We start from the raw sequence: 57,097 nt of genomic DNA, 5'->3' as shown, positions 1-57,097 counted from the left end.
TCTCAAATTCTTTGCAGGCCACACACCAGTCGGCGTAGAGATCCAACATGACGGCTTTGCCGCGCGCCTGAGTCAGCGCCTGGTTGAGATCCTCAACCGTGCTGATGCGCGTAAAGTTCAGGTGCACCTGTTGCTGAGCGGTGGACGTCCCGAACGCCCAGTCCTGCAAGGGGCGGGCGCTAACCAGCGCGGCCGCCAGCATCAGTATTTGCAGAACGCGTACCCACGGCTTGCTGACGCTGAGCGACGTAATAAACGCCCAGCTGAAGAAGGCGACGCCGAGCATAGACCACAGCCGCAATCCCCAGGCCTCGCCAATGACGCGTTCGAGCAGGAAAACCGGCAGGGCGAGGATCACAAAGCCGAACGCGGTTTTAACTTGTTCCATCCACGGCCCGCTTTTCGGCAGCAGCCGGTTGCCAAACACGGTGACCAGAATCAGCGGCAGCCCCATGCCGAGCGCGTATAAATAGAGTGTGCCGCCGCCGAGCCACAGGTTCCCGCTCTGGGCGATATAGAGCAAAATCGCGCTCAGCGGGGCGGTGGTGCATGGTGAGCAGATAAGCCCGGCAATCGCGCCCATCGCAAACACACCACCCAAAGAACCGCCCTGACGGCGATTGCTCATCAGCGTTAAGCGGGTTTGCAGCGATGACGGCAACTGTAGCGTGAACAGGCCAAACATCGACAGCGCCAGCAGGATAAACACCACGGACAACCCGACCAGCACGTAAGGGTGTTGCAGCGCCGCCTGAAACTGAAGTCCCGCCGCGGCGACGATCAGTCCGAGCAGGGTGTAGGTCAACGCCATCCCCTGCACATAAACAAACGCCAGAAGCAACGCGCGGGTGGTGGAAAGGCGTGCTTTGCCGCCGAGCACAATCCCGGAAATCAACGGGTACATCGGCAGTACGCAAGGAGTGAAGGCGATACCAATACCGATAATCAATGCCCACAGGGCGGAGAAGGGAAGTTCCGTCTTCACTACCGGTTGCGATTGCGTGCTGGCGGGAGGCGTAGCGGACATCGGCGCCACTTCGCTCAGCGGCACTTTTTTAGTCTCTGGCGGATAGCAAAAACCGGCATCGGCACAGCCCTGATACGTCACCGTCAGCGTACCGCCCTTCGCAGCCTGTATAATCGTCAGCGGCAGCGTCAGGCGCTCGCGGTAAATTTCGCTTTTGCCGTAGAACTCATCTTCATGCCACTCACCGGCGGGCAGTTGTGGCGGCGCAATACTGGCCTCGGCAGGCTCGATGTTGATCTGTTTGCGATAGAGGTAATAGCCGTCTTTTATCTGCCAGGAGAGCGTCAGGTCGTACTGGTTTTGCTGGAAATCAAAGGCGAACGCCTGATCGGCAGGCACAAACTGAGAACGGCCGGGGGCATCGAACAACCCGGCAAAAGCGGTAGTGCTGCACAGCAGCAGGATCAGCGTAAAGATGCGTTGAGCCATGAGAGGTATTCGTTATCTCCGTGGGTGACGGGTAAAACCAGTAATTCAGGGGTTTGATACGGGTGATGAGATTTCAGGCAATCCACCAGGGCCTGCTGATGCGCCGTGTTAGTCTTCAGCAGCATCTGAACTTCGTATTCCTGTTCAAGTTTTCCTTCCCAGTAATACAGCGATGTGGCACCCGGCAGCAGCGTGACACAGGCGGCCAGCTTTTCAGCCAGCACTTTTGCCGCCAGATCCTGCGCGGTGGCTTCATCGGGGGCAGTGCAGAGAACAACAACGACGGCAGTACGATTGCTTTCATCGGGCATAGACACCTCATCAGAGCGAACGGCCTGAAAAAGAACAGGTGATTACTATACCAGCGCGAGATGCAAACGACTAAGCGGTGACGTGTAAAGCTGAGAAAACGGGACGCCGGAGCGTCCCGTAGGGGTGAGATTACAGCATGACGCTTCCCAGCAGGAAGCCAAAGCACACGGCGAAAGCGACGCCCATGGTGCCAGGGATAAAGAACGGATGGTTAAAGACGAAGCGTCCGATACGGGTGGTTCCGGTGTCGTCCATCTGAACCGCCGCGACCAGTGTTGGGTAGGTCGGCAGAATGAACAGACCCGATACCGCTGCGAAAGACGCCACCGCCGTCAGCGGAGTGACGTTCAGCGCCAGCGCCATCGGCATCAGTGCTTTAGCCGTTGCTGCCTGAGAGTAGAGCAGTGCGGAAGCAAAGAAGAAAATCACCGCCAGCAGCCACGGATGGCCCTGAATCACGGAACCCGCAGTGTCTTTGATCCAGTCAATGTTGTTGGAAACGAAAGTATCGCCCAGCCAGGCAACGCCCAGGATACAAATACAGGCGCTCATACCCGCTTTGAAGGTACTGGAGTTCAGGATACCGTCAGTTTCCACGCCACACAGAATGGTGGTCAGGGTTGCCACGCTCAGCATGATGATAAGGATAGCGTTGGTGGTGTTCATCAGCGGCGTTGCCACCAGTCCGAGGCTCGGGCTGTTGATAATCGCGTAAATGACCACACCGACCACACCCAGCAGGAACAGCAGTACGGAAAGTTTTGCGCGCGGTTTGATGACCAGCTCTTTTTCGCCACGCAGCTCAATCAGCCCTTCTTCCAGGCGCTTCAGATACACCGGGTCGTCAGACAGTTTAGAGTTAAACAGAATGGTGACCAGGAAGGACATCAGCAGTACCGCCAGCAGTGTGGACGGAATGACCACGGACAGTAAATGGATATAGCTAATGCCATGACCTTCCATGACGGAGGACATATACACCACCGCCGCGGAGATCGGCGATGCGGTGATAGCGATTTGCGCCGAGACCACTGCGGTGGAGAGCGGACGGCAAGGTTTAACACCTTGCTCCTTCGCCACTTCAGCGATAACCGGCAGCGTTGCCAGAGAAATATTACCGGTGCCGGCAAAAATCGTCAGGAAATAGGTGACAATCGGCGCCAGAATAGTGATGTATTTTGGGTTTCTGCGTAAAAGTTTTTCAGTCTGATTAACGAGGTAATCAAGACCCCCTGCCACTTGCATTGCCGAAATAGCCGCGATAACGGCCATGATGATGGAAATAACGTCAAACGGGATGTTCCCCGGTTTCACGCCAATGGCCGCCAGGACTAAAACCCCTAGTCCTCCTGCGTAACCTATGCCAATTCCCCCCAGCCGGGCGCCGACAAAGATTGCCGCTAACACGATGATGAGTTCGATGACTAACATAACTGCTTCCTTGATTGTTGAACGTTGGATAATTAAATGTTGTGTTTTAGTATCCAATAAAAGCGAGAAAGGCATGTCATTTCTGACATGCCTCTCTCATTTTACTCTGAACTAAAATTACTGTTCATTTTCGTCTGTATAACGTTTTGCTTTGTATGCCGGATGCATCAGGTTCTGCGGAGAGAAGATGTCATCCAGTTCGGCTTCGGTCAAAAGACCGCGTTCCAGTACCACTTCACGGACGCTCTTACCGGTTTCGGCGCAGATTTTACCGACAATGTCGCCATTGTGGTGGCCGATGAACGGGTTGAGGTAAGTGACGATACCGATAGAGTTGTAAACGAAACCTTCGCACACCTCTTTGTTCGCGGTAATACCGTTAATGCATTTTTCCAGCAGGTTGTAGCAGGCGTTGGTGAGGATATGAATGGATTCAAACATCGCTTCGCCAATCACTGGCTCCATCACGTTCAGCTGCAGCTGACCCGCTTCAGAGGCCATGGTGACGGTCGTGTCGTTACCGATGACTTTAAAGCACACCTGGTTAACCACTTCCGGCACAACCGGGTTCACTTTCGCTGGCATGATAGAGGAGCCTGCCTGCAGTTCCGGCAGGTTGATTTCATTCAGACCAGCACGCGGGCCGGAAGAGAGCAGGCGCAGGTCGTTACAAATCTTGGACAGTTTCACCGCCAGACGTTTCAGCGCACTGTGAACCATAACGTAAGCGCCGCAGTCAGATGTCGCTTCGATCAGGTCTTCAGCCGGAACCACCGCCAGGTTGCTGACTTCAGCCAGCTTCTGCACCGCCAGGTGCTGATAACCTTCCGGGGTGTTCAGACGGGTACCGATCGCCGTTGCGCCGAGGTTAACTTCCAGCAGCAGTTCGGAGGTACGCAGAATGTTTTTGGTCTCTTCGTTCAACAGAACGTTAAAAGCGTGGAATTCCTGACCGAGGGTCATCGGTACCGCATCCTGTAACTGGGTACGACCCATCTTCAGAATGTCCTGGAACTCAACGGCTTTATTCTGGAAACCTTCGCCCAGCTGATTCACCGCGTCGACCAGTTTCAGAATGGACGCGTAAACGGCGATACGGAAGCCGGTCGGGTACGCATCGTTCGTCGACTGGCATTTGTTGACGTGATCGTTCGGATTCAGGTACTGGTATTCACCTTTCTGGTGCCCCATCAGTTCCAGACCGATGTTTGCCAGCACCTCATTGGTATTCATATTGACGGAGGTTCCTGCGCCGCCCTGATAGACGTCAACCGGGAACTGATCCATGCATTTTCCGTTATTCAGAACTTCGTCACATGCGGCAATAATGGCGTTCGCGATGCCTTTAGGAATGGTGTGCAGTTCCTTGTTAGCCAGCGCAGCGGCTTTCTTAACCATCACCATGCCACGTACAAACTCAGGAATGTCGCTGATTTTGCTGTTGCTGATGTAGAAGTTTTCAATCGCTCTCAGAGTGTGGACCCCATAGTATGCGTCCGCTGGAACTTCCCTGGTGCCCAACAAGTCTTCTTCGATACGAATGTTGTTTAACATGTGAACCTTCTTTTTCAAGCTGCCAATGAATTCACCAAACACACAACATTAATGGGAGTTATGTGTGTTTTCTGACCGACGATTATTTCCTTAATCGGTCCGGTGCCCATGATCATATGCTGATGATAGCGAATTGCAGTAATCTGGATCACTTATTGTGGCTTGTTTCGCATAAGAATCATTAATCTGTGAAATGAGTCACCGCTTTGTGATTTTCGGCAAAAATAACGTTGCGATCTGCTTGAAACCCGTCACTTCACCACCACTACAAGTCAATGCGAATCGCAAACTCATACCAGCAGTGGCGACATCGCCCCTGTTTTTAAAGGAGAAGCCAGTGCGCTGGATACCGTTTATTGCCTTCTTTCTCTACGTTTATGTTGAGATATCTATTTTTATCCAGGTGGCCCATACCCTGGGTGTCCTGTTGACACTGGTGCTGGTGATTTTCACATCAGTCATCGGGATGTCGCTGGTGCGTAACCAGGGATTCAAGAATTTTATGTTGATGCAACAGAAAATGGCGGCAGGTGAGAGCCCGGCAGCAGAGATGATCAAAAGCGTGTCGATCATCATCGCTGGCTTGCTGCTGCTGTTGCCTGGCTTTTTCACCGATTTCCTGGGATTGCTGCTGCTGTTGCCGCCGGTGCAGAACCATCTGACCGTGAAACTGATGCCATACCTGCGTTTCTCCGCCATGTCCGCGGGCGGTTTTAGCGGTGGAAGCAGTAGCGGAAATACCTTTGACGGAGAGTATCAGCGTAAGGATGACGAACGCGATCGTCTCGACCATAAAGACGACCGCTGACAGTGACGGCCCGGCACTCAACCGGGCTTTTTTTATGCTTCAGCCATTTTGCGCTTCGGCAATACAAACCACAGCACGATCAGCATGACAATGGCGTAGAGGCTCTTCCAGCCTACCATTACCAGCAACAGCAGACACAGCGCGCCGCCGATGGCTGCCAGCAGTTTGTATTTCCCTGTCAGCAACCGACACCCCGCCACCATACACAGCAAATAGATGATGATAAAAATGCCATTGGCGTAGACGATGAGCGCATCGAGATTAATATTGAGCCAGTAGACGCAGAGCGAACTCAGCGCGCAGCAGGTCAGTACGGCGTTCAGCGCGTTGACGGGCAAATGACGACGGGACAGCCTGGCGAGGCGGCTTTGCGGGGAATACATCGCCTGCGACCAGACCAGACGGGCGAAGCTCTGGATATAAATGTTCAGGCTGGCGAAACAGGCGAGATAGCCGATCACGCAGGCAATCCACAGCGCTTTTACACCGAACAGGTCAACGACAATCCCCGGGAGTGAGGCCGCCGCCGCGCGGTCCGCACTGTAAGCGTCAAAATGCAGCACCACGACCGTGCAGGCCCAGTAAACGGTGCCCGCCAGCAGCAGGCCGATCATCAACGCCCGGGGGAAATCCCGCTCCGGGTTTTTAAATTCCGACGCCAGATGCGCGAAGGCCTCCAGCCCGACAAAACACCAGAACATGACTGACAGGGCGGAAAAAAGCTGAGGGACATTGATCTCGTTGACCGCCGGGAAGGGGATACTGGCGACAGAAAGGTCGCCCGAATACCAGATGGCTGCGATAAGCGCGACGATGAGAACGGCGACGACGGTCTGTAAATTGGCGCTGGAGCTGGCGCCGCGTGAACCCACCCACCAGACAATCGCCAGCGTGCCAAATTCGGCAAACAGCAGTTGCTGATCATGCCAGCCAAACAGCGCCTGACCAAAACCGGTGGCGATATGCAGGGCGGCAGGTAAACCGACAGGAATGACCGAGAGAAACAGCCAGCCGGTGACCCTTTCCAGGCGAGGGCCGAACGCCAGCCCGACGAAGTGCGCCACGCCCGCTGCACTGGGGAAATGACGGCCCAGAATGGCGAATACAATGGCGACGGGAAAAACCAGAACGATGAGTACCGGCCAGGCCCACAGGCTGTTATCCCCGGAAACCAGTGCCGCCAGCGCCGGAACAGCAAAAACGCCGGTTCCCAGCAGCGACGTCGCCAGTAAACCAATCCCTTGCGCAAGGCCAAGCTCCTGCTTTAATCCACCCATGCTTATCGACCACCCCGGTCTTACCAAAACCACAGAAGATAAAGCGTATCACACCCGTTGGCCTTAGGCTTTAAGCGGATATTTCTTTCTTCGACGTCAGGAAATGGGATCCCTGAAAAATTAAGAAAAATTTTTTTCTTATTACCCCTTGAAGGCCCAAAAACTTATCCCCATCTCTCTGGTCACTAGCCGGATAACCGTTTACGGCCCGGCGTCACCCATAACTGATAATGACTTTCTCAAAGGAGAGCTATCAATGAGTATTCGTCCGTTACATGATCGTGTGATCGTCAAACGTAAAGAAGTTGAATCTAAATCCGCTGGCGGCATCGTTCTGACCGGTTCTGCGGCAGGTAAATCAACGCGTGGCGAAATCATCGCTGTCGGTAAGGGCCGCATCCTGGAAAACGGTACGGTGCAGCCACTGGACGTGAAAGTCGGCGACATCGTGATTTTCAATGATGGCTACGGTGTGAAATCTGAGAAGATCGACAATGAAGAAGTGTTGATCATGTCTGAAAGCGACATTCTGGCAATTGTTGAAGCGTAATTACGCACGAGAATTTGAGGAAATAAGAATATGGCAGCTAAAGACGTAAAATTCGGTAACGACGCTCGTGTGAAAATGCTCCGCGGCGTAAACGTACTGGCAGATGCAGTGAAAGTTACCCTCGGCCCGAAAGGCCGTAACGTGGTTCTGGATAAATCTTTCGGTGCACCGACCATCACCAAAGATGGCGTTTCCGTAGCACGTGAAATCGAACTGGAAGACAAGTTCGAAAACATGGGCGCGCAAATGGTGAAAGAAGTTGCCTCTAAAGCGAATGACGCTGCAGGTGACGGTACCACCACCGCTACCGTTCTGGCGCAGGCCATCATCGCAGAAGGCCTGAAAGCCGTTGCTGCAGGCATGAACCCGATGGATCTGAAACGTGGTATCGACAAAGCGGTCGTTGCTGCTGTTGAAGAACTGAAAGCGCTGTCCGTACCGTGCTCTGATTCTAAAGCCATCGCTCAGGTAGGGACTATCTCCGCGAACTCCGACGAAACCGTAGGTAAACTGATCGCAGAAGCGATGGACAAAGTCGGTAAAGAAGGTGTTATCACCGTTGAAGACGGTACCGGTCTGGAAGACGAACTGGACGTGGTTGAAGGTATGCAGTTTGACCGCGGTTACCTCTCTCCTTACTTCATCAACAAGCCGGAAACTGGCGCTGTAGAACTGGAAAGCCCGTTCATCCTGCTGGCTGATAAAAAAATCTCCAACATCCGCGAAATGCTGCCGGTACTGGAAGCAGTTGCGAAAGCAGGCAAGCCGCTGGTTATCATCGCTGAAGATGTTGAAGGCGAAGCGCTGGCAACGCTGGTGGTTAACACCATGCGTGGTATCGTGAAAGTGGCTGCAGTGAAAGCACCGGGCTTCGGCGACCGTCGTAAAGCGATGCTGCAGGATATCGCTACCCTGACTGGCGGTACCGTGATCTCTGAAGAGATCGGTATGGAGCTGGAAAAAGCGACTCTGGAAGACCTCGGTCAGGCAAAACGCGTTGTGATCAACAAAGACACCACCACCATCATTGATGGCGTGGGCGACGAAGCTGCTATTCAGGGCCGCGTTGGTCAGATCCGCAAACAGATCGAAGAAGCGACTTCAGATTACGACCGTGAAAAACTGCAGGAGCGCGTAGCGAAACTGGCAGGCGGCGTTGCTGTCATCAAAGTTGGTGCGGCGACTGAAGTGGAAATGAAAGAGAAGAAAGCACGCGTTGACGACGCCCTGCACGCAACCCGTGCCGCGGTAGAAGAAGGCGTGGTAGCCGGTGGTGGCGTGGCGCTGGTTCGCGTTGCGGCGAAACTGGCTGGTCTGACTGCTCAGAACGAAGATCAGAACGTCGGTATCAAAGTTGCGCTGCGCGCAATGGAAGCACCGCTGCGTCAGATCGTGTCCAACGCCGGTGAAGAGCCGTCTGTTGTGGCGAATGCGGTGAAAGCGGGTGAAGGTAACTACGGTTACAACGCGGCGACTGAAGAATACGGCAACATGCTCGACTTCGGTATCCTGGATCCAACCAAAGTAACCCGTTCTGCGCTGCAGTACGCGGCCTCTGTTGCCGGTCTGATGATCACCACCGAGTGCATGGTGACCGACCTGCCGAAAGGTGATGCGCCTGACTTAGGTGCTGCTGGTGGTATGGGCGGCATGGGTGGGATGGGCGGCATGATGTAATCTGCCCCTCGCACCCGGTATCCTTCAGGGTGCAGATGCGTTGGGTGCTTACTCTGTCACACCGATTGAAAAACCCCCGGTCAGAAATGGCTGGGGGTTTTTCTTTTGGTCATCTTTTTAGTATAACGTTCAACACGGACAAGTTGTGTCCAGCTCATTGATAACGAGGAATAACATGCGCGTAAAAGTCTGTGCAGGGATCGTCGGTGCCGCGTTGCTGCTGGCAGGTTGCAGTTCCAGTAGCGAACTGACCGCAGGCGGGCAGAATGTTCGCTTTGTTGAAGATAAACCGGCAGCGGATTGTCAGCTGTTAGGCACGGCGACCGGTAAGCAGAGCAACTGGCTTTCTGGTCAGCATGGCGAAGAGGGCGGCTCCATGCGTGGTGCGGCTAACGCGCTGCGTAACCAGGCAGCGGCAATGGGTGGCAACGTGATTTATGGCGTCAGCAGCCCGACACAAGGCATGCTTTCAAGCTTTGTGCCGACCGACAGCGAAATGATTGGTCAGGTTTATAAGTGCCCGAACTGATTTTCAGGTCATGACGCGATTGCGCCCTCGCGCGTTTGAGGGCGCATTGGCAGTTGTTCGCCGTTAGTTTTGCGGAATGCTGGCCCGCAGGTGGTGTAACGCGCGTAAACACTGCTCCAGGCTCAATGCCTGTTGTTGTGTGTGAGGGATAGCGCGAATAAAGACCTGACCGGTGCGGCCTTTCAGTTTACCCAGCCGTGGGCTGAAATCCATCAACCGGCGTGATATCGCTTTAGCCTCTTCGGAATCAGAATGGCTGCGGGTTTTAATGACCGCACCGCAGGTGATATCCTTACCTTCGTTATCAGAAAACCGGTATATCAACGCCAGATAATGACTGAACAGCGTGTGTTTCCAGTGGGGCTGATCATAGCTGTCATATTCCAGTTCGCCCGTGTCGCGGCAATCTACGTCATATAACGGCAGGAAGTCGAGCAGCGAGGAAAGGCGTATCGCCAGTTCATGCATTCCTGCATTATTAATCGCCTGAACGATGGCAATGACCAGTAATTCAATTTGCGTTTCTTCGACACGCAATTGCGTTTGCATGTTGTCATTCATCGTTAACGTGAATAATAAATGGCTTTCGTTATTCTCCGTCAGCGTGACGGATTCCACCTGCCGTGAAATATTCGCCTGCGCAAGCTCTGTTTCTGTTAGTTCAGGAATATGGGCGTGCATCTTCTTCACGGTACTGCGCTTTGCTCTGCTCAGCTGTTCCTGCGGCAGCCCGGTGAGACTGGAGTGCTGAAAGAGATGGTGTTCGAGGGCGATCAGTACGTCTCTCAGAACCAGCGGTGGAAAGAAAAAAAGCGCTTCTTTATTTCTTTGATATTTAACTTTGAGCGCAAGAGCCAGAAAGTTATTATCGTGACGAATAACACCAGTGTTAATTCCTTTTATCATGAGCAGCATGGTTACTCCCTGATCATTATTTAAATAAATAATGAAGGCGTTGTATATAGATTGGATTAATGAAATGTAATTGTATTACAGAGACGGTAAAATAGCATATTGAGACAGGATGCAAAATAAATTCATGGAAGAATTTTCCATGAATTTATTTGCAAAAGGATGGCAGGGTTTATTGCTGGCGAAGCTGAAGATCGAGCGGCGTTTTGCTCGGCTCACCGCCAATTTCTCGGGCCAGTCTTGGTACCATGTAGCCTGAAACCAGCGTCAGCAGTTCGCGGACGATGCGGCGGGCGTCGTCATCGCTCACCAGGAAATGGGCAGCACCCTGCACTTTATCGAGTACATGCAGGTAATAGGGCATCACCCCGGCGTCGAACAACGCATTGCTGAGATCAGCCAGCGTTCTGGCATTGTCATTCACGCCACGCAGCAACACGCTCTGGTTCAGCAGCGTCACCCTGGCTTCACGCAGTCGCGCCATCGCTGCACGGAACGTATCGTCAATTTCATTGGCGTGGTTGATGTGATTGACCAGCAATACCTGCAGCGAGGAGCGCGCAAAACGGGCGGTGAGCGTGTCGGTAATGCGCGCAGGAATCACCACCGGCAGGCGCGAGTGAATACGCAAACGCTTCACATGCGGGATCGCCTCTAACTGCGTCAACAGCCAGTCCATTTCATGATCTTTCGCCATCAGCGGATCACCGCCGGAGAAAATGATCTCATCCAACTCCGGGTGCGCTTCAATATACGCCATTGCGGTCTGCCAGTTGCGCTTATTGCCCTGATTGTCGGCATAGGGGAAGTGACGGCGGAAACAATAACGGCAATTTACCGCACAACCGCCTTTTACCAGCAACAGTGCCCGGTTCTGGTATTTGTGTAGCAATCCAGGGACCACGCTGTGCTGTTCTTCCAGCGGATCGGTGGAGAAACCAGGGGCGGCGATAAACTCTGCTTGCGAAGTAAGTACCTGACGCAAAAGCGGATCGTTAGGGTTTCCCTTCTCCATACGGGCGATGAATGCACGCGGCACGCGCAGCGGGAATAGCTGTTTTGCCTCCCGTCCCGCCAACAACTGTTCATCAGCGTCTACATTTAAAAGACGCAGAAGTTCATCCGGATTGGTTACAACATCGGCAAGTTGCGATAACCAATCTTCTCTGGAAAGGGTGTTTAGGGTTACAATGTCTGCCATTTTTTGGCTAAGCTACCAAGTTTTCAAATTCAGAGGGCCTTATGGCGACTTACTATAGCAACGATTTTCGTGCCGGTCTTAAAATCATGATGGACGGCGAACCTTATGCGGTCGAATCCAGTGAATTCGTGAAACCCGGTAAAGGCCAGGCATTTGCGCGCGTTAAACTGCGCCGCCTGCTGACCGGTACCCGCGTAGAGAAAACCTTCAAGTCTACTGATTCTGCCGAAGGCGCAGACGTTGTCGATATGAACCTGACCTTCCTGTACAACGACGGCGAATTTTATCATTTCATGAACAACGAGACGTTCGAGCAGCTGGCTGCAGACGCGAAAGCCGTTGGTGATAACGCGAAATGGCTGCTGGACCAGGCTGAGTGCATCGTGACCCTTTGGAACGGCCAGCCTATCTCCGTGACCCCGCCGAACTTCGTCGAGCTGGAAATCGTTGACACCGATCCAGGCCTGAAAGGCGATACCGCAGGTACCGGCGGCAAACCCGCGACCCTGAGCACCGGTGCTGTGGTGAAAGTGCCGCTGTTCGTTCAGATTGGCGAAGTCATCAAAGTGGATACCCGCTCTGGCGAATACGTATCCCGCGTGAAGTAATTCTTTTGCTCCATTCTCAGGCGTAGCCCGTGTTGCGCCTGAATCTCTCATTCTCCTAAAATCTACGCCTTTTTCTTTCTTTTCCGGGATTTTGTCTATGCTTATAAGGCACAAATAACATGGGCTATAAAAGGAAGATATTATGGTTAAGAAAACAATTGCAGCAATCTTCTCTGTTTTAGTGCTTTCTTCACTCTTGACTGCATGTAACACAACGCGCGGCGTCGGACAGGATATTTCTGAAGGCGGGAGCGCGATCTCTGGTGCGGCGACGAAGGCGCAGCAGTAATAACGGCAGCAAGCGGTGCGGCGGTTCTGCCGTGCCGTTATCCTCTTCTTTCGGCAGCGGAGAGAAACGGTGAAAATCGGTTTTCGACCTTCAGTTTGAGCCGAATATTACGTTTATAGGTATAAACCGTTTTCCCGTTGATGTTCAGCATCCGGGCGATGGTGCCGTGACTCGTGCCTTCCATCCACAACGACAGCACTTTTTCTTCCTGACGCGTCAGCAACGGGGCAACGGTGCGCGCATGGTTAATACCTGGGCTTGAGCGTAATGCACCATCCACGATGTTCATCATGTCGGTCAGGGCGATTTTCTTGTCGAGGATAGCCCAGGACGCGTCGTGCAGATCCGTCGAAGTGAAATCATCGTACTGCAACAGCACCAGCCGCGAGCGGGGAGAGGAGCTGCGGATAAGCGAAGAGATCAGGGGGATCTGATGACGCTCTGCCGCAAAACCGCTGAGATCGGCAATAATTAAATGGGGCTGCCAGCCTTCAATATGTTCTTTTGCCAGCAATAAACTGCTCAGGCTGGTGATGGATAGCGGGGCCGCAAAAGCATTGACCTGCATCAGCCAGGATTCCAGCCCCTGACGGCTGAAGTGGCATCGATCAAGTAATAGAATCTTGTACATTCTGGCTTCGTAATGGGATGAATGGGGCTGACTGACGAAGTTTCCATCATAAAGAAGTCGGTGCGGAATAAAGGCAGAATCTAAGCCGCTAAACAGGCCCATTTCCGGGTATAACGCTGAAATTCTGTGACTTAAGTCAAACGTCTTGAATCTCTGCGTTCGCGAGGTAAAATACCCACTTCAACCACCTTACGGGACGACCCGTAAGCGTATCTCACAACGGGGACGGCCCCACACTGGAGCCACTATGTCCTGGTTAATTCTTGTTGTTGCAGGTCTTCTTGAAGTCGTCTGGGCCGTTGGCCTGAAATATACCCATGGTTTTAGTCGGTTGGTACCGAGCGTCATTACGGCTGTGGCGATGATTGCCAGCGTCGCGCTGCTCTCCTGGGCAATGAAGACGCTGCCAGTCGGTACAGCCTATGCAGTCTGGACGGGCATTGGCGCGGTTGGCGCTGCTATCACCGGCATCATCCTGCTCGGCGAATCCGCAAGCGTGGCGCGTATCGCCAGTCTGGTGCTGATCGTCGCTGGCATTATCGGGCTGAAGCTCAGCACGCACTAAGGCGTCTGTCTTACCCAAATAAGCTTACTTACATCGAAACCCTGCCGGGTTGCGACGTCCAGCATCTGCTGTTTCATCTCCGCTGAAATGGTGGGTGTGCGGGCGAGGATCCACAGATAGTCGCGATCCGGTCCACAGACCAGTGCATGCTGGTAGGTGTTATCCAGCGCAATAATGTTGTAGCCGCCATAGAAAGGGCCAAAGAAGGATACCTTCAGCGCAGCTCTTTCCGGCGACCCGGTGAAGTACGCTACGCCATCCGTCTTTTGCCACATGCCGCGGTCCGGGTTATATCCCCTGTTAATCACGTTCAGCCCACCGTCATCGCGCAGGCTGTAAGTGGCGGTGACCTTTTGCAGGCCGCTTTCAAAACGGTGATCGAGTCGGGCGATTTCATACCAGGTACCCAGATAGCGCTGGGCGTTGAAAGGGGCGACGACAGTGACGCCTGGCGGCGGAGTCGGGTTACTACAGGCAACAACCAAAAACGCAACGGCAACGGACATGATGGCAGGGAGCGCACGCATGATATTTTCCTTGCGAGGTTTTTAGTTAAGTGTAGAACGCAGCGAGGGAAAAAAGAGGTACTGACAGAAGAAAATTGCCCTCTTACAGCAACGTAAGAGGGCAGGGAGATTACAGGAAGATCACGCCGACCAGCGTTACTACCGTCAGGATAGCCGCCAGACCGTAGAAGACCCACTTGCCACTCGGCACATGGATTTTCAGATCGTGCATCGCGTGATGGATACGGTGTAAGCCGCACCACAGCGGCAGCACGATCATCACGAACAGGAACACACGGCCGATAAAGCTCTGGGCAAATGCCAGTACGCGCTCATAGCCCAGCGCATCGCCCGGGAAGAGTCCCAGCGGAAGGAGGATCCCCACCAGCAGCACCATCACCGGCGCAACAATGGCGCTCCACATGCCGCCTGCACCGAACAGGCCCCAGAATACGGGCTCGTCAGAGCGTTTTGGATTTGGATTGATCACGTTAGCCTCCTTACCAGTACAGGGCGACAAGTAGCACAACAACGGTGACCACCGCCGTTACCACCCAAAGCCCTTTAATGATTGGCTCTGGCCCCATCTTTTCATCTTTTACGATAATATTTGCCGCTTTTGGCGCCAGTTCGAACCAGGTTTTGGTGTGCAGCAATGCGCCAGCCAGCGCGATGAGGTTGAGGATCACCACCACCGGATTTTGCAGAAAGCCCACGAAACCTGCCCAGGATTCAGGACCGTTTTTCAGTGCGAACAGGCCATAAATCAGGACAATACTGAACCAGACTGCCGGTACTGCCGTCCCTTCACGCAGCATATAGAAGCGATAAAACGGCAGATTTTTCCACCAGGTGGACGGCATTGGCCGTACATAGGCTTTGCGTTTAGTCGTCATAATGCACTCCTTAGCGTGGTTTCAGGGTGGCGATAAGAAAGTCTTTCGAGCTTTCCACTTTACCCTGCTGAATGGCGGCAGCCGGATCGACGTGCTTCGGACACACTTCAGAGCAGAAGCCGACGAAAGTACAGCTCCATACACCGTTCTGGCTGTTCAGTTGCGCCATACGCTCCTTCTTACCGTGGTCGCGATTGTCTTCGTTGTAGCGATGCGCCAGGGTGATCGCTGCCGGGCCGATGAATTCAGGATTCAGGCCAAACTGCGGGCAGGCGGCATAGCACAGACCACAGTTGATGCAGCCGGAGAACTGGTGATACTTCGCCATCTGCGCCGGAGTCTGCGTGTTAGGACCTTGATCCGGCGTACGCGGGTTGCCGATGATGTACGGCTTAATCGCTTCCAGACTTTCGATAAAGTGCGTCATATCGACCACCAGATCGCGTTCAATCGGGAAGTTCCCCAGCGCTTCGACCTTCAGCCCTTTCGGGTAGTCACGCAGAAAGGTTTTACAGGCCAGCTTCGGCACTTTGTTGACCATCATGCCGCAGGAACCACAAATCGCCATACGACAGGACCAGCGGTAGCTCAGATCCGGTGCCAGGTTATCTTTGATGTAGCCCAGCGCGTCCAGCAGCGAGGTCTGCTCATCGTAAGGCACTTCATAGAAAGCGCTGTGCGGTGCGGAGTCCACTTCCGGGTTATAACGCACCACCTCAACTTTCAGGTTTTTCATCTCAGCCATTCGCCGTCTCCTTCTTCTCGGCTTCTTCCGCTTCTGCACCGTATACGCGTTTCGCTGGTGGCAGAGTGGTGATTTTCACGTCGCTGTAATCCAGGCGGGTCGTCCCGTCGGCATCGCGGAAAGCGAGGGTATGCTTGAGGAAGTTGACGTCATCACGCTCGGTGCAGCCTTCGTCGAGACGCTGATGCGCGCCGCGCGACTCTTTACGCGCCAGCGCAGAGTGCGCCATACACTCGGCAACATTCAGGCCGTGGCCCAGCTCGATGGTGTACAGCAGATCGGTGTTGAAGACGCTGGACGTATCGGTGATACGAACGCGCTTGAAGCGCTCCTGCAGTTCCGCCAGCTTGTCGATGGTTTTCTGCATCAGTTCCGGCGTACGGTAGATACCGCAGCCTTCTTCCATGGAGATGCCCATTTCGTCGCGGATCTTCGACCAGTTTTCGTTGCCTTCCTGGTTGACCAGCGCTTTCAGACGGTTTTCCACATCAGCGACCTGCGCATCAAGCGCCGCGCTGTTCGCCGGACCTGCGGTCGATGCACGCTCCATTGCCTGTTCACCGGCCAGACGGCCAAAGACCACCAGCTCAGCCAGCGAGTTGGAGCCCAGACGGTTGGCGCCATGCAGACCTACGGACGAACATTCACCGACGGCGAACAGCCCTTTAATACGGCTTTCGCAATTCTGGTTGGTTTCGATACCGCCCATGGTGTAGTGCGCAGTCGGGCGCACCGGAATCGGCTCTTTAACCGGATCCACACCCACATAAGCTTTCGCCAGTTCACAGATGAACGGCAGACGCTCAAGCAGTTTCTTCTCACCCAGGTGGCGAAGGTCGAGGTGCACAACATCACCGCGTGGCGTCGGAATGGTATTGCCTTTACGCCACTCGTGCCAGAACGCCTGAGACACTTTGTCGCGCGGGCCGAGTTCCATGTATTTGTTCTTTGGCTCGCCCAGCGGGGTTTCCGGACCCATGCCGTAATCCTGCAGATAACGGTAGCCATTTCTGTTCACCAGGATACCGCCTTCACCACGACAGCCTTCCGTCATCAGGATCCCTGAACCCGGCAGGCCGGTCGGGTGATACTGAACGAATTCCATGTCGCGAAGCGGTACACCGTGGCTGAGCGCCATGCCCATGCCATCGCCGGTAACGATGCCGCCGTTGGTGTTGAAACGGTAAACACGACCCGCACCACCGGTGGCGAGTACGACAGCGTTAGCGCGAATCTGCACCAGTTCGCCTTCCATCATGTTCATCGCGACCAGGCCGCGGGCCTGACCGTCATCAACCAGAATGTCGAGGACGAAGTGCTCATCGAAACGTTGGATCTGCGGGAACTGGAGAGAGGTCTGGAACAGGGTGTGTAGCATGTGGAAGCCGGTTTTATCGGCGGCGAACCACGTACGTTCAATTTTCATCCCGCCAAAGCGACGCACGTTGACAGAACCGTCAGGACGACGACTCCACGGACAACCCCATTGTTCAAGCTGGGTCATCTCGGTCGGACAATGATGGACAAAGTAATCTACGACATCCTGCTCACAAAGCCAGTCGCCACCAGCAACCGTATCGTGAAAATGATACTCAAAGCTATCGTGATCCTGCGCAACCGCTGCAGAACCGCCTTCAGCGGCTACCGTATGACTGCGCATGGGATAGACTTTTGAAATCAGAGCGATTTTAGCGTTAGGATTCGCCTGAGCTGCTGCAATAGCAGTCCGTAATCCCGCTCCGCCAGCGCCTATTACGGCAAGATCGGCTTGAAAGGTTTGCACGACATTCCTCCAGTTTATTGTTTTTTCGCAATGCGCTTAACCAAAGGTAGTTCATCGGTAACAGGCCGCCATTGCGAAAGCGTATCCACGACTCCTTTATGGAACGGCAGTATAACCGCATGGCGTGAGGGGAAATTTGATGTGTTCGATTTTTTTGTGGATCCATGCGGGTATTTATCACACCTTTTGATGAGTTTCGTGCAGAAATTAGTTGGACTCATGGATTAGCCACGCTTCGTCGGACAAAATTTGTCTCCCCGGGCGGTTGCGAGTAGACTTCGTGCCCTTAACACCAATCGGAGAAAAACTCATGAGCGAGACGGCAACCTGGCAGCCGAGCGCATCCATCCCTAACCTGTTAAAACGCGCAGCGATTATGGCGGAAATTCGACGCTTCTTTGCTGATCGTGGTGTGCTGGAGGTGGAAACGCCCTGTATGAGCCAGGCGACGGTCACAGACATCAACCTGTTCCCGTTTGAGACCCGTTTCGTCGGCCCCGGGCATTCGCAGGGGATGAACCTGTATCTGATGACCAGCCCGGAATATCACATGAAGCGTCTGCTTGCCGCTGGTTGCGGGCCGATATTCCAGCTCTGCCGGAGTTTCCGCAATGAAGAGATGGGGCGCCACCACAATCCGGAATTCACCATGCTGGAGTGGTATCGACCGCATTTTGACATGTATCGCCTGATCAATGAAATTGACGATCTGCTGCAGCAGGTGCTCGAATGCTCCCCGGCGGAAAGTCTTTCTTATCAGCAGGCGTTCCAGCGCTATCTGGAGATCGATCCGCTCTCGGCGGATAAAACGCAGCTGCGCGAAGCGGCGGCAAAACTCGATCTGAGCAATATCGCCGATACCGAAGAAGACAGGGATACATTACTGCAACTGTTGTTTATGACAGGTGTTGAACCGCATATTGGTCAGGATCGCCCGACGGTGATCTATCACTTCCCGGCAAGCCAGGCGTCTCTGGCGCAGATCAGTACCGAAGACCATCGTGTGGCCGAGCGTTTCGAGGTTTATTTCAAGGGAATGGAACTGGCGAACGGCTTCCATGAACTGACTGATGCGCGCGAACAGCGTCAGCGTTTTGAACAGGATAACCGCAAGCGTGCCGCGCGCGGTTTGCCGCAGCAACCTATCGACCAGAACCTGCTGGACGCACTGAGTGCCGGTATGCCGGACAGCTCCGGCGTGGCGTTGGGCGTGGATCGTCTGGTCATGCTGGCGCTGGGCGCGGATACCATCGGCGATGTGATCGCCTTTACGGTGGATCGCGCGTAATACTCATCGGAGGATCGGGTTAATTTCCGATTCTCCGATCATTGGTGTCCTTATTTATTGATACCCGAGGAATATCACAATATATAAGTATGGCTCATTTATGCTAGGTTAATTTTACTTCTAAAAAATAGCCGTCATGAATGAATCACTAGTTTTTTGTAAGATCGACGAATATGGTTTTCCACATTGGGATGGTTTTGATTTCCTGAGATGGTATACGCTTCCAACAAACTGGACATTAAGTACGGGTAGTGCGCACCTGTGGTTATATAAAACAGCCTGGCTGGTGTATCATAGAATAATATTGCAGCAATCCGCCAGGGAAGCCTATATTCCAGTATTATTGTTGGCTGGGGTTGCGGTTGCTGAAGTCGGAGGAACTCCAGAACGATTCAAATCCGTTGGAGTGCTTCAATTCAGGCAGCTTCTTGAAGCCATTATGCAAAGAGAAGATAACCAAAGATCTAACGCAACCTCTGTAGGTTCTATTGCAATACAAATTGGTGTTGCGGCAAGGACACTGCATATTCGGCCAGATACATTATCATCATTCGAACAATTTCAGCTTTCTCAATGCCTGCTGGATAATCGCTTCAATATTAACGTAGTAGCTTTTCATTTACGCGACCTCATCCTCTATGACTATCCGGGTATCGATACAAGCCAACTTACAGATGAACAAATCATCGTCACAGGTTCAAGATACAACCGAGGAATTGAAAGAAACAAACAAGATATCATAGACTCAATCTCGGCCCAAAAGGGCACGCCGCAACGTGCGTATAGCGAGTATGGTCGTCGAATTATTGAGAAGAAAGCTACGATCATGAAAATTATGCGAGGTGAATGAATGACATGGAAGTCTTTTGTTCTCAATATTGTCTGGGGACTGGTCAGTTTTGCTTTTATCGCGATGTTTTCCACTCAGGATAAAGAGTGGTTCATTGGTGAAGAGGGCATAAATAACATTTGCGACCTGATGACATACATTGAAAATGATGACATCCGCGATGTGGGTATAATCATCACGCTGCCTTTTTTTATTCCCTACATCTATGCCATTGTGCGGAGAAAACAACGTAATCTATGGCAGTATTTTATTGTCGCTGCTCTCCTGTCGTACTGGCTTTGGCGTTTTATTTTCCGCTACCAGCTCTGTGTTTAAAACAAAAAAGCTGGACTGCATTACGCCTGTCCAGCTTCCAGTTCTGTTTGGATAGCCTCTTACAAACTCCCCGGCGTTCTCGAACGTCTTCCTGCTGACGCAATGGTTTTCCCTGGCGTGTTACCGCCCATCGTTTCGACGCGCATCTGGAATGGTGGGAATGGCATTTCGATGCCGTGCTCGCGGAAGCCCGCCAGAATTAACTGGTGGATCTCATGGCGCAGCGGCATACGGTGACCCATCTCGGCGGCGTAAATACGCAGCTCGAAAATCTGGATGCCTTGCTGTAAATCCACCAGGAACACTTCCGGTGCCGGGTTGTCGATCACCAGCGAGCAGCGCTCAGCAGCGGTATAGAGTATTTGCGTTACCTCTTCGCTGTTGGCATCCGATGGCGCAGGGACCGTCAGCACCACACGCGTCACCGAATCGGACAGCGACCAGTTAATAAACTGCTCGGTGATAAAGGCTTTGTTCGGCACGATGATCTCTTTGCGATCCCAGTCGCTGATCGTCGTCGCACGGGTGTTGATCTTCGTAATGCTGCCGGTTAAATCGCGGATCGTGACGGTATCGCCGATACGGATCGGTTTTTCAAACAGGATGATCAGGCCGGAGATAAAGTTGGCGAAAATCTCCTGCAAACCAAAACCGAGACCGACACCCAGCGCGGCTACCAGCCACTGCAGTTTTGACCACTCGATACCAATCATTGAGAAGCCAACCAGCCCCCCGACCAGCAGCAACAAATATTTGGTGATGGTGGTAATGGCGTAGCCCGTGCCCGGCGTCAGATCCAGATGCTGGAGGATCGCCAGTTCCAGCAGGGCAGGGAGGTTACGCACCAGTTGCGTCGTAATAATCAACACCAGAATCGCGATCAGCACAGCGCCGAGGGTAATTGGCTCAAGGCTTTCCACTCCCTGTACTGTCGAGGTCACATCCCATAGCGAAATGTTTTCCAGGAAGCCAAAAGCGGAATGGATTTCAGACCACAGGACAATGACCGACACCAGCGCAATCAGCATCAGAATCGACCGCACCAGTCGTAATGATTGCACGCTGATGGCGTCGAGATCGACCTCGCTCACCTCCACTTCGGCGGAACCCTCAAGGCTTGAGGCGTGGTGATCATCCTCGCCACGGGCACGCTGCGCCAGCATCTCTGCCCGCCGATGTTTGGCGCGATCGAAGGCCAGCCGGCGCCGCTGGATCAGCATCCAGCGGCGGATGACGTGGTAGATCACCAGCAACAGGAACCAGATGGCGACAGAGGTTTCCAGACGCGCCAGTAACGCCTGAGATGTTGCCAGATACCCCACGCCCGCTGCCAGTATCGCAACCAGCGGAGCGCCCGACAGCAGGTTCCAGAGCAGGCGGTTGACCATGTTGTCCCCTTCGCCCTCTTTGTCGAGGTAGAGGGGAATGCCTGCTCGCTTGAGGCTCAACGTGACCACCGCCAGCGCACCACAAATCAGGATAAAACAGAGCCTGCCGAGCGAGGCGGAGAATTCACGATCGTTGAGGTTATCGAACATGATCAGCGCCATGATGAGTGGCACAATCAGCCCAATGCTCATCAGGTAGTAGCGCATTGCCCGCGCCACGCGTTCGCGCGGCCAGCTAAAGTGGGTGATGAACAAACCATTGGGGCGGGCAAAGGTGGCGCAAATCATCACCACCCACAGCAGCGGCACGGTGGCGGTCACGCCATCGCCAATCGCTACCGCCAGCGGATAAGGCCAGGCTTCCTGTAACCCATAACCCAGCGTCATCCACAGGACAGGAAGCGGCGAAGCCACCAGAATCGACCAGAACACGGTGCGCAAGGTCAGCCAGAAATGGTCCTGTGTCACTTTGCCGACCCGAGCGCTGGAACGCTCCAGAAAACGGGTGAAATGCTTGCGCGAGCTGATGCTGAATCCGACCAGGATCAGCGCCCCAAACAGCGGGAAGAGCGTCTCTTTGCTGGTGAGCATCATCACCGTAGCTTTGCCTAACTGGCTGAATGTATTGAGCGAGATCAGTCGACGCAGATCCTGCACGATTTCAATTGGCCAGCTGAAGGTGATGGGGCTAACGTCCGACGTCCAGAACAGGTAGCGGTGCGTGGCTTCATTCACTTCTTTCAGCGCATCTTCAAGCTGACCGTTGGAAACTTTCAGCTTGGTCAGTTCGAGGATCAGCGTATCGCCGCCCTGCAACAGAGAGTTCAGCAGTTCGCGCTGAGTGCGCAGTTGCGCATCCAGAATGCGGCTTTGCTCGCTGGTCAGCGCCTGGCCATCGGCCTGACGAATTTGCTGAAGTTGCGGTTGCTTGTTGAGCTGCTCTTCATACCGCAGACGCTGCACGCGTAACTGCGCCATTTCGGTGTCCAGTTGCTGCGGTTTGGGCATCTCCGGCAGACGCGCCACCTGAGCACGCAGCGCCTCTCCCAGAAGATTCGAGGAACCGAGCCATTGCGACTGCTCGCGCAGCGTATTCAGCGCCTGGCGAACCTGTAGCGTCTGATTGGTGGCCTGTCGCTGCTGCGAGGCGACCAGATCCATCCGCTGTGCCTGTTGGTTCAGCGCCTGCGACAGCTCGCGGTTGGTTTTGAACTGTTCAACGATCCCCGCGGGCAGATTGGCGCTGTTTTCCGCCAGCAGTTCGCTGCTTTCGAGGGCGCGCTCCGCTTCACGTTGACGCTGACTGTTAAGCTGATTACGCAGCGCCTGCAGGTAAGCATCCAGCTGTTCGCTTTGCTTTTGCGCCAGTTCGGAGCGCAGTCGCGACAACTCCTGCCGGTTATTGGCGGATAACTGCGCCAGCTCCAGTTCATCGACCAGCGCTTTCAGACGGGCGGATTCCGCCTGTTGATTGAGATTTTGCGCCTGCGCCAGCGAGGTGTTACCCGCAGGGGCGTTAACGCGTCGCTCCACTTCATTCAACTGGCGGCGGGCATCGGTTTGTTGCTGTGGCAACTGACTGAGGGAATCAGCGATTTCACGGGCGCGATCCTGCTCCTGCTGCGCCAGACGGCTTTTTTCCAGCAACTGGCTGCTGACCTGCAGGATCTCCTGATTCAGCGCATCACTCGTCAACCCGACAGGCACCTGGCGGGGTTCTGTGCTCTGATTATTCAGTTGGGTGCGCAGTGTCTGCGAGAGTCGGGGGAAGTTATCGATAACTTGCTGATATTGCTTCGCGCGCTCGAGAGAGCCTTTTCGCTCCTCAAGCGCGTTCAGCGCAGCCTGGAGCGCCTCGACGGTCTCCGGCTGAGCGGGCTTCGCCGCTTTTGCCTGCTCCAGTTCCTGAGCGATTTGTCTGGCGTCGGGGGCCGTCGCTGCGTACGCCCCCAGGCTGAGGCTCCAGGCCAACAGGAAAGTGATAATCAGGCGCACGGGATACCTTTTGTCAGGAATTAACCTTCGTCATTCTTCTCATCAACCAGCGGGCTGGCGTCATGTTCAGCTTTAATTTCGTCGGCAGACAGCGGTGCAGGTTCTGCATCCGGCGTGACCATCGTTTCGGTGGAGTACGCCAGCGGTTGACCCAGTTTGGTGACCGACAGGCTTTGTAGTTGCTCAACCAGCGCGACTTTACCTGGCGCAAACAGGTTGATGACCGTAGAGCCGAGCTTGAAGCGGCCCATCTCCTGGCCTTTCAGCAACGCCACGGAACCTTCGCTTTCACCTTCCGGCCACGTCCAGCGCTTGATGATGCCTTCGCGCGGCGGTGTGATGGTGCCTGCCCAGACCGTTTCAATACTGCCAACAATCGTCGCGCCAACGAGGATCTGTGCCATCGGGCCAAATTCCGTATCAAACAGGCAGATCACGCGCTCGTTGCGGGCAAACAGGTTCGGGACGTTCTGCGCCGTCAGGTGGTTCACAGAAAACAGATCGCCCGGCACATAAATCATTTCACGCAGAATACCGTTACATGGCATGTGCACGCGGTGATAGTCGCGCGGTGAAAGGTAGGTTGTGGCAAAGGTCCCGTTGCGGAACAGTTCCGCCATCTGGTAGTTGCCCGCGAGCAGTGCTTCCAGCGTGTAGTCGTGTCCTTTAGCCTGCAGAATTTTGTTGTCTTCGATGTTACCAAGCTGGCTGATCACGCCGTCGGCAGGCATAACCAGTACGTTCGGATCCGTATTCAGCGGGCGGACTTCGTCGCGCAACGGGCGGACGAAAAAGTCGTTAAAGGTGCGATAGCTGGCGGTGTCCGGCTTTTGCGCCTCTTTCATGTCGACCTTGTAATACTTTACGAACAAATCGATGACCAGTTTGGTCAACCAGCCTGCTCGTTTGCTCGCACCCCAGCCTGCCAGGCGAGTGAGCCACAGTTTCGGCAGAATGTATTGCAGAGAAAGTTTAAGATCGTTTAACAAGGTAGCCTCCAGGCCATGATTTTTATCATTCCCAATCCGCGACGTTTTCAGCGGATCTTACAGAAAAGTGGCCGATTTTAACGATGACGGACGTAAATGTCAGTCATCGCAAGCATAATTCTCAGTTATCAGTTTCCGAAAAGTTTTTACGCGTTTTTACCTGCGACATGCTTTCAAGGATACGGTGGTAATTGTCGAAGCGGCTCTCCGCGATTTCCCCTTTTTCTACCGCGGCGCGGATAGCACAGCCGGGATCGGTATCGTGTTTACAGTCACGGTATTTGCAACTGCCCAGATAGTCATGGAATTCGACAAAGCCGTTGGTGATTTGTTCCGGCTCGAGATGCCACAACCCGAATTCGCGAACGCCGGGTGAGTCGATGACATCACCGCCATGCGGGAAGTGATACAGACGGGCGGCGGTGGTGGTGTGCTGCCCGAGGCCCGAGTTATCGGAGACATCGTTGGTCAGGATCTGGTCGTCATGCAGCCCCAGCAACGCGTTAAGCAGGCTGGATTTGCCCACGCCGGACTGCCCGGCAAAGATGCTGATGCGATCCGTTAATGCCTCTTCCAGCGGTTTTAAACCGTTCTGGGTGCGGCTGGAGACCATCAGCACGCGATAGCCGATGTGGCGATAGATATCCATTTGTTCATTGACGAAATCCATCCCGTCATCATCCAGCAGATCGATTTTGTTCAGCACGATAAGCGGTTCGACGTCGAGGGTTTCGCAGGCAACGAGATAACGATCGATAATATTCAGCGACAGCTCCGGCAAAATCGCGGAGACGATAATGACCTGATCGATATTGGCGGCGATCGGTTTTACGCCGTCGTAGAAGTCAGGACGGGTCAGTACAGAGGTACGCTCATGCACCGCCTCGACGATGCCTTTGACGTTGACGCCTTCTGCTGCGGTTTTGCCCGGTCGCCAGACCACGCGATCCCCGGTTACCAGTGAGCGGATCGTACGGCGAATATTGCAGCGGTGAATGTCACCATCGGCGGATTCCACGTCAGCATGCATACCAAAGCGACTAATGACGACCCCTTCAGCCGGTTCGCCAAACAAGTTGTCATCGAAATCGATCTTCTCCGAAGTCGTTTTGAGACGGCGCTGATGATTTGCTTTCACACGGCGCTGTTGACCTTTGGAGAGTTTATTTTTACTCAATCGTTATGGCTCCTGGTCGCCCTGTACGGGCAAAACCTCTATGATACACGCTATCTTAGATGAATATCGACCCGTCATCGTTCAGGACGTTGATAGGTCCGGATTGTGAAATTATGGTGGAAAATAGCATGAGTGCAGATGAAAACAACCTCATTTGGATCGATCTTGAAATGACCGGGCTGGATCCTGAGCGCGATCGTATCATTGAAATCGCCACGCTGGTGACCGATGCGAATCTGAACATTCTGGCGGAAGGGCCGACCATTGCTGTTCACCAGTCTGACGATCAACTGGCGCTGATGGACGAGTGGAATGTGCGCACCCACACTGGCAGCGGGCTGGTGGATCGGGTCAAAGCCAGCACTCAGGATGATCGCGCGGCTGAGCTTGCAACCATCGAATTTCTCAAACAGTGGGTGCCTGCGGGTAAATCGCCTATTTGCGGCAACAGCATCGGTCAGGATCGTCGTTTCCTGTTTAAATACATGCCGGAACTGGAAGCGTATTTCCACTATCGTTATCTTGATGTCAGCACGCTGAAAGAGCTGGCGCGTCGCTGGAAACCGGAAATTCTCGACGGTTTTAAGAAGCAGGGCACGCATAAAGCGATGGACGACATCCGCGAGTCAGTGGCCGAACTGGCATACTATCGCGAGCATTTTATTCAGTTGTAAGGCAGGTGAGCAGCGGCCCGGCAGGCTTGCACCGCCGGGCATTTGGCGCTAAATTGTGCATCTTGCTGATAAAAGCATCACTCAAACGGAAAACACAAAAAATTGCGGTTGAGGGGGTTGCAGCTCCACGGTTTTCTCGTATAATGCGCCTCCCGTAACGGCACAGATTTGTTGCGTTACGGCAGTCAAATTTAATCGAGTATTTCGCGTTGCAATGAATAGCGGCATGAAAGACGAAGATTATGCGGGAATAGCTCAGTTGGTAGAGCACGACCTTGCCAAGGTCGGGGTCGCGAGTTCGAGTCTCGTTTCCCGCTCCAAAATTTGAAAGTATCGAAAGATACGGAACCATCCTGATCACAGGATTTCGCGTTGCAACCAGGCGGCAACTGAACGAATCCTTAGGAGCTTACTAGAGTAAGTGACTAAGGTGAGCGAAGGCAGCCAACGCAGTGGCAGCGTGAAAGACGAAGATTAAGCGGGAATAGCTCAGTTGGTAGAGCACGACCTTGCCAAGGTCGGGGTCGCGAGTTCGAGTCTCGTTTCCCGCTCCAGATTTCTTTTCTTCACGATTATCCACAGCGCGGTTAGCGGCTGGCGGCGTTTTATTTCATGCCTGAAATACTCTTGTGAACAGAGTTATCCACAGAAAAAAGATCTCAACCTGTAACGACTAATCATTAGCAGGGTGAAGCATATATTGATATTTTATTGATATATAAAGGGAAAATTTGATTGCAAAGTGTTACTGCGATCACTTGACGATTTTCTGAGCCTTGAATCTCAATGCCTTTTTAATTTTATTCACATGCTGTGAATGAATCAGGCGTCACGCGGCAAACCTTTTTCTACCACACGAACCAACCGCAGCTTTTTCGGCGGCTGCACCTCGATAACGCAGCTATTTCGTTTCTCGATCTGTCTGGCGATCGCCCACGCAATGTGCTCATCAAGAAGTGGGTGCTCACCTCGCCGACTCTCCAGCGCCTGCATGTTTGCTTCATCCCAGGGGGCATTTCCCAGCGCGACCGCGATATTACGCAGCCAGCGCAGATGACCGATCCGGCGAATTGCCGAGCCTTCGGTGACTTTCAGGAACTTTTCTTCGCTCCAGCCGAACAGCTCTACCAGCTCCGGCGCATGCAGAGCTTTGCGAGGGCTGAAATCGTCTTCCCCGGTTAATTGCGAATAACGATTCCATGGGCAGATAAGCTGGCAGTCGTCGCAACCGTAGATGCGATTGCCAATCAGCGGGCGAAATTCCTCAGGAATGGCACCTTCGAGCTCAATGGTCAGATAGGAAATGCAGCGACGGGCGTCAACGGTGTAAGGCTCCACAATGGCGCCGGTCGGGCAGATGGTCATGCAGGCAACACAGCGCCCACACTCTTCTTCAACGGGTTTATCCACCGGTAAGGGGATATCCACCAGCAATTCACCGAGAAAGAAAAAGGAACCTGCGTCCCGGTTGAGGATAAGTGAGTGCTTACCTGTCCAGCCAAGCCCGGCTTTTTCTGCCAGCGGACGCTCCAGAACAGGCGCGGAATCGACAAAAGGTCTAAAATTCAGCGAAGCATATTGTTCCTGAATCTTTTCGCCAAGTTTTTTGAGACGGTTGCGCAAAAGCTTATGATAATCACGCCCAAGGGCATAACGGCTGACGTAACCGAGCGCGGGATTTTTCAGGGTACGGGCAAAGGCGGCATTCGCGGGCAGATAGTTCATCCGCACGCTGATCACGCGTAACGTGCCGGGGACGAGTTCATGAGGGCGGGCGCGCATCATGCCGTGACGCGCCATCCATTCCATCTCGCCGTGGTATTGTTTATCCAGCCAGGCCTGCAATTTTGGCTCGCTGGCGCTGAGATCGGTATCAGTAATACCGACCTGCTGAAAACCGAGTTCAGTGCCCCATTGTTTGATTTGTTGCGCTAACTGATTGAGATCGAGGGGCTGTGACATGACGGACCATACATTGACGAGGAACCTCGCAAGTATACCACATTCCATTTGGCCTGCGGATGACCTGCGTCGCGCCGAAAAAGAGGCGGCAGACAGTCTGGGACTGACCCTGCACGAACTGATGCTCCGGGCGGGCGAGGCGGCTTTTACCCTCGCTCGCAACACTTATCCTGACGCGCAACACTGGCTAGTGCTGTGCGGTCATGGCAATAACGGCGGCGACGGCTATGTAGTGGCGCGACTGGCCGCCGCGCAGGGTATTCGTGTGACGCTGCTGGCGCTGGAAAGCGACAAACCGCTACCGGAAGAAGCCTACGAAGCGCGCGACGCCTGGCTGAACGCGGGTGGCGTGATCCATGCCCCGGATATCCTCTGGTCTGAGGATATCGATTTGATTATCGATGGTCTGCTCGGCACCGGGCTTCGCAATGCGCCGCGTGACGATGTGGCTGATCTCATTGAGCGAGCGAATAAATCTCCTGCACCGGTGGTGGCGCTCGACATCCCTTCCGGACTGATTGCACAGACCGGCGCGACGCCGGGCGCGGTGATTCATGCCGCGCATACCCTGACGTTTATTGCCCTGAAACCGGGGCTCCTCACCGGCAAAGCCCGCGATGTGGTGGGAAAATTGCACCACCATTCGCTGGGGCTGGATAGCTGGCTTGCTGGTCAGCCGACCACCATTTCGCGTTTTGATGCCTCACAACTCGCTGACTGGCTGCCGCCGCGCCGCCCAACCTCGCACAAGGGCGACCATGGACGACTGGTGGTCATCGGCGGTGATCACGGTACCGCTGGTGCGATTCGTATGACCGGAGAAGCTGCATTGCGCACAGGCGCTGGCCTGGTGCGTGTGTTGACGCGTGTGGAAAACATCGCGCCTGTTATCACTGCCCGTCCGGAATTAATGGTTCATGAACTGACGCCGCAATCGCTGGATGATAGCCTGGAATGGGCTGATGTCGTGGTCATTGGGCCGGGGCTTGGGCAGCAATCCTGGGGGCAACAGGCCTTGCGGAAGGTTGAAAACATACGTAAACCGATGCTCTGGGACGCCGATGCGCTGAACCTTCTGGCAATCAACCCCGATAAACGTCACAATCGGTTATTAACCCCGCATCCCGGCGAAGCCGCCCGTTTGCTTGGCTGCCGTGTGGCAGACATTGAAAGCGACCGCTTATCAGCGGCACAGCGCCTGGTACAGCGTTACGGGGGTGTGGTGGTGCTGAAAGGGGCGGGCACTGTCGTGGCAGACGATGCCGGTCATCTTGGTATTATTGATGCCGGAAATGCCGGGATGGCCAGTGGCGGGATGGGCGATGTGCTGTCTGGCATTATCGGCGCATTGCTGGGACAGTCGCTGACGCTTTATGATGCAGCCTGCGCGGGCTGCGTGGCGCACGGCGCCGCTGCTGATATGCTGGCTGAGCGTTCTGGTACCCGCGGAATGCTGGCAACTGATCTTTTTTCCACGCTGAAGCGTGTTGTTAACCCGGATGTAATTGACGTAAACCATGATTAATCGAGTGATTTCTTTACCCGACGAGCAGGCAACTTTAGAACTGGGTCACCGCATCGCGCAGGCCTGTGCAGGCGCAACAGTGATTTATCTGTACGGTGATTTAGGCGCGGGTAAAACGACGTTCAGTCGCGGCTTTTTGCAGGCGCTGGGGCATAAAGGTAACGTAAAAAGCCCAACGTATACGCTGGTTGAGCCCTACGCGCTTGAGCCGTTGAACGTGTACCACTTTGATCTTTATCGACTTGCGGATCCAGAGGAGCTCGAATTTATGGGGATCCGCGACTATTTTACCGATGATGCCATCTGCCTGGTGGAGTGGCCGCAACAGGGCGCGGGTGTGCTGCCTGACCCGGATGTCGAAATTCACATAGATTACCAGGCACAAGGGCGGGAGGCGCGGGTGACCGCTGTCTCTGCGCTGGGCGAGTCATTACTGGCACGTTTAGCCAGTTAATTTTAAAGGGATGGCGGGATGATGTTTCGCGTTAAAAGTGCGTTGATGGCTGCACTGATGCTGCTGACCCTGCAGACAACCGCGGCCAGTTTATCCGACATTCAGGTGTCGAATGGCGACAAACAAGCCCGGATCACCTTCAGCTTTATGGGCGATCCGGAATATTCCTTTAGCCAGGATGGCAAGCGCAGTGTCGCGCTCGATATCAAACAGACCGGTGTGATCCAGGGGTTGCCACTGCAGTTCAGCGGGAATAACCTGGTCAAAAGTATCCGTTCGGGAACGCCGAAGGACAACCAGTCCCTGCGACTGGTGGTTGATCTGACCGAAAACGGTAAGACACGCGTGGCGAAACAGCAGAACGGTGCTAACTACACCGTTGTCTTTACTATCAATGCCGACGCGCCACCGCCACCTACGCCACCGCGTATGGTCGCGAAGCGCGTAGAGGCGCCTGCGGTGGTCTCGCGCCCGTCTGAACCTGCGCGAAATCCGTTTAAAGCCAACAACGATCGCATCACGGCTGCGACCAGCAGCAATACGGTAACGCGCCCGGCGGCGTCTGCCCGCGCGGTTGCGCCCGGCGATAAAGTGATTATCGCCATTGATGCCGGTCACGGCGGTCAGGATCCCGGTGCGATTGGCCCTGGCGGTACACGTGAGAAAAACGTCACTATTGCCATTGCCCGTAAACTGCGCACGCTGCTGAACGCTGACCCGATGTTCAAAGGGGTGATGACCCGCGACGGCGACTATTTTATTTCGGTGATGGGCCGCTCTGACGTGGCGCGTAAGCAGAACGCCAATTTCCTGGTATCGATTCACGCTGATGCTGCGCCGAATCGCGATGCGACTGGCGCGTCGGTGTGGGTGCTCTCGAATCGTCGCGCCAACAGTGAAATGGCGAGCTGGCTGGAGCAGCATGAGAAGCAGTCGGAACTGCTGGGCGGTGCTGGCGATGTGCTGGCGAATAGCCAGTCCGATCCCTACCTGAGCCAGGCGGTGCTGGATTTACAGTTCGGTCATTCTCAGCGTGTCGGGTATGATGTGGCGGTGAATGTGCTGGGGCAGATGCAGCGCGTGGGTAACCTGCATAAGCGTCACCCGGAACATGCCAGCCTCGGCGTACTGCGTTCCCCTGATATCCCGTCGATCCTGGTTGAAACGGGGTTCATCAGTAATACCAGCGAGGAACGCCTGCTGGCGAGCGATGAATTCCAGCAGCAAATCGCCGATGCGATTTACAGCGGCTTGCGGAAATATTTCGCGGCCCATCCGATACAGTCAGCACCGCAGGGCGAGAGTGCGCAAACCGCCAGCGCCGCATCGCCGGGCGCGCTGGTGAATTAAGGAGCGATCATGCCGATTCAGATTCTGCCGCCGCAGCTCGCGAACCAGATTGCCGCTGGTGAGGTGGTAGAGCGTCCTGCATCGGTGGTGAAAGAGCTGGTGGAAAACAGCCTCGACGCAGGTGCCACGCGGATAGATATCGATATCGAGCGTGGCGGCGCGAAGCTTATCCGCATCCGCGATAACGGCGGTGGCATTAAAAAAGAGGAACTGGCGCTGGCGCTGGCCCGTCATGCTACCAGTAAAATCGCCACGCTTGACGATCTGGAAGCGATCATCAGCCTCGGCTTTCGCGGCGAAGCGCTGGCCAGTATCAGCTCGGTCTCTCGTCTTACGCTGACCTCCCGCACCGCTGAACAGCAGGAAGCCTGGCAGGCCTACGCGGAAGGGCGCGATATGGAGGTGACGGTGAAACCCGCCGCGCACCCGGTCGGTACGACGCTGGAAGTCCTCGATCTCTTCTATAACACCCCGGCGCGCCGCAAGTTTATGCGCACCGAAAAAACCGAATTTGGTCATATCGATGAGGTGATTCGCCGCATTGCGCTGGCGCGATTTGATGTCACCATCAACCTTAATCACAACGGCAAAATGGTGCGCCAGTACCGCGCCGTTCAGCCGGACGGTCAGCAGGAGCGCCGTCTGGGGGCCATCTGCGGAACCCCTTTCCTTGAGCATGCGCTGGCAATTGAATGGCAGCATGGCGATCTGTCGCTGCGCGGCTGGGTGGTCGATCCGCAACACATCACTTCTGCGCTGGCGGAAATCCAGTACTGCTATGTCAACGGCCGTATGATGCGCGACCGCCTGATCAATCACGCGATTCGCCAGGCGTGTGAAGACAAACTGGGCGCGGATCAACAACCTGCGTTTGTGCTTTATTTGCAGATCGATCCGCATCAGGTGGATGTCAACGTTCACCCGGCGAAGCACGAAGTGCGTTTCCATCAGTCGCGGCTGGTGCATGACTTTATCTATCAGGGCGTGTTGAGCGTATTGCAACAGCAACTGGACGCGCCGTTACCGCTGGCGGAAGAAGACGCGCCGGCTCCCCGGCTGCTTCCTGAAAACCGGGTGGCAGCCGGACGCAACCAGTTTGCCGGACCTGTCACTGCGCGTGAGCCAGCGACACCTGCGTATACCGCGACGTCTGGCGGCACAGGTCGTGGGCAGGGTGGGGCCTCATGGCCGAACGCCCAACCGGGGTACCAGAAACAGCAGGGGGCGCTCTATCGTCAGTTGCTGGAAACCCCTGCCGCAGCGCACAAAGCGCCATCACCGCAGCCGGAGCAGGCGAACCTTGACGGGCACAGCCAGAGCTTTGGTCGGGTGCTCACCGTCGTGGCGGGAGATTGCGCGTTGCTCGAGCAGGAGGGGCGTTTGAGTTTGCTGGCGCTGCCTGTGGCAGAACGCTGGCTGAGACAGGCGCAGTTAATGCCAGGCAAAGAACCGGTTTGCGCGCAGCCGCTGCTGATCCCGCTGCGGTTAAAAGTCTCCGCACAAGAACAGCAGGCGCTGAAAAATCACCAGACGGTGCTGAGCGAGTTGGGCATCGACATGCAATCCGATGCCCAACATGTCACTGTCAGAGCGGTGCCTTTACCCTTAAGACAACAAAATTTACAAAACTTGATTCCTGAACTGATAGGCTACCTTGCGCAGCAAAAAACGGTGGTCGCGGGCGATGTTGCCCAGTGGATTTCCCGCAATCTTGCGAGTGAGCATGACCACTGGAATATGGCCCAGGCGATAGCTGTTCTGGCCGATGTGGAGCGTTTATGCCCGCAACTGGTCAAGGCGCCACCGGGTGGCCTGTTACAATCCGTTGACTTGCATTCGGCGATGAACGCCCTGAAAGATGAGTGAAGCAGTAGAAACCAGCCTGCCAAAGGCGATTTTTTTGATGGGGCCAACGGCCTCCGGTAAAACCGCATTAGCGATCGCATTGCGTAAAGTTTTGCCAGTAGAGTTGATAAGCGTTGATTCTGCCCTTATTTATCAGGGGATGGATATCGGAACGGCAAAGCCTGACGCACAAGAGCTTCGCGCGGCGCCGCACCGGTTACTGGACATCCTCGACCCGGCGCAAGCGTATTCGGCGGCAGATTTTCGCCGCGATGCGTTAGTGGAGATGGCAGAGATCACCGCAGCGGGACGGATCCCGTTGCTGGTGGGTGGAACGATGTTATATTTCAAGGCCTTGCTGGAAGGATTGTCGCCGTTACCCTCGGCGGATCCGGAGATCAGAGCCAGAATTGAGCAGGATGCCGCAGAGCGCGGATGGAATGCCCTGCACGAGCAGCTTCAGGAGATAGATCCGGTTGCTGCCGCGCGTATTCATCCGAATGATCCGCAAAGACTTTCCCGAGCACTGGAAGTTTTTTTCATTTCGGGTAAAACTTTAACGGAACTGACGCAAACGTCAGGAGACGCTTTGCCGTATCAGGTGCATCAGTTCGCCATCGCCCCGGCGAGCCGTGAACTGCTCCATCAGCGCATCGAGCAGCGTTTTCATCAGATGTTAGCTTCAGGTTTTGAAGCAGAAGTGCGGGCGCTTTTTGCCCGTGGAGATTTGCATAAGGATATGCCTTCCGTTCGTTGTGTGGGGTACCGCCAGATGTGGTCTTATCTTGAAGGCGAGATTTCATATGATGAAATGGTTTATCGAGGTGTTTGCGCCACGAGGCAGCTCGCCAAGCGCCAGGTAACCTGGTTGCGCGGTTGGGACGGTGTTCACTGGCTTGATAGCGAACAACCGCAACAGGCGCTCAATGAAGTATTACAGGTTGTTGGTGCGAGTGCAGGCTGAATGTGTACAATTGAACCGTATCGTGCGCAATTTTCAGAACCACAGGGTTCTAAGTACAAAACAAGCATATAAGGAAAAGAGAGAATGGCTAAGGGGCAATCTTTACAAGATCCGTTCCTGAACGCATTGCGTCGGGAGCGTGTTCCGGTTTCTATTTATTTGGTGAATGGTATTAAGCTGCAAGGTCAAATTGAGTCTTTCGATCAGTTCGTGATCCTGTTGAAAAACACGGTCAGCCAGATGGTCTATAAGCACGCGATTTCTACCGTTGTTCCGTCCCGCCCTGTATCTCATCACAGCAACAATGCAGGTGGCGGTACCGGTAGCAATTACCACCATGGCAGCAACGCGCAGGGTTCTGCTGCGCCACAAGACAGCGACGAAACCGAATAAGGTTTATGGCTGTTTTTCTATGTCGGGGAGCCAGGTTTTCTGCGTTCCCCGCTGATCTTTTTTGAGGGTTGACGCTTGTTTGACCGTTATGACGCCGGTGAGCAGGCGGTACTGGTACACATCTATTTTTCGCAAGACAAAGATATGGAAGACCTCCAGGAGTTTGAATCTCTGGTCTCTTCCGCCGGTGTCGAAGCAATGCAGGTGATTACCGGTAGCCGTAAAGCACCGCACCCGAAGTATTTTGTTGGTGAAGGTAAAGCTGTCGAAATTGCGGACGCCGTAAAAGCGACGGGCGCTTCCGTCGTCTTGTTTGACCATGCATTGACCCCGGCCCAGGAACGTAACCTGGAGCGCCTTTGCGAATGCCGTGTGATTGATCGCACCGGCCTGATTTTAGATATTTTTGCTCAGCGTGCGCGAACCCATGAAGGTAAGTTGCAGGTTGAGCTGGCGCAACTGCGCCATCTGGCAACGCGCCTGGTGCGCGGCTGGACCCACCTTGAAAGGCAAAAAGGCGGGATTGGTTTGCGCGGTCCGGGTGAGACCCAGCTTGAAACCGACCGTCGTTTGCTGCGCAATCGCATTATGCAGATCCTCTCGCGGCTGGAAAAAGTGGAAAAACAGCGCGAGCAGGGACGCCGTTCGCGAACCAAAGCGGATATTCCGACCGTCTCGCTGGTGGGGTACACCAACGCCGGAAAATCAACGCTGTTTAACCAGATCACGGAAGCTCAGGTGTATGCGGCAGACCAGCTGTTCGCCACCCTGGATCCGACGCTGCGTCGTATTGATGTCGCGGATGTCGGAGAAACGGTGCTGGCGGATACCGTCGGCTTTATTCGCCATTTGCCGCACGATCTGGTCGCGGCGTTTAAAGCGACGCTGCAGGAGACCCGGCAGGCGACGCTGCTGTTGCACGTTATTGATGCGGCCGATGTCCGGGTGCAGGAAAACATTGATGCTGTGAATACGGTTCTCGAAGAGATCGACGCGCATGAGATCCCGACACTGCTGGTCATGAACAAAATCGATATGCTGGATGATTTCGAACCGCGTATCGACAGAGATGATGAAAATAAACCGATTCGGGTCTGGCTCTCTGCACAGACCGGAGTGGGCGTACCACTGCTTTTCCAGGCTTTAACTGAGCGTCTTTCCGGGCAAATTGCGCAGCACACACTGCGTTTGCCGCCGAAAGAAGGGCGTCTGCGAAGCCGGTTTTATCAGCTTCAGGCGATAGAAAAAGAGTGGTTGGAGGATGACGGTAGCGTCGGCATACAGGTGCGAATGCCTGTCGTCGACTGGCGTCGCCTCTGTAAACAAGAACCGGCACTGTCTGACTACATCGTCTGACAGTGCAGCTTGCCTGAAGATATTAACCCCGTTTGGGGTACCCAAAACAAATATGGAGCATAAACATGGCGTGGAATCAGCCCGGTAATAACGGACAGGACCGCGACCCGTGGGGAAGCAGCAATAATCAAGGCGGCAACTCTGGGGGAAATGGAAACAAAGGTGGTCGCGATCAAGGACCGCCGGATCTGGATGATATCTTCCGCAAACTGAGCAAAAAGCTTGGTGGTTTTGGCGGTGGTAATAAAGGGGGCCAGGGCGGCGGCAGTAATCCGCAGGGGCCTCGCGTTCAGATGGGCGGTCGCATTGTCGGTATTGTTGCCGCTGCCGTGGTCATCATCTGGGCCGCGACAGGTTTCTACACCATTAAAGAAGCAGAACGTGGTGTCGTCACGCGCTTTGGTAAATTCAGCCATCTGGTTGAGCCGGGCCTTAACTGGAAGCCGACGTTTATCGATAATGTCACGCCAGTTAACGTTGAAGCGGTGCGTGAGCTGGCTGCGTCCGGCGTGATGCTGACCTCCGATGAAAACGTAGTGCGCGTTGAAATGAACGTTCAGTATCGCGTAACCGATCCGCAGCGCTACCTGTTCAGCGTGACCAGTGCTGATGACAGCCTGCGTCAGGCGACGGACAGCGCCCTACGTGGCGTTATCGGCAAATACACCATGGACCGCATCCTGACCGAAGGTCGTACCGTTATTCGTAGCGATACCCAGCGTGAACTGGAAGAGACCATTCGTCCGTACAACATGGGCATCACTCTGCTTGACGTTAACTTCCAGGCTGCGCGTCCGCCGGAAGAGGTGAAAGCGGCGTTTGACGATGCGATTGCGGCGCGTGAGAACGAGCAGCAGTACATCCGTGAAGCGGAAGCGTATACCAACGAAGTTCAGCCGCGTGCTAACGGCCAGGCACAGCGTATCCTCGAAGAGGCGCGCGCATACAAGACCCAGACCATCCTGGAAGCGCAGGGTGAAGTGGCGCGTTTCGCGAAGATCCTGCCGGAGTATAAAGCCGCACCGGAAATCACCCGTGAACGTCTGTATATCGAAAGCATGGAAAAAGTGCTGAGCCATACCCGCAAAGTGCTGGTTAACGATAAAGGCGGAAACCTGATGGTGCTGCCGCTGGACCAGATGCTGAAAGGCAGCAGCGCTGCCGGGGCAAAGAGTGACAACAGCGGTGCAAACAACCTGCTGCGTCTGCCGCCGGCGTCCTCATCCAGCAGCGCCAGCAACACATCGTCCTCCAGCCAGGGCGATATTATGGACCAACGCCGCGCCAACGCGCAGCGTAACGACTACCAGCGTCAGGGGGAATAACGATGCGTAAGTCAGTTATTGCGATTATCATCATCGTGCTGGTAGGGCTGTATACGTCTGTTTTTGTTGTTAAAGAAGGCGAGCGCGGGATTACGCTGCGTTTCGGCAAAGTCGTACGTGACGATGACAACAAACCGCTGGTGTACGAGCCAGGCCTGCATTTTAAAGTGCCTTTTATTGAATCGGTTAAAACGCTCGATGCCCGCATTCAGACCATGGACAACCAGGCTGATCGCTTTGTCACCAAAGAGAAAAAAGACCTGATCGTTGACTCCTACATCAAGTGGCGCATCAGCGATTTCAGCCGTTACTATCTGGCGACTGGCGGCGGCGACGTCTCCCAGGCCGAGGTGCTGCTGAAGCGTAAATTCTCTGACCGTCTGCGTTCTGAAATTGGTCGTCTGGATGTGAAAGACATCGTTACCGACTCTCGTGGTCGCCTGACGCTGGAAGTGCGTGATGCGCTGAACTCCGGCTCTGCGGGTACGGAAGATGAAGTGTCGACGCCTGCCGCCGATGACGCGATTGCCAAAGCGGCAGAGCGTGTTCAGGAAGAGACCAACGGTAAAGTGCCGGTGATCAACCCGAACAGTATGGCGGCGTTGGGTATCGAAGTGGTGGACGTACGTATCAAGCAGATCAACCTGCCGGCGGAAGTGTCCGAAGCGATTTACAACCGTATGCGCGCCGAGCGTGAAGCGGTTGCCCGTCGCCACCGTTCACAGGGTCAGGAAGAAGCGGAAAAACTGCGTGCGACCGCGGACTATGAAGTGACCAAAACCCTGGCGGAAGCTGAGCGTCAGGGCCGCATTATGCGTGGTGAAGGCGATGCCGAAGCCGCGAAACTGTTCGCCGACGCCTTCAGTCAGGATCCGGATTTCTATGCCTTTATCCGTAGCCTGCGTGCTTACGAAAACAGCTTCGAAAGCAACCAGGATGTGATGGTCATGAGTCCGGACAGTGATTTCTTCCGTTATATGAAGACGCCCGGTAATGCCACGCGATAAACTGCACCGCGTTTGAGGCATCAAACCACCGCTCTCTTCGGAAGCGGTGGTTTTCTTTTATAAGGTAGCGAAATGAATTCAACAATTTTGCTGGCGCTCGCGCTGGTTCTGGTGCTGGAAGGGCTTGGTCCCATGCTCTACCCGCGCGCCTGGCGGCGGATGGTTGCTGCGATGAGTCAGTTGCCGGATAACCTGTTACGTCGTTTTGGTGGCGGTCTTGTGGTTGCCGGGATTGTCATCTACTACATGTTGAGGAAAACGATTGGCTGATCAATTTCCAGTCAGATTTGCCTAATTTTAGGGTCAAAAAGTGCTGTAACTCTGAAAAAGCGATGGTAGAATCCATTTTTAAGCAAACGGTGATTTTGAAAAATGGGTAACAACGTCGTCGTACTGGGCACCCAATGGGGTGACGAAGGTAAAGGAAAGATCGTCGATCTTCTGACTGAACGGGCCAAATATGCTGTACGCTACCAGGGCGGACATAACGCAGGCCATACTCTCGTAATCAACGGTGAAAAAACCGTCCTCCATCTTATTCCATCAGGTATTCTTCGCGAAAACGTCACCAGCATCATTGGTAATGGCGTTGTGCTGTCGCCTGCTGCGCTGATGAAAGAGATGAAAGAACTGGAAGACCGTGGTATCCCGGTTCGTGAACGTCTGCTGCTCTCTGAAGCATGCCCGTTGATCCTCGATTATCACGTTGCGCTGGATAACGCACGTGAGAAAGCGCGTGGCGCGAAAGCCATCGGCACCACGGGTCGTGGTATCGGGCCGGCTTACGAAGATAAAGTCGCTCGTCGCGGTCTGCGCGTGGGTGACCTGTTCGACAAAGCTGCCTTCGCTGACAAACTGAAAGAAGTGATGGAATATCACAACTTCCAGCTGGTGAACTTCTATAAAGCAGATGCGGTTGATTACCAGAAAGTACTGGATGATGTCATGACGGTTGCCGACATCCTCACCGGGATGGTGGTTGACGTCTCCGATCTGCTGGATCAGGCGCGTAAGCGTGGCGATTTCGTCATGTTTGAAGGCGCGCAGGGTACGCTGCTGGATATCGACCACGGTACCTATCCGTACGTGACCTCCTCCAACACCACCGCGGGTGGCGTGGCGACAGGTTCTGGCCTTGGCCCGCGTTACGTTGATTACGTGCTGGGTATCCTGAAAGCCTACTCCACTCGCGTGGGTGCAGGTCCGTTCCCGACGGAACTGTTTGATGACATCGGTGAGTTCCTGTGCAAACAGGGTAACGAATATGGTGCGACCACGGGTCGTCGCCGTCGTACTGGCTGGCTGGATTCCGTTGCTGTACGTCGTGCTGTGCAGATCAACTCCCTGTCTGGCTTCTGCCTGACCAAACTGGACGTCCTGGACGGCCTGAAGGAAGTGAAAATCTGTGTGGCTTACCGTCTGCCGGATGGCCGTGAAGTCACTACTACACCGCTGGCGGCTGATGACTGGGAAGGCATTGTGCCCGTCTACGAAACCATGCCAGGTTGGTCTGAATCGACCTTCGGTGTGAAAACGCGTAGCGGCCTGCCGCAGGCAGCGCTGAACTACATCAAGCGTATTGAAGAACTGACGGGTGTCCCGGTTGATATTATCTCCACCGGTCCGGACCGTACTGAAACCATGATCCTGCGCGACCCGTTCGACGCATAATCATGCCGGGGCACGATAGCCGTGCCCCTCCTTCTTTCTGCTTTTTTACTTCCCCGTTCGAATTAATTAGCCCGTTACTATCTGGCTGGTTTATCATCAATAGTAATAATCTCCGCTTTTCCCCTTTTTGAGGTTGATGTGCAGTTAACAAGTTTCACCGATTACGGATTACGTGCGCTAATCTATATGGCGTCGTTGCCTAACGGCCGTATGACCAGTATCTCTGAAGTGACAGAGGTATACGGTGTGTCCCGTAATCACATGGTTAAAATAATCAACCAGCTTAGCCGCGCTGGCTACGTTGCTGCTGTGCGTGGAAAAAACGGCGGGATCCGCTTAGGTAAACCGGCTGCATCAATTCGTGTGGGAGATGTTGTTCGCGAACTTGAACCGCTTTCGCTGGTGAATTGCAGTAGTGAATTTTGCCACATTACCCCTGCCTGTCGTCTGAAACAGGCCCTTTCTAATGCCGTGAATAGTTTCCTTAAGGAACTGGATAACTACACACTGGCTGATTTGGTTGAAGAGAATCAACCGCTTTATAAATTATTGCTGGTGGAAGAATGACAAAAAAAGGCTTTCACCAGAGATGACAACGGAGGAACCGAGATGTCACAAGATCCTTTCCTGGAACGCGAAGCAGAAAAATACACCAATCCTATCCCGAGCCGGGAATTCATCCTTGATCATTTATCTAAACGCGAAAAACCCGCCAGCCGTGAAGAGCTTGCGGTTGAACTGAATATTGATGGCGAAGAGCAGCAGGAAGCGCTGCGCCGTCGTCTGCGTGCCATGGAGCGCGACGGACAACTGGTCTTTACCCGCCGCCAGTGCTATGCGCTGCCGGAACGCCTCGATCTGCTGAAAGGAACCGTCATTGGCCACCGTGATGGCTACGGCTTCCTGCGCATCGAAGGGCGCAAGGACGATTTGTATCTCTCCAGCGAGCAGATGAAAACCTGCATTCACGGTGATGTGGTGCTGGCGCAGCCACTGGGCGCTGATCGCAAAGGTCGCCGCGAAGCGCGCATCGTGCGTGTGCTGGTGCCGAAAACCAGCCAGATCGTGGGTCGTTATTTTACCGATGCTGGCGTGGGCTTTGTCGTGCCGGATGACAGCCGCCTGAGTTTCGATATTCTCATCCCGCCGGAAGAGATTATGGGCGCGCGCATGGGTTACGTGGTGGTGGTGGAACTCACCCAGCGTCCGACGCGCCGTACCAAAGCGGTGGGTAAAATCGTTGAAGTGCTTGGCGACAACATGGGCACAGGTATGGCCGTTGATATGGCGCTGCGCACCCATGAAATTCCTTACGTCTGGCCGCAGGCGGTGGAAAAGCAGATTGCCGGTCTGAAAGAGCAGGTACCGGAATCGGCAAAAGCCGGACGCGTTGATCTACGTAGTCTGCCGCTGGTCACCATTGACGGTGAAGACGCCCGCGATTTTGATGATGCGGTCTACTGCGAGAAAAAACGCGGTGGCGGCTGGCGTCTGTGGGTGGCGATTGCAGACGTGAGCTATTACGTGCGACCAGGCACGGCGCTGGATAACGAAGCGCGCAGCCGCGGTACCTCCGTCTATTTCCCGTCGCAAGTGGTCCCGATGCTGCCGGAAGTGCTCTCCAACGGTCTGTGCTCGCTGAACCCACAGGTTGATCGCCTGTGTATGGTCTGCGAAATGACGATTTCGTCAAAAGGCCGTCTGACGGGCTACAAATTCTACGAAGCGGTGATGAGCTCTCATGCGCGTCTGACCTACACCAAAGTGTGGCACATGCTGCAGGGTGATCAGGATCTGCGTGAGCAGTACGCGCCGCTGGTGAGACACATTGAAGAGCTGCATACCCTCTACAAAGTGCTGGACAGCGCCCGCGAAGAGCGCGGTGGCATTTCGTTCGAGAGTGAAGAGGCGAAGTTTATTTTCAACGCCGAACGTCGTATTGAGCGCATTGAGCAAACTCAGCGTAACGACGCGCACAAGCTGATTGAAGAGTGCATGATCCTGGCGAACATTTCTGCGGCACGTTTCGTGGAAAAAGCCAACGAGCCAGCGCTGTTCCGTATCCACGACAAGCCGAGCAACGAGGCGATCACCGCATTCCGTTCGGTACTGGCTGAGTTAGGGCTGGAACTGCCTGGCGGTAATAAGCCAGAGCCACGGGATTACGCCGAACTGCTGGAATCCATTGCCGATCGCCCTGATCATGAGATGCTGCAAACCATGCTGCTGCGTTCCATGAAGCAGGCGGTATACGACCCGGAAAACCGCGGTCACTTTGGCCTGGCGTTGCAGTCTTACGCTCACTTTACCTCGCCGATTCGCCGCTATCCTGACCTGTCGCTGCACCGCGCCATTAAATATCTGCTGGCGAAAGAGCAGGGGCATAAAGGCAACAGTACCGAGACCGGTGGCTGGCACTACAGCATGGAAGAGATGCTGCAACTGGGCGAGCACTGCTCAATGACTGAGCGTCGTGCTGACGAAGCCACCCGAGAAGTCTCTGACTGGCTGAAGTGCGACTTTATGCAGGATCAGGTCGGCAATGTCTTCCCGGGCGTCATCGCAAGCGTTACCGGGTTTGGTTTCTTCGTGCGACTGGACGACCTGTTTATCGACGGTCTGGTTCACGTCTCCACGCTGGATAACGACTACTACCGCTTTGACCAGATCGGCCAGCGCCTGATCGGCGAATCCGGCGGTCAGACTTATCGTCTGGGTGATCGTGTTGAAGTGCGTGTCGAAGCGGTCAATATGGACGAGCGTAAGATCGACTTCACGCTGATCTCCAGCGAACGAGGCCCACGCAACGTCGGTAAGACTGCCCGTGAGAAAGCGAAAAAATCCGCCAGTGGCAAGCCAGCGAGCCGTCGCCGGAATGCAGGCAAAAAGGTGAATTTCGAGCCGGACAGCGCATTCCGCGGTGAGAAGAAACAAAAGCCAAAAGCGGCGAAGAAAGAGGCCAGAAAAGCGAAAAAGCCTTCTGCTAAAACGCAGAAAATTGCCGCCGCTACCAAAGCTAAACGCGCAGCGAAAAAAACGACCGCGCAGTAATACCCCCTCAATAACCCCTTCCTTTGGCAAGGGGTTATTCTTTTTTGCCGCAAGCCATTCCAGAACAGAATAACTCCTCGCCTTACTCTCCCTTATTTCCTGCTTATTCGTTTTTCAGTAATCGATATTTATTATTCTTTATTAGCCAAATCAGGCAGATGTGTATAGTGAATTTCACTTCTGAAATACCCTCTTGATGAATAGGGAGCGTTTATGCATCTGGCCCGGTTTCCACGAATTTCACTTGGTCATTTTCCCACACCGCTGGAGCCGCTGAATAATTTAACCCGGTTATTAGGCGGCCCCCAAATCTGGATTAAACGCGACGACGCTACGGGTCTGGCAACAGGCGGAAATAAAACCCGCAAGCTGGAATTCCTGCTTGCGGATGCGCTGCAAAAAAAAGCTGATGTGGTTATTACCCAGGGGGCAACGCAGTCTAACCATGTGCGCCAGACTATTGCCGGCGCTGCACGCCTCGGGCTGAAAGCGAAAGCGCTGCTGGAAAAGCGCGTCACCGATTTTGGCGAGGATTATCAGCGCTCAGGCAATGTGTTACTTGATAACCTGCTGGGCGGTGACATCGTCGCTCATCTGCCGGGCGGTACTGATATGCAACAGGCGATGGAAGAGTACGCTGCGACGCTACGCGAGCAGGGGCACAACCCGTATATCATCCCCGGCGGCGGCTCGAATCCGACAGGCGCACTGGGCTATGTGGCCTGCGCGGAAGAGCTGCTTTACCAGTCTTCAGAACGCCGTCTGCGCATTGATCACGTTGTTCACGCCACCGGCAGCACCGGTACGCAGGCCGGGTTAGTGGCCGGTTTTACCGCTACGAACAGCCATATTCCGGTGCTGGGGGTTAGCGTGCGGGCGCCAAAAGCGAAACAGGAAGAGAACGTCTGGAATCTGGCCTCGCGGACGCTGGAATTGCTCGGCGTGCCGGGAGAATTATCACGACACGCGGTGGTGGCGAATAGCGATTACGTTGGTGACGGGTACGGGATACCGACGGAAGGGACGCTGGAAGCGCTGACGCTGCTGGCCCGCCATGAAGGCATCCTGCTCGATCCGGTCTATTCGGCAAAAGGAATGGCCGGGCTTATCGATCTCATCCGCAAAGGCCATTTCCGCCAGGATGAAAACGTCGTCTTTATCCATACCGGCGGCGCGGCGGGGTTATTTGGGTATCGTCAGGTGCTGGAGCATGGCTAAGCCCTTTTTGCTTGGCGTGCTCGGCGGGATGGGGCCGCTTGCGACACTGGATTTTCAGCGTCGTCTGCTGGACGCCACGCCCGCGCAAAGCGATCAGCAGCAACTGCCCACGGTGGTCTGGAATGTGCCGCAAATCGCGGATCGCCAGAAAGCGCTGGCGGGTACCGGGCCGTCGCCTTTGCCGCAGCTTATCCACGGTATTAAGGCACTGAATCAGGCAGGCGCAAGTTATATCGCAATCCCCTGCAATACGGCGCACCACTGGTATGACGCGCTCAGTGAGGTGAGTGAGGCGCCCATTCTGCACATCGTTGATGCCACGCTGGATGCGTTGGCGCAGTCTGTGGAAAGACCGCAGCGGGTTGGCGTGATTGCGACCAAAGGCACGCTGGATGCGGGCTGGTATCAGCGCCGGCTGGCTTTGCAGGGCATTGAGGTGGTGACACCGACGGAAGAGGAGCTGGCGCAATGGTTTGTGCCGGGCTGCTACGCGGTAAAACGCGGAGCGCTGGTGGAAGGGGGCGCGTTGCTGTCGCGGCAGGCCAGTGCGCTGTTTGCCCGCGGTGCGCAAAAACTGGTGCTGGCCTGCACCGAAGTGCCTGTTGCGCTTGAGGCCGTCAATGCGCCGTTTCTTCATCTCACCTGGGATCCGGCGCAGGCACTGGCGGAGCGATGTTCGCATTTATGGCAATCCCAGGGCGTTTTTAACAGATAAGCCGTCCGGTGCGAGTTCGGGCGAAATATTCAGATCCAATACAGGAAAATAAAATGAAAAAAAGTCTCTGCTTATTAATTGCAGCGGGTGGCTTATGGGCAAATATGAGTTTTGCCGATACACCTGCTGAAGTTCGCGTGGCCTATAGCGGCGGTTCTCAGGTATTAATGCTGGCGAAAGCGGACGGTTCTCTGGATAAGGCATTAAACAGCAAAGTGAAATGGGTGCAATTTGCTTCTGGCGCCGATGCTCTGAATTATTTCGCCAGCAATGCAATTGATATTGCCAATTTTGGTTCCAGTCCGGCAACGGCAGGTATCGTGCGTAAATTACCGGTCGAGATTATTGGCGTTTCGGGAGTGATTGCCAGCTATGAACGGTTGATTGGTAAAAACGGCATTGTGAACATTAAGGATATCGAGGGCAAACGTGTGGCGTATCCGCCAAATTCAACGGCGCAGTATGCCCTCGAAGCCGCGATCAGCGTGAATAAACTGGATCGCAGCAAAATTACGCTGCTGCCGCTACGCCCTGCAGAGATGGTGGCGGCCTGGAAACGTGGCGACATTGATGCCGGTTATGTCTGGGCGCCGTTTGCGCAGGAGCTGGAAGCGTCGGGCGGCCATCAGGTGTTCGCCACCAAAGATCTGCAGAAAGATGGCTATCTGATTTACAACAACTATGTGGTTCGCAAAGCCTTTGCGGAACAGTATCCGGAAACAGTCACCGCCTTCCTGCGCGTGCATCAGCAGAAAGTGGATGAGTTCAGAAAAGATCCGGAACGTGCCGCCGCGATCGTCGCCAAAGAAGTAGGGGCACCGGTTACCACGGCAGCAAACACCCTGGGCGGGCTGGAATACCCCACACTTGCCCAACAAGGCACCGCTGACTGGCTGGGTGACGGGACGCAAACCACTGACAGCGGGATTGGCAAAGCATTAACCAAAACCTCCGGTTTCCTCGCCAGTATCGGTGAGATCCGCAAGCGTGATATTCCGGCCAACTGGGATACCGCGATTGATTCCCGCTACATTCGTGATGCGGCGGTGGCGGCGCAATGAGATTGAGTCAGCATATCGCCATCAGCGTGTTGTCGGTGGCGGTTTTCTTTATCGTCTGGCAGGTGGCGGCGACGCGGCAGTGGGTTGATCCGCTACTGTTGCCGTCGCTCACCGACATCGGGCTTACCACCGAAGAGTTGCTGTCGGACGGTTACCGTCAGGTGCCGCTTTGGGAGCACATCGCAGTGAGCCTGGCGCGCGCCCTGAGCGCGTTTGCCGTGGCGATTATCATCGGCATTCCGTTGGGTCTGCTGATGGGGTTGTCAGATGGCCTGGCGGCAGTGCTTAACCCCTTCGTGCAATTCCTGCGTCCTCTGCCAAAAATTGCGCTCATCCCCCTGGCGGTCGTCTGGCTGGGGATTGGCGAGGCGTCTAAGTTCTTCCTGATTTTTATTGCTACGTTTTTGAGCGTAGTGGTCGGCGCATCGGCGGCGGTTGAGCGCATTGGCCGCTCGCGGATCCGCGTCGCGCAGACGCTTGGCGCATCACGTCGGCAAATTTTTCTGCGCGTGGTGTTGCCGGACGCGCTGCCGGATCTTTTTACTACTGTCAGGCTGTCCATCGGCATTGGCTGGACGTCGTTAATCGCCGCTGAGATGGTAGCTGCAAGTTCCGGGCTGGGCTGGATGGTGATAAACGCCAGTTCTTATCTGCGCACCGATATCGTCATGCTCGGAATTTTATTACTGGGCGGCATCGGTTATTTGCTGGATCTGTTACTGCTGGGGCTACAGCGCCTGACAGTGCCCTGGGCGGGGAAAGAATAATGAGTGCTATCACCCTGGAAAATGTGTCGCTCTCTTTTGCGGCGAAACCGCAGCCGTTTACAGTGCTGGAAGATATCAACCTGACGCTGAACCGTGGCGAGTTTGTGGTGTTGCTCGGGCCCTCCGGATGCGGGAAATCCACCATCCTCAATCTGGTCGCCGGGTTTACGAAACCGGATCGCGGGCGGGTGGCGGCCGGCGGAAAAACGGTACGACAACCTGGCCCCGACCGCGGAATGATCTTCCAGCAACCCAATCTGTTCCCGTGGCTTTCGGTACTGGAAAACGTGACCTTTGGCCCACGTCTGGGTAAACATCGCAAAGACGAAACCAACGCGCAGGCGCAGGCATGGCTGGAACGCGTGGGCCTGAAAGGTTTTGAACATCACGCCCCCTGGCAGCTTTCCGGTGGCATGAAACAGCGGGTGGCGCTGGCGCGCGCCTGGCTTCCTGGCCCGGAAGTGCTGCTGCTGGATGAGCCGTTCGGCGCGCTGGATGCGCAAACCCGGCTGATGATGCAGGAACTGCTGCGTGAGGCCTGGTTATCCACTAACACGACGCTGCTCTTCGTCACGCACGATGTGGAAGAGGCGCTTTTTCTTGCCGATCGCATTCTGATCATGTCAGCGAAACCGGGGAGAATCGTTGATGAGATCATACTGCCCTTCGGGCGTGAGCGGGATATCGAAACGTTCGCCGAACACCCTGACTACAGCGAAATCAAACACCGCGTTCTGCATCGGGTGCGTCAGGAGGCGAAACGGCACTTACGCTAGCGGAAACGTGCGACAGGGTCGATTTGAACGCCGGGTCAGTTATAATAGGCACAAGTGAGTTGCCTCACGGCCTAATTTAACCCGGCGCACACCGCCCAAACCGAGTAAGTTCAATGAGTGAAATGATTTACGGCATCCATGCGGTGCAGGCCCTGCTTGAGCGCGCCCCGGAACGCTTTCAGGAAGTATTTATTCTGAAAGGTCGCGAAGATAAACGCCTGTTGCCGCTGATCCACGCGCTGGAAGCGCAGGGCGTTGTGATCCAGGTTGCCAGCCGGCAGTACCTCGACGAGAAAAGCGAGGGGGCGGTGCATCAGGGGATCATTGCTCGCGTGAAGCCGGGTCGTCAGTATCAGGAAAATGATCTGCCGGATCTGCTCGCCTCGCTCGATCAGCCATTCCTTCTGATCCTCGACGGCGTTACCGATCCACACAACCTCGGCGCCTGCCTGCGTAGCGCTGACGCCGCGGGCGTACATGCGGTGATCGTCCCACGCGATCGTTCCGCACAACTGAACGCGACGGCGAAAAAAGTGGCCTGTGGCGCAGCGGAAAGCGTACCGCTGATCCGCGTGACAAACCTGGCGCGCACCATGCGTCTGCTGCAGGAAGAGAACGTCTGGATCGTTGGTACGGCAGGTGAGGCCGACCATACGCTGCATCAGAGCAAAATGACCGGCCCGCTGGCGCTGGTGATGGGGGCGGAAGGCGAGGGGATGCGTCGTCTTACTCGCGAACATTGCGACGAACTCATCAGCATTCCGATGGCGGGCAGCGTCTCATCGCTGAACGTTTCGGTGGCGACCGGTATTTGCCTGTTTGAAGCAGTGCGTCAGCGAGGCTAATCGCCGGTAACCTCACAAAACCATCCTGCGGGATGGTTTTTTTTGCCCTCATTTCAGGCGTGACTGATAAAGGCTAACCATACTTATCAGGACAGCCATTGAAGGAGGGAAACGCAATGCACTGGCAAACGCATACCGTTTTTAATCAACCCACCCCGCTCAATAACAGTAATCTTTTCCTTTCCGATACGGCATTACGGGAAGCGATACAGCGTGAAGGCGCAGGCTGGGACAGTGAACTGCTGGCCAGCATCGGACAACAACTCGGCACTGCGGAGTCGCTGGAACTTGGGCGGCTGGCGAACGTCAACCCCCCTGAGTTGCTGCGTTATGACGCCACCGGTGAACGCCTTGATGATGTACGCTTTCACCCCGCCTGGCATCTGCTGATGCAGGGATTGTGTGCCAACCGGGTGCATAATCTGGCATGGGAAGATGATGCTCGCGTCGGATCGTTTACCGCTCGCGCCGCCCGGTTCATGCTGCATGCGCAGGTTGAAGCGGGAACACTGTGCCCGATCACCATGACCTTCGCGGCAACGCCGTTGCTGAAACAATCTCTGCCCGCGCCTTTCGCCGAATGGATGACACCGCTGCTGAGCGATCGCTATGATTCCCACCTGCTTCCCGGCGCCCAGAAGCGTGGTTTGCTGATTGGCATGGGGATGACGGAAAAACAGGGGGGATCGGATGTCCTCAGCAATACAACGCGGGCGGAAAAAACCGACGATGGTAGCTGGCGGCTGGTGGGGCACAAGTGGTTTTTCTCCGTGCCGCAAAGTGATGCGCATCTGGTGCTGGCGCAGGCAAAAGGCGGGTTATCCTGCTTCTTCGTGCCGCGATTTCTGCCGGACGGGCAGCGGAACGCCATTCGTCTCGAACGTCTGAAAGACAAACTGGGCAACCGCTCTAACGCCAGCAGCGAAGTGGAGTTTCTTGACGCATCAGGCTGGTTGCTTGGAGAAGAGGGCGACGGTGTACGGCAGATCCTCAAAATGGGTGCCCTGACGCGGTTTGATTGTGCGCTGGGCAGCCACGGGCTGATGCGGCGCGCGCTGTCGGTGGCGCTCTACCACGCACACCAGCGGCAGGTGTTCGGCAAAAACCTGGTCGATCAGCCCATGATGCGCGAAGTGCTGGCTCGCATGGCGCTGCAACTGGAAGGGCAAACCGCCTTTTTGTTCCGCCTGGCGCGCGCGTGGGATCACCGGCAGGATGCACAGGAAATGCTATGGGCACGGTTGTTCACCCCTGCGGCGAAATTTGCTGTCTGCAAAGCAGGGATCCCGTTTGTTGCGGAAGCGATGGAAGTGCTGGGCGGCGTGGGCTATTGCGAGGAGAGCGAACTGCCGCGTCTGTATCGCGAAATGCCGGTCAATAGTATCTGGGAAGGCTCTGGCAACATCATGTGCCTCGACGTGCTGCGCGTGCTGAGTAAACAGCCGGGCGCCATCGAATTGCTGAGCGAGGAGTGTGCAGAGGTGAAAGGGCAGGATCGCCATTTCGATCACGCCTGGCGCCAGTTCCAGCAACGGCTGCGGAAACCGTCAGAGGCGCAAGGGCGTGAAATAACGCAACAGCTCTGGCGGCTGGGCGTTGGCGCACAAATGCTGCGCTATGCGTCGCCACCGATAGCACAGGACTGGTGTCGAATGATGCTGGATACGCGAGGGGGCTCGCTGCTGAGCGAACAGGTTAAAGAGGATTTACTGTTGCGGGCAACGGGAGGCGGCCGCTAGTCCGGTAAGCGGGCAGACAGTGTAAGGTCTGCCCGAATAATCAGGCGTACAGGATCGCTTTCACGCGCCAGTTGTCGGGCTGCTGGTCTTCGTACATCTGTATGATGCGGTACCAGGATGCCCCTTGTTCGTCTGCCTTGGACGCTATAACTCGCTCAACATCCTGTTGACTACCAAAAATACTGTTGACGGAAATCAGCCCAATTTCATTTAACCCGGTGACACAATCCGCGCTGGCAAACTCTGCAGATTGCGCGAAGGTGGTATTCATTCCGGCACATAGCAGGAACGGGGATAAGGTCATTGATCGTTTCATCGTCAGCTCCATTTCACTTTACCCTGCGGTAAACCAGGGCATTCCATCGCAGGCGCTTCTCCTTATCAGATACTGCGCATTATGTCCCAGGAAACGTGAAGAGGCGCAAAGCCATGTAAAGTGACTGAAAAGATTCAGAATGTCATTTACGATACAAAATGGCCTGTGAATACCACTGACCCGGGAACTGCGTATCGTCAATCATTACAATGACGTAGTAATCCGCTTTGGCTGCAACGACTTTCTCTTTAATGGCGGCTTCTACGTCCATCGGCGAACCATGAACCAGCGCGCTCACGGTACCCATTCGCTGCAAACCTTCCGTCTGGTTACGGCGGATTTCCTGCGGATGATCGGAGAGCGGTGGAGGAGGTTCGGGAGTGCCTTCAAGCAGGGTACAACCACTCAGTAATACTGCCAGCATTAAGGGCGCAAACCGTCGCATAGCCATATCTCGTTTCCTGATAGTCATAGTGTAGTGGGTAATTTATTCCCATTCGGGGGAATGTTCCCGAAGTGTTATCTCGAACGCGATTTTCGAATGAAAACGTTACGAAAGCGTAATCCACATCGCAACATTATTAATCATTCTTTCCGTTAGATGCTTGCGGAATATCACTTCGCGTGGCATACCAGCGGAAAAAGAAGGAGGTGACACATGATCGAACTTGAAACACGTACTCTCGCCGGTGGTGAAATTCTTCATGCTTATCCAAAAGATGCGGCCATAGATACGCTTCCCTGCGTGGTGTTTTATCACGGCTTCACCTCATCAAAACTGGTGTACAGCTATTTTGCTGTTGCGCTGGCGCAGGCGGGGTTTCGCGTCATCATGCCGGATGCCGCTGAACATGGCGCTCGGTTTACGGGGGACGAGCAGGGGCGAATGGCGCGCTTCTGGCCGATCCTGATGCAGAATTTCCACGAGTTTCCAGCGTTGCGTGATGCGCTGATGGCGGAAGGTTGGGTGAGCGAAGGGCGTCTGGCGGTGGCCGGAGCTTCGATGGGTGGCATGACGGCGCTGGGTATTATGACGCATCATCCGGACATCGCGTGTGTTGCAAGCCTGATGGGCTCAGGGTATTTCAGCAGCCTCTCCAGAACGTTGTTTCCATCCACCGATGACTGGACGCCACAGGCGCAGCAGCAACTGGCGGAGTGGGACGTCAGCCGGCATCTGGATGCGCTGGCGAACCGACCGTTGCTGCTATGGCATGGCGAGGAGGATGATGTTGTTCCGGCAGCGGAGTCGTTCCGGTTGCAGCAGGCGCTTATCCTGCAGGGACTGGATGCCAGACTGACCTGCGCCTGGCAGGCCAACGTTCGCCATCGTATCACCCCTGAAGCCCTCACCTGTGCGGTGGATTTCTTTAAAAAACATCTTTAAACAAGGATCACCTTAACGCCCTGCGTTTCCAGATTTTTCAGGATTTCCGCGTCGGCCTCTTTGCCGGTGATCATCATATCGATTTCGTCGGCACGGCTGAACAGCATACCGGCGCGTTCGCCAACTTTGCTACTGTCGACCAGCACCACCAGTTTACCCACCACGTTAAGCATTTTCTGCTCGGCCATCGCCGTCAGCATATCGGTTTTATACAGCCCTTCTGTGGTCAGCCCTTTGCCGCTGGTGAACATCCAGTGCCCGGCATAGAGGCTGTTTTCGCTCCCTTGCGGGCTCAGTGTGATGGCATGGCTTTTGTTGTACTGGCCACCCATGATGATCACGCTGTCATGTTCCTGATCAATAAGGTAATTTGCCAGCGGCAGATAGTTGGTGATGATCTGCACCGGCTTGCCGCAGATTTCCCGGCCGAGCAAAAACGCCGTTGAACCGCAGTTAATCACCACGCTTTCGCCGGGCGTCACCAGTTGTGAGGCGGCTCTGGCAATGCGCACTTTTTCATCGTGATTCTGCGCCTGATGAATATTCAGCGGCGTCCAGCGCGGGCGCGGCTGGTTCATGGCTTCCGCCCCGTTACGCACTTTTTTCAGCTTGCCGCTTTCATCCAGCTTGTTGATATCCCGGCGTGCCGTCGCCGGTGAAATCCCCAGTCGGGCAATCACCTGCTCGACCGTGACGAAGCCCGTTTGCGCCAGTAATTCCAGCAGGATTTGATGTCGTTGTGCTTCCGTCATGAGCTGATCCGATAAAAAATGATGGATAAAGATGATATTTGAAACGGCATGAAATTACTAAGATTTCGTGTGGCGCGGGAAGCGAAAAGCCTCCCGCCCGACAGTTTACAGGAACGATTTAAATGGCAGATCCGGCTCCTGGCTAAAGCAGTCGTCAAACCCGCGTGGGTAATGGTATTCGAACCGGTCTTTATCCAGTGGCCAGGTGAACTTACCGCCTACCTGCCAGATAAACGGCTTAAAGCCATAGTGCAGCCGATCTTTTTTCATTTCCCACAGCACGCGGATCTCTTGTGGATCCGCCTGAAAGTTTGACCAGATATCATGATGGAAAGGGATCACCACACGTGTATTCAATGCTTCCGCCATCCGCAGGATATCGGCGCTGGTCATTTTGTCAGTAATGCCGCGCGGGTTTTCACCGTAGGAGCCGAGCGCCACGTCAATCTGATGGTCGTTGCCGTGTTTCGCGTAGTAGTTCGAGTAATGGGAATCCCCGCTGTGATAGAGCGTGCCGCCGGGCGTTTTGAACAGGTAGTTAACTGCTCGCTGATCCATGCCATCCGGCAATACGCCCGCTGCTTTTTGTTCCGCGGGCAGCGTGATCAGTGCCGTGCGGTCAAAGGCATCCAGCGCATGGATTTCAATGTCTTTGATTTTGACGATATCGCCAGGTTTGACCACGATGCAGCGTGATGCCGGTACGCCCCAGCCAGTCCACAGATCCACGCAGGTTTGTGGCCCGATGAACGGCACATCGTCAGCGCAATTTTGCATGACGGCGGCGGCGACATTCACATCGATATGATCGTTGTGATCATGCGTAGCCAGCACGGCGTCGATCTGACGAATAGCGAACGGATCAAGCACAAACGGCGTAGTACGCAGGTTAGGCTGCAGTTTTTTTACTCCTGCCATGCGCTGCATCTGATGGCCATTTTTCATCAGCGGATTACCATGGCTCTGCTTGCCGGTACCGCACCAGAAATCAACACAGACGTTGGTTCCGCCTTCTGATTTCAGCCAGATCCCCGTGCAGCCGAGCCACCACATGGCGAAGGTGCCTGGCGCTACCTGTTCCTGCTCGATTTCCTCGTTCAGCCAGCTTCCCCACTCCGGAAAGGTGTTCAAAATCCAGGATTCACGGGTGATGGTGTTCACTTTACTCATCGTCTCTTCTCTCAGCTTTAATCAATTTGAATCATTAAATGATTGGATTTGAGTCATCCTGACATCGTTTTTGCCTGATTGCAATAACCACTTTCGCCACTTTAGCCGCTTTATCTGGGCTACCGATACGTAATGGTAATACATTGAATTTCCATATAATTGCAAATCAATCAATAAGTTGTGATTGATTTCTGCCGAGGAGGAAGCGTCGTGACAAGTCCGTATGAAACGCGGGGAAATAAATTGCGGTGCCAATCACATTTAATCAAATTTAATCTTGTTGTGATTACTTTTGATTATTAGAGTGTGGACACAAACGAAACCGGGCGGGTCAGCTGCCCGACGTTGTCCCCCCTATGGAGAGCGTTATGGAGATCCTTTACGACATCTTTACCGTGTTCTTTAACCAGGTAATGACCAACGCCCCGCTACTGCTGGGTATCGTGACGTGCCTGGGCTACATCCTGCTGCGCAAAAGCGTCAGCGTTATCATCAAGGGAACGATAAAAACCATCATCGGCTTTATGCTGTTGCAGGCGGGGTCCGGCATCCTGACCAGCACCTTCAAACCGGTCGTGGCGAAGATGTCCGAGGTCTACGGCATCAATGGCGCTATCTCTGATACTTATGCCTCAATGATGGCTACCATCGAACGCATGGGGGAAGCCTACAGTTGGGTGGGGTACGCCGTGCTGCTGGCGCTGGCGCTAAACATTGTTTACGTACTGCTGCGCCGGGTGACGGGGATCCGCACCATCATGCTGACGGGTCACATCATGTTCCAGCAGGCCGGGCTTATCGCCGTGTTTTTCTACATCCTCGGCTACCCGATGTGGACCACTATCATCTGTACCGCAGTTCTGGTCTCACTGTACTGGGGGATCACCTCTAACATGATGTACAAACCCACCCAGGACGTAACAGAAGGATGCGGTTTCTCCATCGGTCATCAGCAGCAGTTCGCCTCCTGGCTGGCGTATAAGCTGGCACCGTATCTCGGCAAAAAAGAAGAGAGCGTGGAAGATCTCAAACTGCCGGGCTGGCTGAATATCTTTCACGACAATATCGTTTCAACGGCTATCGTCATGACGATCTTTTTCGGCGCGATTCTGCTCTCGTTCGGTACGGGCACCGTGCAGGCGATGGCGGGGAAAACCCACTGGACTATCTACATTTTGCAGACCGGTTTCCAGTTTGCGGTGGCGATTTTCATCATCGTGCAGGGGGTTCGCATGTTTGTGGCCGAGCTTTCGGAAGCCTTCAACGGGATCTCCCAGCGTTTAATCCCTGGCGCCGTGCTGGCTATTGATTGCGCGGCTATTTATAGCTTCGCACCGAATGCCGTGGTATGGGGCTTCATGTGGGGCACCATCGGGCAACTGATTGCGGTCGGCATTCTGATTGCCAGCGGTTCTTCCATTCTGATTATCCCCGGCTTTATCCCGATGTTCTTCTCCAACGCCACCATCGGCGTCTTTGCTAACCACTTTGGTGGCTGGCGGGCGGCGCTGAAAATTTGCCTGGTGATGGGCATGATTGAAATTTTTGGCTGCGTCTGGGCGGTGAAACTCACTGGCATGAGTGCCTGGATGGGTATGGCGGACTGGTCGATTCTGGCACCGCCGATGATGCAGGGGCTGGCGTCCGTCGGACTGGCGTTTATGTCCGTCATGATCCTCATCGCCCTGGCATACATGTTCTTCGCGGGCCGCGCGCTACGTGCCGAAGAAGATGCAGAAAAACAACTCGCAGAACACTCTGCGCAATAAGGAGTTCCGATTATGACCGTACGTATTCTTGCCGTCTGTGGTTGTGGGCAGGGCAGTTCCATGATCATGAAAATGAAAGTCGATCAGTTCCTGACACAGCAGGGTGTCGACCATACCGTCAACAGTTGCGCCGTAGGGGAGTACAAAAGCGAGCTGAGCGGCGCGGACATTATTATCGCCTCAACCCATGTTGCCAGCGAAATCAGTGTGTCAGGCAACAAGTATGTGGTGGGCGTGCGCAACATGCTTTCCGCCGCAGACTTCGGGCCAAAACTGATGGAAGTGATCAGCGCACATTTCCCGAAAGACATGAAATAAGGACTCGCCATGAAATTACGTGATTCGCTGGCGGAGAACCATTCCATTCGACTACAGGCCGACGCTGATAGCTGGCAAGCGGCGGTGAAAATCGGCGTCGATCTGCTGGTGGCCGCAGACGTCGTCGAGCCGCGTTATTACCAGGCCATTCTTGATGGCGTCGAACGTTTCGGCCCGTATTTCGTCATCGCGCCGGGGCTGGCGATGCCACATGGCCGCCCGGAAGAAGGGGTGAAAAAGAACGGCTTTGCGCTGGTGACCCTGAAAACCCCCATGGTGTTTAACCATGAGGATAACGACCCGGTCGATATCCTGATAACCCTGGCGGCGGTTGACGCCAGAAGCCATCAGGAGGAGGGCATCATGCAGATCGTCAATCTGTTTGAAGATGACGCTAATTTTGACCGACTTCGCGCCTGCCGTAGCGAGCAGGACGTACTGGATTTAATCGACCGCGCCACCGTAGCGGCAATATAAGAGGAAACAAACATGTCTCATTCATTACCGATGCTTCAGGTGGCGCTGGATAACCAGACGCTGGCTGATGCCTACGCCACCACACGCCTGATTGCCGAAGAAGTCGATATCATTGAGGTCGGCACCATTTTATGTATTGGCGAGGGCGTACGCGCCGTGCGTGACCTGAAAGCGCTCTATCCGCATAAAATCGTGCTGGCGGATGCCAAAATCGCTGATGCCGGAAAGATCCTCTCTCGCATGTGTTTTGAAGCGCAGGCCGACTGGGTGACGGTGATCTGCTGCGCAGACATTAACACCGCCAAAGGGGCGCTGGACGTGGCAAAAGAGTTCAACGGCGACGTGCAGATCGAACTGACCGGCTACTGGACCTGGGAACAGGCGCAGGCATGGCGTGACGCCGGCATCGGGCAGGTGGTTTATCACCGCAGCCGTGATGCACAAGCGGCCGGTGTGGCATGGAGTGAAGCTGATATTA

At 54.7% G+C, this 57,097-nt stretch carries 57 protein-coding genes and 2 tRNA genes (2 of these 59 only partly in view); 38 read left to right on the top strand and 21 right to left on the bottom strand.

Annotated features, from left to right (window positions below; genetic code table 11):
• The 4 genes from GTGU_RS10180 to aspA all read right to left on the bottom strand — a co-directional run.
• Positions 1-1,456: the 5' portion of a protein-disulfide reductase DsbD gene (locus GTGU_RS10180; RefSeq protein WP_038156345.1), read on the bottom strand. It extends 236 nt beyond the left edge of the window; the window shows 1,456 of its 1,692 coding nt (coding positions 1-1,456); the start codon lies at positions 1,454-1,456; the stop codon falls past the left edge of the window.
• Entirely contained in the window at positions 1,432-1,767 is a 336-nt protein-coding gene (gene cutA, locus GTGU_RS10175) for a divalent cation tolerance protein CutA (protein ID WP_038156344.1), read from the bottom strand. The genes GTGU_RS10180 and cutA overlap by 25 nt, the downstream gene beginning before the upstream one ends.
• Positions 1,768-1,897: 130 nt before the next feature.
• A complete protein-coding gene (locus tag GTGU_RS10170; RefSeq protein WP_038156342.1) occupies positions 1,898-3,199 on the bottom strand; it encodes an anaerobic C4-dicarboxylate transporter in 1,302 nt (433 codons plus the stop codon).
• A 117-nt stretch (positions 3,200-3,316) separates the two neighbouring features.
• Complete coding sequence (gene aspA, locus GTGU_RS10165; RefSeq protein ID WP_038156340.1) at positions 3,317-4,753, bottom strand: aspartate ammonia-lyase; 1,437 nt, start codon at positions 4,751-4,753, stop codon at positions 3,317-3,319.
• A 337-nt stretch (positions 4,754-5,090) separates the two neighbouring features.
• Between aspA and GTGU_RS10160 the strand changes: the two genes are divergently transcribed.
• A complete protein-coding gene (locus GTGU_RS10160) occupies positions 5,091-5,561 on the top strand; it encodes an FxsA family protein (protein WP_038156339.1) in 471 nt (156 codons plus the stop codon).
• A gap of 32 nt (positions 5,562-5,593) precedes the next feature.
• Here GTGU_RS10160 and yjeH read toward each other — a convergent pair whose 3' ends face one another.
• Positions 5,594-6,838: an L-methionine/branched-chain amino acid transporter gene (yjeH, locus tag GTGU_RS10155; RefSeq protein WP_038156337.1), complete on the bottom strand. Its 1,245-nt coding sequence runs from the start codon at positions 6,836-6,838 to the stop codon at positions 5,594-5,596.
• Between the two features lie 256 nt (positions 6,839-7,094).
• On the opposite strand from yjeH, the gene GTGU_RS10150 reads away from it, so the two are divergent.
• From GTGU_RS10150 to GTGU_RS10140, 3 genes are all read left to right on the top strand, one after another.
• Complete coding sequence (locus GTGU_RS10150; RefSeq protein WP_013367964.1) at positions 7,095-7,388, top strand: co-chaperone GroES; 294 nt, start codon at positions 7,095-7,097, stop codon at positions 7,386-7,388.
• 30 nt (positions 7,389-7,418) lie between these two features.
• Positions 7,419-9,065, top strand: a complete 1,647-nt coding sequence (groL, locus tag GTGU_RS10145; protein WP_038156335.1) for a chaperonin GroEL — start codon at positions 7,419-7,421, stop codon at positions 9,063-9,065.
• Between the two features lie 175 nt (positions 9,066-9,240).
• Positions 9,241-9,594 carry a DUF4156 domain-containing protein gene (locus tag GTGU_RS10140; RefSeq protein ID WP_038156333.1) on the top strand — a complete coding sequence of 118 codons (354 nt, stop codon included), beginning with the start codon at positions 9,241-9,243 and terminating at the stop codon, positions 9,592-9,594.
• Between the two features lie 63 nt (positions 9,595-9,657).
• Here the strand turns inward: GTGU_RS10140 and yjeJ are convergent, their stop codons facing one another.
• A complete protein-coding gene (yjeJ, locus tag GTGU_RS10135; RefSeq protein ID WP_038156331.1) occupies positions 9,658-10,509 on the bottom strand; it encodes a YjeJ family protein in 852 nt (283 codons plus the stop codon).
• Positions 10,510-10,678: 169 nt separating this feature from the next.
• Positions 10,679-11,707, bottom strand: a complete 1,029-nt coding sequence (gene epmB / locus GTGU_RS10130) for an EF-P beta-lysylation protein EpmB (RefSeq protein WP_038156329.1) — start codon at positions 11,705-11,707, stop codon at positions 10,679-10,681.
• Between the two features lie 41 nt (positions 11,708-11,748).
• On the opposite strand from epmB, the gene efp reads away from it, so the two are divergent.
• Both efp and ecnB read left to right on the top strand, forming a co-directional pair.
• A complete protein-coding gene (gene efp, locus GTGU_RS10125) occupies positions 11,749-12,315 on the top strand; it encodes an elongation factor P (RefSeq protein WP_038156327.1) in 567 nt (188 codons plus the stop codon).
• Positions 12,316-12,457: 142 nt separating this feature from the next.
• Positions 12,458-12,604, top strand: coding sequence for a lipoprotein toxin entericidin B (gene ecnB, locus GTGU_RS10120; protein WP_038156326.1), 147 nt, complete (start codon positions 12,458-12,460; stop codon positions 12,602-12,604).
• A gap of 37 nt (positions 12,605-12,641) precedes the next feature.
• Here ecnB and GTGU_RS10115 read toward each other — a convergent pair whose 3' ends face one another.
• Positions 12,642-13,235, bottom strand: coding sequence for a helix-turn-helix transcriptional regulator (locus GTGU_RS10115; protein ID WP_038156324.1), 594 nt, complete (start codon positions 13,233-13,235; stop codon positions 12,642-12,644).
• Positions 13,236-13,482: 247 nt separating this feature from the next.
• Here GTGU_RS10115 and sugE point away from each other — a divergent pair, with 247 nt between their 5' ends.
• Complete coding sequence (gene sugE, locus GTGU_RS10110) at positions 13,483-13,800, top strand: quaternary ammonium compound efflux SMR transporter SugE (RefSeq protein WP_038156323.1); 318 nt, start codon at positions 13,483-13,485, stop codon at positions 13,798-13,800.
• On the opposite strand, the gene GTGU_RS10105 is transcribed toward sugE, so the two are convergent.
• The 5 genes from GTGU_RS10105 to frdA form a co-directional block, all read right to left on the bottom strand.
• Positions 13,797-14,327, bottom strand: a complete 531-nt coding sequence (locus GTGU_RS10105; RefSeq protein WP_038156321.1) for a lipocalin family protein — start codon at positions 14,325-14,327, stop codon at positions 13,797-13,799. The two genes, sugE and GTGU_RS10105, sit on opposite strands and share 4 nt — an antisense overlap.
• 109 nt (positions 14,328-14,436) lie before the next feature.
• On the bottom strand, positions 14,437-14,796 hold the full coding sequence (frdD, locus tag GTGU_RS10100) for a fumarate reductase subunit FrdD (protein ID WP_038156320.1): 360 nt from the start codon (positions 14,794-14,796) through the stop codon (positions 14,437-14,439).
• A gap of 10 nt (positions 14,797-14,806) precedes the next feature.
• Positions 14,807-15,202 (bottom strand): fumarate reductase subunit FrdC, encoded by a 396-nt coding sequence (gene frdC / locus GTGU_RS10095; protein ID WP_038156319.1) that lies wholly within the window; start codon positions 15,200-15,202, stop codon positions 14,807-14,809.
• Positions 15,203-15,212: 10 nt separating this feature from the next.
• Positions 15,213-15,947 carry a succinate dehydrogenase/fumarate reductase iron-sulfur subunit gene (locus tag GTGU_RS10090; RefSeq protein WP_038156317.1) on the bottom strand — a complete coding sequence of 245 codons (735 nt, stop codon included), beginning with the start codon at positions 15,945-15,947 and terminating at the stop codon, positions 15,213-15,215.
• Positions 15,940-17,730, bottom strand: a complete 1,791-nt coding sequence (gene frdA, locus GTGU_RS10085) for a fumarate reductase (quinol) flavoprotein subunit (protein ID WP_038156315.1) — start codon at positions 17,728-17,730, stop codon at positions 15,940-15,942. The genes GTGU_RS10090 and frdA overlap by 8 nt, the downstream gene beginning before the upstream one ends.
• Before the next feature lie 310 nt (positions 17,731-18,040).
• Between frdA and epmA the strand changes: the two genes are divergently transcribed.
• The 3 genes from epmA (at position 18,041) to GTGU_RS10070 (ending at position 20,183) form a co-directional block, all read left to right on the top strand.
• Positions 18,041-19,018 (top strand): elongation factor P--(R)-beta-lysine ligase, encoded by a 978-nt coding sequence (gene epmA / locus GTGU_RS10080; protein ID WP_038156313.1) that lies wholly within the window; start codon positions 18,041-18,043, stop codon positions 19,016-19,018.
• Positions 19,019-19,154: 136 nt separating this feature from the next.
• Positions 19,155-19,868 (top strand): hypothetical protein, encoded by a 714-nt coding sequence (locus GTGU_RS10075; protein WP_038156311.1) that lies wholly within the window; start codon positions 19,155-19,157, stop codon positions 19,866-19,868.
• Positions 19,869-20,183, top strand: a complete 315-nt coding sequence (locus tag GTGU_RS10070) for a YjeO family protein (RefSeq protein WP_038156309.1) — start codon at positions 19,869-19,871, stop codon at positions 20,181-20,183.
• A 59-nt stretch (positions 20,184-20,242) separates the two neighbouring features.
• Here GTGU_RS10070 and mscM read toward each other — a convergent pair whose 3' ends face one another.
• The 3 genes from mscM to rsgA all read right to left on the bottom strand — a co-directional run bounded on the left by mscM (position 20,243) and on the right by rsgA (position 25,732).
• The gene (gene mscM, locus GTGU_RS10065) at positions 20,243-23,566 is read right to left on the bottom strand and encodes a miniconductance mechanosensitive channel MscM (RefSeq protein WP_038156307.1); all 3,324 of its coding nucleotides are present in this window, start codon (positions 23,564-23,566) and stop codon (positions 20,243-20,245) included.
• Positions 23,567-23,586: 20 nt separating this feature from the next.
• On the bottom strand, positions 23,587-24,555 hold the full coding sequence (gene asd, locus GTGU_RS10060; RefSeq protein ID WP_038156306.1) for an archaetidylserine decarboxylase: 969 nt from the start codon (positions 24,553-24,555) through the stop codon (positions 23,587-23,589).
• Between the two features lie 121 nt (positions 24,556-24,676).
• Positions 24,677-25,732 (bottom strand): small ribosomal subunit biogenesis GTPase RsgA, encoded by a 1,056-nt coding sequence (rsgA, locus tag GTGU_RS10055; RefSeq protein ID WP_038156304.1) that lies wholly within the window; start codon positions 25,730-25,732, stop codon positions 24,677-24,679.
• 128 nt (positions 25,733-25,860) lie between these two features.
• Here rsgA and orn point away from each other — a divergent pair, with 128 nt between their 5' ends.
• The 3 genes from orn (at position 25,861) to GTGU_RS10040 (ending at position 26,960) form a co-directional block, all read left to right on the top strand.
• Positions 25,861-26,406, top strand: a complete 546-nt coding sequence (gene orn / locus GTGU_RS10050; protein ID WP_038156354.1) for an oligoribonuclease — start codon at positions 25,861-25,863, stop codon at positions 26,404-26,406.
• A 244-nt stretch (positions 26,407-26,650) separates the two neighbouring features.
• Positions 26,651-26,726 (top strand) — tRNA-Gly (locus GTGU_RS10045).
• Positions 26,727-26,884: 158 nt separating this feature from the next.
• Positions 26,885-26,960, top strand: a tRNA-Gly gene (locus GTGU_RS10040).
• Between the two features lie 268 nt (positions 26,961-27,228).
• On the opposite strand, the gene queG is transcribed toward GTGU_RS10040, so the two are convergent.
• A complete protein-coding gene (gene queG / locus GTGU_RS10035; protein ID WP_038156302.1) occupies positions 27,229-28,368 on the bottom strand; it encodes a tRNA epoxyqueuosine(34) reductase QueG in 1,140 nt (379 codons plus the stop codon).
• On the opposite strand from queG, the gene nnr reads away from it, so the two are divergent.
• From nnr to GTGU_RS09935, 20 genes are all read left to right on the top strand, one after another.
• Positions 28,367-29,893: a bifunctional ADP-dependent NAD(P)H-hydrate dehydratase/NAD(P)H-hydrate epimerase gene (gene nnr / locus GTGU_RS10030; protein ID WP_038156300.1), complete on the top strand. Its 1,527-nt coding sequence runs from the start codon at positions 28,367-28,369 to the stop codon at positions 29,891-29,893. The genes queG and nnr overlap by 2 nt on opposite strands.
• Positions 29,886-30,347, top strand: coding sequence for a tRNA (adenosine(37)-N6)-threonylcarbamoyltransferase complex ATPase subunit type 1 TsaE (tsaE, locus tag GTGU_RS10025; protein ID WP_038156298.1), 462 nt, complete (start codon positions 29,886-29,888; stop codon positions 30,345-30,347). The genes nnr and tsaE overlap by 8 nt, the downstream gene beginning before the upstream one ends.
• A gap of 18 nt (positions 30,348-30,365) precedes the next feature.
• Positions 30,366-31,697 carry an N-acetylmuramoyl-L-alanine amidase AmiB gene (amiB, locus tag GTGU_RS10020; RefSeq protein ID WP_038156296.1) on the top strand — a complete coding sequence of 444 codons (1,332 nt, stop codon included), beginning with the start codon at positions 30,366-30,368 and terminating at the stop codon, positions 31,695-31,697.
• A 9-nt stretch (positions 31,698-31,706) separates the two neighbouring features.
• Positions 31,707-33,563 (top strand): DNA mismatch repair endonuclease MutL, encoded by a 1,857-nt coding sequence (gene mutL, locus GTGU_RS10015; RefSeq protein ID WP_038156295.1) that lies wholly within the window; start codon positions 31,707-31,709, stop codon positions 33,561-33,563.
• A complete protein-coding gene (gene miaA, locus GTGU_RS10010; RefSeq protein WP_038156293.1) occupies positions 33,556-34,506 on the top strand; it encodes a tRNA (adenosine(37)-N6)-dimethylallyltransferase MiaA in 951 nt (316 codons plus the stop codon). The genes mutL and miaA overlap by 8 nt, the downstream gene beginning before the upstream one ends.
• Before the next feature lie 84 nt (positions 34,507-34,590).
• A complete protein-coding gene (gene hfq, locus GTGU_RS10005; RefSeq protein WP_038156291.1) occupies positions 34,591-34,899 on the top strand; it encodes an RNA chaperone Hfq in 309 nt (102 codons plus the stop codon).
• A 75-nt stretch (positions 34,900-34,974) separates the two neighbouring features.
• Entirely contained in the window at positions 34,975-36,255 is a 1,281-nt protein-coding gene (gene hflX / locus GTGU_RS10000; RefSeq protein WP_038156290.1) for a ribosome rescue GTPase HflX, read from the top strand.
• Positions 36,256-36,320: 65 nt separating this feature from the next.
• Positions 36,321-37,580 (top strand): FtsH protease activity modulator HflK, encoded by a 1,260-nt coding sequence (gene hflK, locus GTGU_RS09995; RefSeq protein ID WP_038156288.1) that lies wholly within the window; start codon positions 36,321-36,323, stop codon positions 37,578-37,580.
• Positions 37,581-37,582: 2 nt separating this feature from the next.
• Positions 37,583-38,587, top strand: a complete 1,005-nt coding sequence (gene hflC, locus GTGU_RS09990; RefSeq protein WP_038156286.1) for a protease modulator HflC — start codon at positions 37,583-37,585, stop codon at positions 38,585-38,587.
• A gap of 72 nt (positions 38,588-38,659) precedes the next feature.
• A complete protein-coding gene (locus tag GTGU_RS09985) occupies positions 38,660-38,857 on the top strand; it encodes a DUF2065 domain-containing protein (RefSeq protein ID WP_038156285.1) in 198 nt (65 codons plus the stop codon).
• Positions 38,858-38,959: 102 nt separating this feature from the next.
• Positions 38,960-40,258: an adenylosuccinate synthase gene (purA, locus tag GTGU_RS09980; protein WP_038156283.1), complete on the top strand. Its 1,299-nt coding sequence runs from the start codon at positions 38,960-38,962 to the stop codon at positions 40,256-40,258.
• A 138-nt stretch (positions 40,259-40,396) separates the two neighbouring features.
• Positions 40,397-40,825, top strand: coding sequence for a nitric oxide-sensing transcriptional repressor NsrR (nsrR, locus tag GTGU_RS09975; protein WP_038156281.1), 429 nt, complete (start codon positions 40,397-40,399; stop codon positions 40,823-40,825).
• Positions 40,826-40,867: 42 nt separating this feature from the next.
• Positions 40,868-43,309: a ribonuclease R gene (gene rnr / locus GTGU_RS09970; RefSeq protein ID WP_038156279.1), complete on the top strand. Its 2,442-nt coding sequence runs from the start codon at positions 40,868-40,870 to the stop codon at positions 43,307-43,309.
• A 213-nt stretch (positions 43,310-43,522) separates the two neighbouring features.
• Positions 43,523-44,527 (top strand): D-cysteate sulfo-lyase, encoded by a 1,005-nt coding sequence (gene cuyA / locus GTGU_RS09965; protein WP_038156277.1) that lies wholly within the window; start codon positions 43,523-43,525, stop codon positions 44,525-44,527.
• Positions 44,520-45,242: a cysteate racemase gene (gene cuyB, locus GTGU_RS09960; RefSeq protein ID WP_038156276.1), complete on the top strand. Its 723-nt coding sequence runs from the start codon at positions 44,520-44,522 to the stop codon at positions 45,240-45,242. The genes cuyA and cuyB overlap by 8 nt, the downstream gene beginning before the upstream one ends.
• 53 nt (positions 45,243-45,295) lie before the next feature.
• A complete protein-coding gene (locus tag GTGU_RS09955) occupies positions 45,296-46,303 on the top strand; it encodes a taurine ABC transporter substrate-binding protein (protein WP_038156274.1) in 1,008 nt (335 codons plus the stop codon).
• A complete protein-coding gene (locus GTGU_RS09950; RefSeq protein ID WP_038156272.1) occupies positions 46,300-47,070 on the top strand; it encodes an ABC transporter permease in 771 nt (256 codons plus the stop codon). Before GTGU_RS09955 ends, GTGU_RS09950 begins: the two co-directional genes overlap by 4 nt.
• A complete protein-coding gene (locus GTGU_RS09945; RefSeq protein WP_038156270.1) occupies positions 47,070-47,846 on the top strand; it encodes an ABC transporter ATP-binding protein in 777 nt (258 codons plus the stop codon). Before GTGU_RS09950 ends, GTGU_RS09945 begins: the two co-directional genes overlap by 1 nt.
• 113 nt (positions 47,847-47,959) lie before the next feature.
• Complete coding sequence (rlmB, locus tag GTGU_RS09940) at positions 47,960-48,691, top strand: 23S rRNA (guanosine(2251)-2'-O)-methyltransferase RlmB (RefSeq protein WP_038156268.1); 732 nt, start codon at positions 47,960-47,962, stop codon at positions 48,689-48,691.
• Positions 48,692-48,807: 116 nt separating this feature from the next.
• Positions 48,808-50,430: an isovaleryl-CoA dehydrogenase gene (locus tag GTGU_RS09935; RefSeq protein WP_038156266.1), complete on the top strand. Its 1,623-nt coding sequence runs from the start codon at positions 48,808-48,810 to the stop codon at positions 50,428-50,430.
• A 40-nt stretch (positions 50,431-50,470) separates the two neighbouring features.
• Here the strand turns inward: GTGU_RS09935 and yjfN are convergent, their stop codons facing one another.
• Both yjfN and bsmA read right to left on the bottom strand, forming a co-directional pair.
• Positions 50,471-50,746 carry a DUF1471 family protease activator YjfN gene (gene yjfN / locus GTGU_RS09930; RefSeq protein ID WP_084222770.1) on the bottom strand — a complete coding sequence of 92 codons (276 nt, stop codon included), beginning with the start codon at positions 50,744-50,746 and terminating at the stop codon, positions 50,471-50,473.
• Positions 50,747-50,888: 142 nt separating this feature from the next.
• Positions 50,889-51,197, bottom strand: a complete 309-nt coding sequence (bsmA, locus tag GTGU_RS09925) for a biofilm peroxide resistance protein BsmA (RefSeq protein WP_038156262.1) — start codon at positions 51,195-51,197, stop codon at positions 50,889-50,891.
• 207 nt (positions 51,198-51,404) lie between these two features.
• On the opposite strand from bsmA, the gene yjfP reads away from it, so the two are divergent.
• On the top strand, positions 51,405-52,133 hold the full coding sequence (gene yjfP, locus GTGU_RS09920; protein ID WP_038156261.1) for an esterase: 729 nt from the start codon (positions 51,405-51,407) through the stop codon (positions 52,131-52,133).
• On the opposite strand, the gene ulaR is transcribed toward yjfP, so the two are convergent.
• Positions 52,130-52,885 (bottom strand): HTH-type transcriptional regulator UlaR, encoded by a 756-nt coding sequence (ulaR, locus tag GTGU_RS09915; protein WP_038156259.1) that lies wholly within the window; start codon positions 52,883-52,885, stop codon positions 52,130-52,132. The two genes, yjfP and ulaR, sit on opposite strands and share 4 nt — an antisense overlap.
• A 105-nt stretch (positions 52,886-52,990) precedes the next feature.
• Positions 52,991-54,055 carry an L-ascorbate 6-phosphate lactonase gene (gene ulaG, locus GTGU_RS09910; RefSeq protein ID WP_038156257.1) on the bottom strand — a complete coding sequence of 355 codons (1,065 nt, stop codon included), beginning with the start codon at positions 54,053-54,055 and terminating at the stop codon, positions 52,991-52,993.
• Between the two features lie 368 nt (positions 54,056-54,423).
• Here ulaG and ulaA point away from each other — a divergent pair, with 368 nt between their 5' ends.
• The 4 genes in view from ulaA to GTGU_RS09890 are tightly spaced (at most 12 nt apart) and all read left to right on the top strand, a layout consistent with a single transcriptional unit that may run on beyond the window.
• Positions 54,424-55,824 (top strand): PTS ascorbate transporter subunit IIC, encoded by a 1,401-nt coding sequence (gene ulaA, locus GTGU_RS09905; protein WP_038156255.1) that lies wholly within the window; start codon positions 54,424-54,426, stop codon positions 55,822-55,824.
• A gap of 12 nt (positions 55,825-55,836) precedes the next feature.
• Positions 55,837-56,142, top strand: coding sequence for a PTS ascorbate transporter subunit IIB (gene ulaB, locus GTGU_RS09900; RefSeq protein ID WP_038156253.1), 306 nt, complete (start codon positions 55,837-55,839; stop codon positions 56,140-56,142).
• A gap of 9 nt (positions 56,143-56,151) precedes the next feature.
• Entirely contained in the window at positions 56,152-56,619 is a 468-nt protein-coding gene (ulaC, locus tag GTGU_RS09895) for a PTS ascorbate transporter subunit IIA (protein WP_038156251.1), read from the top strand.
• Between the two features lie 12 nt (positions 56,620-56,631).
• On the top strand, positions 56,632-57,097 hold the 5' portion of the coding sequence (locus tag GTGU_RS09890) for a 3-keto-L-gulonate-6-phosphate decarboxylase UlaD (protein ID WP_156964118.1). Its footprint extends 191 nt past the window's final position; the window shows 466 of its 657 coding nt (coding positions 1-466); its start codon is at positions 56,632-56,634; the stop codon falls past the right edge of the window.

Source organism: Trabulsiella guamensis ATCC 49490, assembly GCF_000734965.1.
GTDB lineage: Bacteria > Pseudomonadota > Gammaproteobacteria > Enterobacterales > Enterobacteriaceae > Trabulsiella > Trabulsiella guamensis.
This window is presented reverse-complemented; position numbering and strand designations above follow the sequence as displayed.

Bases quoted from the DNA above. Each gene is read 5' to 3' on its own strand.
- yjfN (WP_084222770.1), bottom strand. From the start codon at position 50,746: ATGAAACGATCAATGACCTTATCCCCGTTCCTGCTATGTGCCGGAATG.
- sugE (WP_038156323.1), top strand. From the start codon at position 13,483: ATGTCCTGGTTAATTCTTGTTGTTGCAGGTCTTCTTGAAGTCGTCTGG.
- GTGU_RS10170 (WP_038156342.1), bottom strand. From the start codon at position 3,199: ATGTTAGTCATCGAACTCATCATCGTGTTAGCGGCAATCTTTGTCGGC.
- ulaR (WP_038156259.1), bottom strand. From the start codon at position 52,885: ATGACGGAAGCACAACGACATCAAATCCTGCTGGAATTACTGGCGCAA.
- efp (WP_038156327.1), top strand. From the start codon at position 11,749: ATGGCGACTTACTATAGCAACGATTTTCGTGCCGGTCTTAAAATCATG.
- cutA (WP_038156344.1), bottom strand. From the start codon at position 1,767: ATGCCCGATGAAAGCAATCGTACTGCCGTCGTTGTTGTTCTCTGCACT.
- queG (WP_038156302.1), bottom strand. From the start codon at position 28,368: ATGTCACAGCCCCTCGATCTCAATCAGTTAGCGCAACAAATCAAACAA.
- miaA (WP_038156293.1), top strand. From the start codon at position 33,556: ATGAGTGAAGCAGTAGAAACCAGCCTGCCAAAGGCGATTTTTTTGATG.
- nnr (WP_038156300.1), top strand. From the start codon at position 28,367: ATGACGGACCATACATTGACGAGGAACCTCGCAAGTATACCACATTCC.
- hflK (WP_038156288.1), top strand. From the start codon at position 36,321: ATGGCGTGGAATCAGCCCGGTAATAACGGACAGGACCGCGACCCGTGG.
- yjfP (WP_038156261.1), top strand. From the start codon at position 51,405: ATGATCGAACTTGAAACACGTACTCTCGCCGGTGGTGAAATTCTTCAT.
- hfq (WP_038156291.1), top strand. From the start codon at position 34,591: ATGGCTAAGGGGCAATCTTTACAAGATCCGTTCCTGAACGCATTGCGT.
- GTGU_RS10150 (WP_013367964.1), top strand. From the start codon at position 7,095: ATGAGTATTCGTCCGTTACATGATCGTGTGATCGTCAAACGTAAAGAA.
- aspA (WP_038156340.1), bottom strand. From the start codon at position 4,753: ATGTTAAACAACATTCGTATCGAAGAAGACTTGTTGGGCACCAGGGAA.
- epmB (WP_038156329.1), bottom strand. From the start codon at position 11,707: ATGGCAGACATTGTAACCCTAAACACCCTTTCCAGAGAAGATTGGTTA.
- rnr (WP_038156279.1), top strand. From the start codon at position 40,868: ATGTCACAAGATCCTTTCCTGGAACGCGAAGCAGAAAAATACACCAAT.
- GTGU_RS09955 (WP_038156274.1), top strand. From the start codon at position 45,296: ATGAAAAAAAGTCTCTGCTTATTAATTGCAGCGGGTGGCTTATGGGCA.
- tsaE (WP_038156298.1), top strand. From the start codon at position 29,886: ATGATTAATCGAGTGATTTCTTTACCCGACGAGCAGGCAACTTTAGAA.
- GTGU_RS10105 (WP_038156321.1), bottom strand. From the start codon at position 14,327: ATGCGTGCGCTCCCTGCCATCATGTCCGTTGCCGTTGCGTTTTTGGTT.
- amiB (WP_038156296.1), top strand. From the start codon at position 30,366: ATGATGTTTCGCGTTAAAAGTGCGTTGATGGCTGCACTGATGCTGCTG.
- bsmA (WP_038156262.1), bottom strand. From the start codon at position 51,197: ATGGCTATGCGACGGTTTGCGCCCTTAATGCTGGCAGTATTACTGAGT.
- GTGU_RS09950 (WP_038156272.1), top strand. From the start codon at position 46,300: ATGAGATTGAGTCAGCATATCGCCATCAGCGTGTTGTCGGTGGCGGTT.
- ulaA (WP_038156255.1), top strand. From the start codon at position 54,424: ATGGAGATCCTTTACGACATCTTTACCGTGTTCTTTAACCAGGTAATG.
- GTGU_RS09945 (WP_038156270.1), top strand. From the start codon at position 47,070: ATGAGTGCTATCACCCTGGAAAATGTGTCGCTCTCTTTTGCGGCGAAA.
- hflC (WP_038156286.1), top strand. From the start codon at position 37,583: ATGCGTAAGTCAGTTATTGCGATTATCATCATCGTGCTGGTAGGGCTG.
- cuyA (WP_038156277.1), top strand. From the start codon at position 43,523: ATGCATCTGGCCCGGTTTCCACGAATTTCACTTGGTCATTTTCCCACA.
- GTGU_RS10070 (WP_038156309.1), top strand. From the start codon at position 19,869: ATGACATGGAAGTCTTTTGTTCTCAATATTGTCTGGGGACTGGTCAGT.
- GTGU_RS10075 (WP_038156311.1), top strand. From the start codon at position 19,155: ATGAATGAATCACTAGTTTTTTGTAAGATCGACGAATATGGTTTTCCA.
- ecnB (WP_038156326.1), top strand. From the start codon at position 12,458: ATGGTTAAGAAAACAATTGCAGCAATCTTCTCTGTTTTAGTGCTTTCT.
- mutL (WP_038156295.1), top strand. From the start codon at position 31,707: ATGCCGATTCAGATTCTGCCGCCGCAGCTCGCGAACCAGATTGCCGCT.
- GTGU_RS10115 (WP_038156324.1), bottom strand. From the start codon at position 13,235: ATGTACAAGATTCTATTACTTGATCGATGCCACTTCAGCCGTCAGGGG.
- GTGU_RS10140 (WP_038156333.1), top strand. From the start codon at position 9,241: ATGCGCGTAAAAGTCTGTGCAGGGATCGTCGGTGCCGCGTTGCTGCTG.
- GTGU_RS10090 (WP_038156317.1), bottom strand. From the start codon at position 15,947: ATGGCTGAGATGAAAAACCTGAAAGTTGAGGTGGTGCGTTATAACCCG.
- purA (WP_038156283.1), top strand. From the start codon at position 38,960: ATGGGTAACAACGTCGTCGTACTGGGCACCCAATGGGGTGACGAAGGT.
- ulaC (WP_038156251.1), top strand. From the start codon at position 56,152: ATGAAATTACGTGATTCGCTGGCGGAGAACCATTCCATTCGACTACAG.
- GTGU_RS09985 (WP_038156285.1), top strand. From the start codon at position 38,660: ATGAATTCAACAATTTTGCTGGCGCTCGCGCTGGTTCTGGTGCTGGAA.
- epmA (WP_038156313.1), top strand. From the start codon at position 18,041: ATGAGCGAGACGGCAACCTGGCAGCCGAGCGCATCCATCCCTAACCTG.
- ulaG (WP_038156257.1), bottom strand. From the start codon at position 54,055: ATGAGTAAAGTGAACACCATCACCCGTGAATCCTGGATTTTGAACACC.
- groL (WP_038156335.1), top strand. From the start codon at position 7,419: ATGGCAGCTAAAGACGTAAAATTCGGTAACGACGCTCGTGTGAAAATG.
- yjeH (WP_038156337.1), bottom strand. From the start codon at position 6,838: ATGGGTGGATTAAAGCAGGAGCTTGGCCTTGCGCAAGGGATTGGTTTA.
- frdC (WP_038156319.1), bottom strand. From the start codon at position 15,202: ATGACGACTAAACGCAAAGCCTATGTACGGCCAATGCCGTCCACCTGG.
- rlmB (WP_038156268.1), top strand. From the start codon at position 47,960: ATGAGTGAAATGATTTACGGCATCCATGCGGTGCAGGCCCTGCTTGAG.
- GTGU_RS09935 (WP_038156266.1), top strand. From the start codon at position 48,808: ATGCACTGGCAAACGCATACCGTTTTTAATCAACCCACCCCGCTCAAT.
- yjeJ (WP_038156331.1), bottom strand. From the start codon at position 10,509: ATGCTGCTCATGATAAAAGGAATTAACACTGGTGTTATTCGTCACGAT.
- ulaB (WP_038156253.1), top strand. From the start codon at position 55,837: ATGACCGTACGTATTCTTGCCGTCTGTGGTTGTGGGCAGGGCAGTTCC.
- orn (WP_038156354.1), top strand. From the start codon at position 25,861: ATGAGTGCAGATGAAAACAACCTCATTTGGATCGATCTTGAAATGACC.
- cuyB (WP_038156276.1), top strand. From the start codon at position 44,520: ATGGCTAAGCCCTTTTTGCTTGGCGTGCTCGGCGGGATGGGGCCGCTT.